Annotated in this window: 52 protein-coding genes; 22 read left to right on the top strand and 30 right to left on the bottom strand. The window is 66.8% G+C overall.

Features of this window, described 5'->3' with window-relative positions; translation table 11 throughout:
• Positions 1 to 146 precede the first annotated feature (146 nt).
• Positions 147 to 1,091, top strand: a complete 945-nt coding sequence (locus ACIGII_RS12825; protein WP_399638634.1) for an NAD-dependent epimerase/dehydratase family protein — start codon at positions 147 to 149, stop codon at positions 1,089 to 1,091.
• A 4-nt stretch (positions 1,092 to 1,095) separates the two neighbouring features.
• Here the strand turns inward: ACIGII_RS12825 and ACIGII_RS12820 are convergent, their stop codons facing one another.
• The gene (locus ACIGII_RS12820; RefSeq protein ID WP_399638632.1) at positions 1,096 to 2,118 is read right to left on the bottom strand and encodes a tetratricopeptide repeat protein; all 1,023 of its coding nucleotides are present in this window, start codon (positions 2,116 to 2,118) and stop codon (positions 1,096 to 1,098) included.
• A 200-nt stretch (positions 2,119 to 2,318) separates the two neighbouring features.
• Here ACIGII_RS12820 and ACIGII_RS12815 point away from each other — a divergent pair, with 200 nt between their 5' ends.
• A complete protein-coding gene (locus tag ACIGII_RS12815; RefSeq protein ID WP_399638631.1) occupies positions 2,319 to 3,293 on the top strand; it encodes a polysaccharide deacetylase family protein in 975 nt (324 codons plus the stop codon).
• Between the two features lie 5 nt (positions 3,294 to 3,298).
• Here ACIGII_RS12815 and ACIGII_RS12810 read toward each other — a convergent pair whose 3' ends face one another.
• From ACIGII_RS12810 to glnA, 13 genes are all read right to left on the bottom strand, one after another.
• Positions 3,299 to 4,234 carry an HAD family hydrolase gene (locus tag ACIGII_RS12810; RefSeq protein WP_399638629.1) on the bottom strand — a complete coding sequence of 312 codons (936 nt, stop codon included), beginning with the start codon at positions 4,232 to 4,234 and terminating at the stop codon, positions 3,299 to 3,301.
• 90 nt (positions 4,235 to 4,324) lie between these two features.
• Positions 4,325 to 4,867, bottom strand: a complete 543-nt coding sequence (locus tag ACIGII_RS12805) for a hypothetical protein (RefSeq protein ID WP_399638627.1) — start codon at positions 4,865 to 4,867, stop codon at positions 4,325 to 4,327.
• Between the two features lie 10 nt (positions 4,868 to 4,877).
• On the bottom strand, positions 4,878 to 6,026 hold the full coding sequence (locus ACIGII_RS12800; protein WP_399638625.1) for a murein transglycosylase A: 1,149 nt from the start codon (positions 6,024 to 6,026) through the stop codon (positions 4,878 to 4,880).
• Position 6,027: 1 nt separating this feature from the next.
• The gene (locus ACIGII_RS12795) at positions 6,028 to 6,768 is read right to left on the bottom strand and encodes an N-acetylmuramoyl-L-alanine amidase (RefSeq protein ID WP_399638623.1); all 741 of its coding nucleotides are present in this window, start codon (positions 6,766 to 6,768) and stop codon (positions 6,028 to 6,030) included.
• A 114-nt stretch (positions 6,769 to 6,882) separates the two neighbouring features.
• A complete protein-coding gene (locus ACIGII_RS12790; RefSeq protein WP_399638622.1) occupies positions 6,883 to 7,332 on the bottom strand; it encodes a hypothetical protein in 450 nt (149 codons plus the stop codon).
• A 95-nt stretch (positions 7,333 to 7,427) separates the two neighbouring features.
• Positions 7,428 to 7,943 carry a hypothetical protein gene (locus ACIGII_RS12785; RefSeq protein WP_399638620.1) on the bottom strand — a complete coding sequence of 172 codons (516 nt, stop codon included), beginning with the start codon at positions 7,941 to 7,943 and terminating at the stop codon, positions 7,428 to 7,430.
• 98 nt (positions 7,944 to 8,041) lie between these two features.
• Positions 8,042 to 8,275, bottom strand: a complete 234-nt coding sequence (locus tag ACIGII_RS12780) for a hypothetical protein (RefSeq protein WP_399638619.1) — start codon at positions 8,273 to 8,275, stop codon at positions 8,042 to 8,044.
• A 1,162-nt stretch (positions 8,276 to 9,437) separates the two neighbouring features.
• Positions 9,438 to 9,896, bottom strand: a complete 459-nt coding sequence (locus ACIGII_RS12775) for a DUF6911 family protein (RefSeq protein ID WP_399638617.1) — start codon at positions 9,894 to 9,896, stop codon at positions 9,438 to 9,440.
• A gap of 337 nt (positions 9,897 to 10,233) precedes the next feature.
• Entirely contained in the window at positions 10,234 to 10,404 is a 171-nt protein-coding gene (locus tag ACIGII_RS12770; RefSeq protein WP_399638615.1) for a ShlB/FhaC/HecB family hemolysin secretion/activation protein, read from the bottom strand.
• Complete coding sequence (locus tag ACIGII_RS12765; RefSeq protein WP_399638613.1) at positions 10,389 to 11,120, bottom strand: POTRA domain-containing protein; 732 nt, start codon at positions 11,118 to 11,120, stop codon at positions 10,389 to 10,391. Before ACIGII_RS12765 ends, ACIGII_RS12770 begins: the two co-directional genes overlap by 16 nt.
• A 264-nt stretch (positions 11,121 to 11,384) precedes the next feature.
• Positions 11,385 to 12,818, bottom strand: a complete 1,434-nt coding sequence (locus ACIGII_RS12760) for an ammonium transporter (protein WP_399638611.1) — start codon at positions 12,816 to 12,818, stop codon at positions 11,385 to 11,387.
• 18 nt (positions 12,819 to 12,836) lie between these two features.
• Complete coding sequence (locus tag ACIGII_RS12755; protein WP_145480702.1) at positions 12,837 to 13,175, bottom strand: P-II family nitrogen regulator; 339 nt, start codon at positions 13,173 to 13,175, stop codon at positions 12,837 to 12,839.
• 423 nt (positions 13,176 to 13,598) lie between these two features.
• Positions 13,599 to 15,008, bottom strand: coding sequence for a type I glutamate--ammonia ligase (gene glnA / locus ACIGII_RS12750; RefSeq protein ID WP_399657539.1), 1,410 nt, complete (start codon positions 15,006 to 15,008; stop codon positions 13,599 to 13,601).
• Positions 15,009 to 15,289: 281 nt separating this feature from the next.
• On the opposite strand from glnA, the gene ACIGII_RS12745 reads away from it, so the two are divergent.
• Entirely contained in the window at positions 15,290 to 16,084 is a 795-nt protein-coding gene (locus ACIGII_RS12745; RefSeq protein ID WP_399638607.1) for an undecaprenyl-diphosphate phosphatase, read from the top strand.
• A gap of 65 nt (positions 16,085 to 16,149) precedes the next feature.
• A complete protein-coding gene (locus ACIGII_RS12740; RefSeq protein WP_399638606.1) occupies positions 16,150 to 16,992 on the top strand; it encodes an META domain-containing protein in 843 nt (280 codons plus the stop codon).
• Positions 16,993 to 17,092: 100 nt separating this feature from the next.
• On the opposite strand, the gene ACIGII_RS12735 is transcribed toward ACIGII_RS12740, so the two are convergent.
• The 9 genes from ACIGII_RS12735 to ACIGII_RS12695 form a co-directional block, all read right to left on the bottom strand.
• Complete coding sequence (locus ACIGII_RS12735; RefSeq protein ID WP_399638604.1) at positions 17,093 to 17,704, bottom strand: YbhB/YbcL family Raf kinase inhibitor-like protein; 612 nt, start codon at positions 17,702 to 17,704, stop codon at positions 17,093 to 17,095.
• Between the two features lie 10 nt (positions 17,705 to 17,714).
• A complete protein-coding gene (locus ACIGII_RS12730) occupies positions 17,715 to 19,784 on the bottom strand; it encodes a tetratricopeptide repeat protein (protein ID WP_399638602.1) in 2,070 nt (689 codons plus the stop codon).
• 64 nt (positions 19,785 to 19,848) lie between these two features.
• The gene (locus ACIGII_RS12725) at positions 19,849 to 20,841 is read right to left on the bottom strand and encodes a YheT family hydrolase (protein ID WP_399638600.1); all 993 of its coding nucleotides are present in this window, start codon (positions 20,839 to 20,841) and stop codon (positions 19,849 to 19,851) included.
• A gap of 4 nt (positions 20,842 to 20,845) precedes the next feature.
• On the bottom strand, positions 20,846 to 21,637 hold the full coding sequence (locus tag ACIGII_RS12720) for a lysophospholipid acyltransferase family protein (RefSeq protein ID WP_399638599.1): 792 nt from the start codon (positions 21,635 to 21,637) through the stop codon (positions 20,846 to 20,848).
• Between the two features lie 85 nt (positions 21,638 to 21,722).
• Positions 21,723 to 22,157: a hotdog fold thioesterase gene (locus ACIGII_RS12715; RefSeq protein ID WP_399638597.1), complete on the bottom strand. Its 435-nt coding sequence runs from the start codon at positions 22,155 to 22,157 to the stop codon at positions 21,723 to 21,725.
• A 27-nt stretch (positions 22,158 to 22,184) separates the two neighbouring features.
• Positions 22,185 to 24,275, bottom strand: a complete 2,091-nt coding sequence (locus ACIGII_RS12710; RefSeq protein WP_399638596.1) for a phospholipase D family protein — start codon at positions 24,273 to 24,275, stop codon at positions 22,185 to 22,187.
• Positions 24,272 to 24,826 (bottom strand): YceI family protein, encoded by a 555-nt coding sequence (locus ACIGII_RS12705; RefSeq protein ID WP_399638746.1) that lies wholly within the window; start codon positions 24,824 to 24,826, stop codon positions 24,272 to 24,274. Before ACIGII_RS12705 ends, ACIGII_RS12710 begins: the two co-directional genes overlap by 4 nt.
• 75 nt (positions 24,827 to 24,901) lie before the next feature.
• Positions 24,902 to 25,378: a SixA phosphatase family protein gene (locus tag ACIGII_RS12700; RefSeq protein WP_399638594.1), complete on the bottom strand. Its 477-nt coding sequence runs from the start codon at positions 25,376 to 25,378 to the stop codon at positions 24,902 to 24,904.
• A 16-nt stretch (positions 25,379 to 25,394) separates the two neighbouring features.
• The gene (locus ACIGII_RS12695) at positions 25,395 to 26,024 is read right to left on the bottom strand and encodes a ParA family protein (RefSeq protein WP_399638592.1); all 630 of its coding nucleotides are present in this window, start codon (positions 26,022 to 26,024) and stop codon (positions 25,395 to 25,397) included.
• Positions 26,025 to 26,154: 130 nt separating this feature from the next.
• Between ACIGII_RS12695 and ACIGII_RS12690 the strand changes: the two genes are divergently transcribed.
• The gene (locus ACIGII_RS12690) at positions 26,155 to 27,639 is read left to right on the top strand and encodes an AAA family ATPase (RefSeq protein ID WP_399638591.1); all 1,485 of its coding nucleotides are present in this window, start codon (positions 26,155 to 26,157) and stop codon (positions 27,637 to 27,639) included.
• 21 nt (positions 27,640 to 27,660) lie between these two features.
• Here ACIGII_RS12690 and ACIGII_RS12685 read toward each other — a convergent pair whose 3' ends face one another.
• Positions 27,661 to 28,581 (bottom strand): AEC family transporter, encoded by a 921-nt coding sequence (locus ACIGII_RS12685; RefSeq protein WP_399638590.1) that lies wholly within the window; start codon positions 28,579 to 28,581, stop codon positions 27,661 to 27,663.
• Positions 28,582 to 28,654: 73 nt separating this feature from the next.
• Positions 28,655 to 29,293, bottom strand: coding sequence for a tetratricopeptide repeat protein (locus ACIGII_RS12680; RefSeq protein ID WP_399638588.1), 639 nt, complete (start codon positions 29,291 to 29,293; stop codon positions 28,655 to 28,657).
• Positions 29,294 to 29,455: 162 nt separating this feature from the next.
• Between ACIGII_RS12680 and ACIGII_RS12675 the strand changes: the two genes are divergently transcribed.
• From ACIGII_RS12675 to ACIGII_RS12655, 5 genes are all read left to right on the top strand, one after another.
• Positions 29,456 to 33,151, top strand: coding sequence for an indolepyruvate ferredoxin oxidoreductase family protein (locus tag ACIGII_RS12675; protein ID WP_399638587.1), 3,696 nt, complete (start codon positions 29,456 to 29,458; stop codon positions 33,149 to 33,151).
• Between the two features lie 275 nt (positions 33,152 to 33,426).
• Complete coding sequence (locus tag ACIGII_RS12670) at positions 33,427 to 33,873, top strand: helix-turn-helix transcriptional regulator (protein WP_399638585.1); 447 nt, start codon at positions 33,427 to 33,429, stop codon at positions 33,871 to 33,873.
• On the top strand, positions 33,870 to 35,147 hold the full coding sequence (locus ACIGII_RS12665) for a type II toxin-antitoxin system HipA family toxin (RefSeq protein WP_399638583.1): 1,278 nt from the start codon (positions 33,870 to 33,872) through the stop codon (positions 35,145 to 35,147). The genes ACIGII_RS12670 and ACIGII_RS12665 overlap by 4 nt, the downstream gene beginning before the upstream one ends.
• Before the next feature lie 359 nt (positions 35,148 to 35,506).
• Complete coding sequence (locus ACIGII_RS12660; protein ID WP_399638582.1) at positions 35,507 to 36,202, top strand: hypothetical protein; 696 nt, start codon at positions 35,507 to 35,509, stop codon at positions 36,200 to 36,202.
• Between the two features lie 17 nt (positions 36,203 to 36,219).
• The gene (locus tag ACIGII_RS12655) at positions 36,220 to 37,851 is read left to right on the top strand and encodes a phospholipase effector Tle1 domain-containing protein (protein ID WP_399638580.1); all 1,632 of its coding nucleotides are present in this window, start codon (positions 36,220 to 36,222) and stop codon (positions 37,849 to 37,851) included.
• A 47-nt stretch (positions 37,852 to 37,898) separates the two neighbouring features.
• Here the strand turns inward: ACIGII_RS12655 and ACIGII_RS12650 are convergent, their stop codons facing one another.
• Positions 37,899 to 38,516 carry a DUF938 domain-containing protein gene (locus tag ACIGII_RS12650; protein WP_399638579.1) on the bottom strand — a complete coding sequence of 206 codons (618 nt, stop codon included), beginning with the start codon at positions 38,514 to 38,516 and terminating at the stop codon, positions 37,899 to 37,901.
• Positions 38,517 to 38,629: 113 nt separating this feature from the next.
• Here ACIGII_RS12650 and ACIGII_RS12645 point away from each other — a divergent pair, with 113 nt between their 5' ends.
• The 9 genes from ACIGII_RS12645 to ACIGII_RS12605 all read left to right on the top strand — a co-directional run bounded on the left by ACIGII_RS12645 (position 38,630) and on the right by ACIGII_RS12605 (position 51,131).
• On the top strand, positions 38,630 to 40,258 hold the full coding sequence (locus ACIGII_RS12645) for a TldD/PmbA family protein (protein ID WP_399638577.1): 1,629 nt from the start codon (positions 38,630 to 38,632) through the stop codon (positions 40,256 to 40,258).
• Between the two features lie 124 nt (positions 40,259 to 40,382).
• The gene (locus ACIGII_RS12640) at positions 40,383 to 42,017 is read left to right on the top strand and encodes a TldD/PmbA family protein (protein WP_399638576.1); all 1,635 of its coding nucleotides are present in this window, start codon (positions 40,383 to 40,385) and stop codon (positions 42,015 to 42,017) included.
• Positions 42,018 to 42,038: 21 nt separating this feature from the next.
• The gene (locus ACIGII_RS12635; protein WP_093535307.1) at positions 42,039 to 43,373 is read left to right on the top strand and encodes a TldD/PmbA family protein; all 1,335 of its coding nucleotides are present in this window, start codon (positions 42,039 to 42,041) and stop codon (positions 43,371 to 43,373) included.
• A gap of 16 nt (positions 43,374 to 43,389) precedes the next feature.
• Complete coding sequence (locus ACIGII_RS12630; RefSeq protein WP_399638574.1) at positions 43,390 to 44,091, top strand: DUF4159 domain-containing protein; 702 nt, start codon at positions 43,390 to 43,392, stop codon at positions 44,089 to 44,091.
• 61 nt (positions 44,092 to 44,152) lie between these two features.
• Positions 44,153 to 45,139, top strand: coding sequence for an AAA family ATPase (locus tag ACIGII_RS12625; protein ID WP_399638572.1), 987 nt, complete (start codon positions 44,153 to 44,155; stop codon positions 45,137 to 45,139).
• 7 nt (positions 45,140 to 45,146) lie between these two features.
• Positions 45,147 to 46,037 (top strand): DUF58 domain-containing protein, encoded by an 891-nt coding sequence (locus tag ACIGII_RS12620; RefSeq protein WP_399638571.1) that lies wholly within the window; start codon positions 45,147 to 45,149, stop codon positions 46,035 to 46,037.
• The gene (locus ACIGII_RS12615; protein ID WP_399638570.1) at positions 46,034 to 47,155 is read left to right on the top strand and encodes a BatA domain-containing protein; all 1,122 of its coding nucleotides are present in this window, start codon (positions 46,034 to 46,036) and stop codon (positions 47,153 to 47,155) included. The genes ACIGII_RS12620 and ACIGII_RS12615 overlap by 4 nt, the downstream gene beginning before the upstream one ends.
• On the top strand, positions 47,152 to 49,308 hold the full coding sequence (locus ACIGII_RS12610; protein ID WP_399638568.1) for a hypothetical protein: 2,157 nt from the start codon (positions 47,152 to 47,154) through the stop codon (positions 49,306 to 49,308). Before ACIGII_RS12615 ends, ACIGII_RS12610 begins: the two co-directional genes overlap by 4 nt.
• On the top strand, positions 49,305 to 51,131 hold the full coding sequence (locus ACIGII_RS12605) for a hypothetical protein (protein ID WP_399638566.1): 1,827 nt from the start codon (positions 49,305 to 49,307) through the stop codon (positions 51,129 to 51,131). Before ACIGII_RS12610 ends, ACIGII_RS12605 begins: the two co-directional genes overlap by 4 nt.
• On the opposite strand, the gene ACIGII_RS12600 is transcribed toward ACIGII_RS12605, so the two are convergent.
• The 4 genes from ACIGII_RS12600 to ACIGII_RS12585 all read right to left on the bottom strand — a co-directional run bounded on the left by ACIGII_RS12600 (position 51,123) and on the right by ACIGII_RS12585 (position 52,400).
• Positions 51,123 to 51,428, bottom strand: coding sequence for a type II toxin-antitoxin system RelE/ParE family toxin (locus ACIGII_RS12600; RefSeq protein ID WP_399638565.1), 306 nt, complete (start codon positions 51,426 to 51,428; stop codon positions 51,123 to 51,125). The genes ACIGII_RS12605 and ACIGII_RS12600 overlap by 9 nt on opposite strands.
• Positions 51,425 to 51,892 (bottom strand): hypothetical protein, encoded by a 468-nt coding sequence (locus ACIGII_RS12595; protein WP_399638563.1) that lies wholly within the window; start codon positions 51,890 to 51,892, stop codon positions 51,425 to 51,427. Before ACIGII_RS12595 ends, ACIGII_RS12600 begins: the two co-directional genes overlap by 4 nt.
• A 67-nt stretch (positions 51,893 to 51,959) precedes the next feature.
• Positions 51,960 to 52,160: a hypothetical protein gene (locus ACIGII_RS12590; RefSeq protein ID WP_399638561.1), complete on the bottom strand. Its 201-nt coding sequence runs from the start codon at positions 52,158 to 52,160 to the stop codon at positions 51,960 to 51,962.
• Between the two features lie 30 nt (positions 52,161 to 52,190).
• The gene (locus ACIGII_RS12585; protein ID WP_399638559.1) at positions 52,191 to 52,400 is read right to left on the bottom strand and encodes a hypothetical protein; all 210 of its coding nucleotides are present in this window, start codon (positions 52,398 to 52,400) and stop codon (positions 52,191 to 52,193) included.
• Positions 52,401 to 52,592: 192 nt separating this feature from the next.
• Here ACIGII_RS12585 and ACIGII_RS12580 point away from each other — a divergent pair, with 192 nt between their 5' ends.
• The 3 genes from ACIGII_RS12580 to ACIGII_RS12570 all read left to right on the top strand — a co-directional run bounded on the left by ACIGII_RS12580 (position 52,593) and on the right by ACIGII_RS12570 (position 56,535).
• Complete coding sequence (locus tag ACIGII_RS12580; protein WP_399638558.1) at positions 52,593 to 55,070, top strand: DEAD/DEAH box helicase; 2,478 nt, start codon at positions 52,593 to 52,595, stop codon at positions 55,068 to 55,070.
• The gene (locus tag ACIGII_RS12575) at positions 55,067 to 56,110 is read left to right on the top strand and encodes a ribonuclease H-like domain-containing protein (RefSeq protein WP_399638556.1); all 1,044 of its coding nucleotides are present in this window, start codon (positions 55,067 to 55,069) and stop codon (positions 56,108 to 56,110) included. The genes ACIGII_RS12580 and ACIGII_RS12575 overlap by 4 nt, the downstream gene beginning before the upstream one ends.
• 89 nt (positions 56,111 to 56,199) lie before the next feature.
• Positions 56,200 to 56,535, top strand: coding sequence for an I78 family peptidase inhibitor (locus ACIGII_RS12570; protein ID WP_399638555.1), 336 nt, complete (start codon positions 56,200 to 56,202; stop codon positions 56,533 to 56,535).
• Positions 56,536 to 56,645: the final 110 nt, after the last annotated feature.

Below are 56,645 nucleotides of genomic sequence, written 5' to 3'. Positions count from 1 at the left end.
CCTGGTCACGGATCCTGCCGCTCGGAGATACGGTGCAGTCCACAGCTATGAACCGGTCGGGGATCAGTTGCAGCAGAGGTTCGTGTTCTCGACAGATCCGGCTGTCGCGGCTCTCTTCACCAGTCGATAGGCGCGGGCGTTCGATCATGACAGGCCCTGTCCTTGTGGCCGGTGGGGCGGGCTACATTGGCAGCCACGTCGCCCATCGGCTACTGGTTGCAGGCCGCGACGTGGTGGTACTTGATGATTTGAGCACGCGGACTCATCGTCAGACGGCCGATCCCCGGCACTACGTGGGTGACCTCTTCGATACGGCACTGGTAGGCAGCATCATCGCCGAACATGGGGTTGACACAATCATCCACGCAGCGGCAAGCCATCATCCCATCCAGCGAATGTCTTCCACTGCAGCAGCGCTCGCATGCTTCGTGAAGGCTGGCGTTTCGAAGTTTGTATTTACATCGTCGTGCGCGGTGTACGGCTCATCCCGGCTTGGGGACAGCGTGGATGAAACGTGTGCGCCTAAACCTCAAAGCACCTATGGTCTCGAAAAACTTGCGCTGGAGCAGCTGCTGTTGAGCCTTTCACGGACAGCCGGATTAAGATGTGTCCTGATGAGGTGCTTCAATGTGGCCGGCGCGTACCGTGGTGGCCGCTTCTCCGGCTCGGCGGGAGATCCGACCCGTTTAATCAATATGGCGTGTCAGGTAGCCGTCGGCAGAAGAACTTACGTTCCTGTGTATGGCTCTAGCTTTGCCACCCGGGACGGAACGTGTGTCAGGGACTACGTACATGTAGATGACGTCGCGAGAGCTTACGTCAATGCGGTTTCCTATCTTGACGCGGGAGGTCGCTCAGAGGTACTCAACTGCGGTAGCGGACATGGCCACTCGGTTCGTGAGGTTCTGCGCGTTGTCGGGGACGAATCCGGGGTGCTGGTACAAGCGCGATTTTTTCCCAGCCGGCTTGAGGATATGCCCTTCATGGTGTCGAGCAACCGGAGGATTCGGGAGACTCTTGGCTGGTTTCCAAGCGAGGACACATTCCTTACCATCGTCAGCAGTGCTCTCGAATGCGAGCGCGCTGATTAGGTGGTTACCGCAGCGCCCTACGTGCCGGACACTCGTCCGGGTTGAACAACCCGTACGTGCGCATGATCTCCAGATTGGTCTGCGCACGGCGGTTTCCCTGCGCCGCCGCCTCGCAGTACCAGGCGATCGCCTTGTCGCCATCCTTGGGCACGCCGACGCCGGCGTCGTACAAGGCTGCCAGCCAGGTCTGCGCCGGCGCGTAGCCGGACGTTGCCGCCTTGCGGTACCACTCGAATGCCTGCACATCGTCCTTCTGCACACCGATGCCGAGGCGATGGATGTCACCCAGCCGACTCAGGGCCGCGCTGTCGCCGCCCTCGGCCGCTGCTGCCAGATCGGCCAGTGGACCGTATGCGCCAGGGCTGTCCACCTCGGAACACCAGCCCTTGTTGTCGCCTCCGGACAGGCACAACGCCATGCGCGACTGCCTGACCCCCAGTTGCGCGCCGTCCTGAACCGCCGCCTTGGCGTACCAGCGCACGGCCTCGTCCTTGTCCTTGGCCAGTCCGGCGCCACCGCGCTCATACAGACTGGCCAGGTTGTGCTGCCCGGCGGGCGATCCCTGATCGGCCGACTTTCGGGTCCACAGCAGGGCCTGCGCATTGTCCGCTGGCACGCCCAGCGCCTGCAGATACATCATTCCCAGATCGGCCTGCGCCACGGCACTGCCCTGCTCGGCCGCCTTGCGCACCCAGATGACGGCTTGGGCGGGATCCTTGGGCACGCCGATGCCGCGCAGGTACAGCGCACCCAACTCCGATTGCGCAGGCGCGTAGCCCTGGTCCGCCGCCTTGCGATACCAGCCGGCGGCCTTGGCCTCATCCCTGCGCACACCCGCGCCGCTCAGATACCTGTCGCCCAGGTCCTTTTCCGCTTTCGCGCTGCCTGCCTTTGCTTCTGCCTTCAGCACGTCCAGCGACGTCGCCGCGTCATCGGCCACCGCGGGGGCGCTGCATGCGGCTACCGCCATTCCGAGACAGAGCATCACGCGACCCAGTCGAATCGACCCTTCCATGGACTTCTTCATTCTCCACCTGCTCCAATCAGTGCGCCACGCCTGGATCGACCAGGCTCCAAGACCCTGCATGCACGGCAATCGTGCCCAGCGGCAGCCGCGCCAGCGTCGGCGAGGATACCACCTTGATTTCGGCCGCCTGCGGGCGCGCTTGAGGCCATCGGCGAAGCGATGCGCCCTATACTTCACGATCATCGCGACGGAGGTGGAGCGTGGGTAAGGGAATACTTCGGTGGGGCGTCCTGGCCTTGTTCTGCGTGGCAGGAATTGCACAGGCCAGCGAGCCGGACCGACGCATCGCACTCACCATCGACGACCTGCCCTGGCAGCGGCTCGGCGAACGCGCCGAGGCGGACCTGCACGGCCAGCATGCACGCCTGATCGGTGCCCTCAAGCAGACCGGCGTACCCATCGTGGCCTTCGTCAACGAAGGCAAGCTGGAGGTCGACGGCCAGGTGCAGCCGGATCGGGTGCAGATGCTTCGCGACTGGCGTGACGCCGGCTTCGCGCTGGGCAACCACACCTTCAGCCATGTCTCCATGCATGCGGTGCCGTTGGACGCCTACGAGCAGGACATCCTGCGCGGCGAAGTCATCCTGCGCCCGTTGCTCGCCGAGACCGGGCAGACCCTGCGCTGGTTCCGGCACCCCTACCTGCAGGCGGGAAGGTCGCCGGAAGCACGTGCCGAACTGGCGACATTCCTGCAGCAGCACGACTACCGCATCGCACCGGTGACCGTGGACAACGCGGAATGGATCTGGGCGTTCGCGTACGACCAGGTGCGCGATACCGAAACCGACCCCACCGAACGTGAGGCGCGCCTGCGCCAGCTGCGCCGCGGCTACATCCCCTACATGCTCAACAAGCTGGACTACTACGAGCAGCGCTCGCAGCAGTTGCTCGGCAGGCTGCCGGCGCAGGTGTGGTTGATCCATGCCAACGCGCTGAATGCAGACAGCGTGGAGGAACTGGTAGCGGCGACCCGGCGCCGGGGGTATCGATTCATCACGCTTGAAAACGCGATGGAAGACCCGGCCTACCTGCGCGCCGAAGGCTACAACGGCGGGGCAGGCATCAGCTGGATCCAGCGCTGGGCCATGGCCGAGAAGATGCCCAAGACGTTCTACCAGGGCGAGCCGGTCGTGCCTGCGTGGGTGATGAAGCTGGCGGGCCAGGACTCCGAGTAAGCACGCTAATCGACGAACACGCGCGACCAGTCCTCGCGCACGCTCACCAGCGGCCACCCGTGTTCGGCGGCCATCGCCACTGCCTTCTGGGCGCCGGAGGTGTAGGCGATATCGCGCTGGTCATCGTCATGGGTAACCAGCAGTGCCAGGGACGCGCGCTTGCCCTGGGTGGCGAACTGCAGCATCTGGATGTCGCCGTTGGAGTTGCCGGCGGCAAAGATCGGGCGCGCGCCGATGCGGCTCCATATCCGCACCACTTTGGTCGGGCCGTCGTCGAACACCTCCAGTTTGGAGGTGTGGACCAGCGTGCCGATGCCGTCTTCTTCGCGGTACTGAAGCGCGACGCTGGTACCCACCACGCGCTCGGGCGGAACGCCGTACAACTCCTGGGTGATCGGCCGCATGAAATCGCGCCCGCCGCCGGACACGATGTAGTTGGTGAACTGGTTGGCTTCCAGGTAATGCAACAGCTCCCGCATGGGCGCGTAGGCCGTCTTGAGGTAGGGGCGTTTCAGCACCGGATTGTGCGCGCTGCGCAGGAACTGTTCGGCCTTGCCGGCGAAATCCTCCACTTCGTCCTCGGCATAGGCCGAAAGCAGGCCGGCGCCCATTTCCTTGAGCATGGTGTCATCGCCTTCATAATGCTTGGTGATGACGTTTCCCAGCCACGCCTGGTCCTTTTCATGCACCGCCTTCCAAGGCTGCCGGTCGCGCAGCGACGGGTCTGCCTGGGCCTGTTCGGCGATGCGGCGCAGCAGGAAGTCGGCCTGGATCGGCATGGGTTTCTCGCACCACAGGCAGCCGTCGTTGTCGAACACGGCAATCCGTGCGGCCGGCGGCACGTAGTCGGGGCCGTCCTCCAGGGTGACCCGTGCGACGAAGGCGATGATGGCCTGGCGCGTGGCGCCGGCGTTCCAGCTTCTGAGCAGTCCTTCGTGCATGGATATGACTCGACGGGGCTTGAAGCTGGAATGCTAGCCTTCGCGCGCGGCGGCTACCTGCGCAGAATCACTGCGTGGGGCGCAGTAGTTTTACTGGGTGCGGCGCCTCAACGCCATGATCGCTTCCGGCAGCTCCACCCGCATCTGTTCGCGCAGCGCTTCAGCCACGCCGTGGTAGCGCCGGCGCTGGAAGAGGTAGCAGCCGACAAACAGACCCAGCATCATCAGCATCGGCCAGGCGGCCGTGACTACCAGGGGCATCGCCACGCACAGCGCGCCAATGGCCAGCGTCATCCAGTTGCAGATGCCTTCCACGCGGACCTGGTTGCGCTTGGCATCCACCACTACCAGACCACGCATCACCGGGTAATAGCGCCCGGTGACGTTCATGCCGAAGCTCTCGCGGAAGGCCATGCGGCCGTCGGGAAGCGCGCGGAAGACCAGCGGCAGCCACTTCTGGGTGGCGACATCGCGCTCCAGGCAGTTCAGCACCAGCCTCTCGCGCATGGCGGCGTTGGCGGGAATGCGCTCGTTGAACAGGCGGATGCCGGTGACGAAATAAAGCGGATTCCAGGTCAGCGCCAGGATGATCTCCAGCACCATCACGCCGACCACCACGTAGAAGATCGCCATGGGTGGGTCCTCAGCCGCCGGGAGGGTTGCTGGGCAGGGCCGCACCCTTGGGCCACAGCAGCCACAGGTTGCCCTTCTGCTTCATGTCCCCCGCCAGCTTGCCGGCGGCGTCGCCGGTGCCCCAGTACAGGTCAGCCCGCACTTCGCCGGCAATGGCGCCGCCGGTATCCTGCGCGGCCACCGGGCGTACCACCGGGCTGCCGTCCGGGCGCGTGGTGGACAGCCACAGCAGGCTGCCCAGCGGCACCACGGTGCGGTCCACCGCCACGCTGTAGCCGGCGGTGAGTGGCACGTTCAACGAACCGCGCGGGCCTTCGTTGCCGTCCGGACCTTTGCTGAAGAACACGTAGCTGGGGTTGCTGGCCAGCAGCTCGGGAATGCGGGCCGGGTGCGCGTTGGCCCAGCTGCGGATGGCGTCCATGGTGACGTCTTCCTTCTTCAGCTCACCCTGCTCCACCAGCCAGCGGCCGATCGGGCGGTAGGGGTGGCCGTTCTGGTCGGCGTAGGCGATACGCAGCTGGCGGCCGTCGTCCAGCCGGATGCGGCCCGAGCCCTGGATCTGCAGGAACTGCAGGTCCATCGGGTGGGTCAGCCAGGCCAGCACCGGTGCGTTGACGCCCTTGGCGCTGATCGTCGCGGCGTCGTCGTACGGGCGAAGCACGCGCCCTTCCACGCGGCCGCGCAGACGCTTGCCCTTGAGTTCGGGGTACAGGCTATCGAGCTGCACGCTGACCATGTCGGTCGGCACGCCGTAGACCGGCACGGTGGCCTTGGCGGTGCGGGTCAGGCTGCCGGGGTAGACCGGCTCGTAGTAGCCGGTGATGAGGCCATCGGCACGGTGGCCTCCGGCGCGCAGGGCGTACACCTGCAGCGTGTCCTGCAGGAACTGGCGGATGGCAGTGGGGGTAGTTGCCACACCCGCCGCCGCCGCGCAGGGCGCTGCCCACACCGCATCGCTCTTCAGGCGCGGGCAGGCGCTGCGCCAGGCAGCGAAGCCCGCCTGCAGGTCGCTGTCGCTGACGGCAGGAAGTGCGGCCCAGTCGGACTTCGCGTAGGTGGGGGTGACGCGGGCGGCCGGGGCGTCGGGCTTCGGCGGGCTGACGCTGCACGCGGTCAGGAGGGAAAGGCCCAGGAGGGCGAGCGCAGAGTGTCGGGTCATGTCACCGGGTCTGTTGCAGCAGCGAATACAGGATGCGGGCGTCTTCGGCATCGAGCGTGGGCGGCAGGTCGTCGCGCCCGCGGAAGCGGCGGTGGAAGGCGCCCGCGGCAGCGGCGCGGTCGTCCAGCGCGTACCCGAACGCCTGCAGGCCCAGCCAGGGGTCGAAGCCTTCCGGCGCGGGTCCGTCGCTGGCACGCGGCCACAGGCCGAAGCCTGCCTCGGCCAGTTGCTGCCACGGGAAATAGCGGCTGGGATCCTGCTTGCGCGACGGGGCCAGGTCGGCGTGCGCGATGACCTGGCTGCGCGGGATATCCAGTCGGGTACACAGGTCGCCCAGCAGCCGGATCAGCGCGGTAATCTGCGCCGGGGCGAACGGAGTGCTGCCGTTGTTGTCGATCTCGATGCCGATCGACGCCGAATTGAGGTCGGTAATGGTGCCCCAACGGCCGCCACCGGCGTGCCACGCGCGGCGGTTGTCGGCCACCAGCTGGTAGATATGACCCTCCGCGCCCACCAGGTAGTGCGAACTGACCCGCCCACCGCTATTGGCGGTGCGCAGGGTCTGAAGGCTCTGCTGCACGCTGTCCTGGTCGGTGTGGTGCAGCACGATGATGACCGGGCTGCGCATGTTGTGGTTTGGCGACGGCACCCAGGTGGCCAGCGGGCTGCGTACGTCGGTGCTGGCGCACCCGGCGAGCAGGGCGGTGGCGAACAGCACGAGCGGGAGTCGGAATCGGCGCATGGCCTGATTGTGCGTCATTCGGCGCCGCCATGCGTAGAGCCACGCCCTGCGTGGCTGCCAGTGATCAAGCAACCGCTGAGCTGCAGAGGCATCGCAATCACGCAAGGCCCAGGTTTACCAGCGCTCGCGGGGTATGGCGCGATCAATGAGCGAGACCATTCCCGTGTAGAGCAGACCACTCATGAGCCCGATGATCGAGAAGACGACGATCCTTCTGGGTGCCCAGGTCATCCAGAACGTCCGGCTGGACCAGATGGCGTCCCACGCGCCACCGGCAAATGCGCCCTCCATCAGGAGCCAGCCCAATACGGCGCCGACAGCGCCAAAAATCACGTGTCGAAACCGACACCGCTCGAACATCCCATCGATCAGGCACACCAGCGGGCATCCCACGATCAAACCGATCACGGCGCCTACGATGAGGAAGAATGGCAACACCTCCAAGGCGTCATCCAGCGCGATGTTCGCGGCATACAGCCACGGTGCCAGAAAGACGACGCTTCCGGCGACCGCCGTACTGACGGGTACCGCAATCATTCTTGCGGCCCAGTTCCAGGTGCTCATTGACAGACCTTACCTTCCTTCAGCGGGTGGTTCATGGCCAGGTTCTGAACGCTTGATGGACGCTCCGCTTGCCAGCAGGCGGTCAGGCGCCACGCCTATAGCATGAATTCCTTCTTCAGAATCTCAACCCCGTCAACCAGGATGGTGCACCGTTTGGCGTTGGCGGCAGGCATCAGCTTGCCGAGCAACGGACCGAGCGAGGTGGAGAAGGTCTTGTTGCAGGTCGCGTCCTTCTCAAACGGCAAGGCATGGCCATCCGCGTCCGCTGCGATATGGCAATCAGACACCAGACTCTCAGGCAGGCCCGCGATGGGTGCGTTCTTCATCGTGGCCATGTCCAGGATGGACACGATCTCGTTGCAACCGCCACTCAGCAGCCTACGCTCATATCGGCCATCGAAAACCACATCCGTGTAGTCTGTACCGCTGAACACGGCCTTCCCGTTGATGCTCGCGGTCACCTTGTTGGGTTTGAACATCCCTGCAGAAGCGATGCACACCTCAGCCGTAGTGGGTGAGCCCTCCAGTTCCTTTGTTTCCGACTGACATTCGGCAAACGCCACCGAAGTGCCCGCCATGGAGAGGAGCATGATTGCGGCTGAGGTGTACATTCCATGTTTCATCGTGGATCCGTCATTGGTGAAGTTGCGGTGCGGGAGCTTTGGCATGGTCGGACATGTACACACGTGCGGAGCGTCGCTGGCACCGGTCACCACCGGTATCCATAAGCCCAAACGGCATTGCCTACTGCCAGCGCCAGGAACAGGAAGCCCCCAGACAACGCGGCGCCCGGCGACCGAAGAACTTCGATGCGTTCAACCAGACGCTTCTGTGCCTCACTCAGGGAGTCGCGCTTCAATCCAGCCCAAAGCATGAACATGTAGGCCGATAACACCGCAAATACGATTGAATGCAACCACGCAGGAAGAACCGTTCCATTCATTACTACAAAACTCCAAGATGGAAAATTGGCGCGCTCGCGATTTCGGGCACATTGATCATTGAGCGGCCTGTGGGCGCGGAACTTTAGACGAGCGCTAGCGCCTTTCGCTGCAAATCCGATCCCGGAGCCTGCGCCACGATCCGGAAAACCCAGGGGCAAGTCTCCTCCACGGACGTATCGCGTAGTTCCAGATTCAGCTAAAGGCTTGAATTCTTGAAGGCCTCTTTCGCTAGACCAATAATCTCCGCGAGCTCTTTCATATCGATCAACGCCTCGGATACATCCAACAAGCGCTTACCACCAGCAAAGGGGTCCAGCACGATCTCCGCTGCGAGCGCCCTAACCTGATGACCAAGCTTCCTCGACGGTTGGAGATGATCAGGCGTTGGGAACTAAGAACTTATGAAAGACATGTTGTATAGGAATAGGGCAACGACAACGATCGCCAGGAAGACCTCCAAGAGCCTAGTCCATTTCCAGTGGCGCAAACGAGCGACGAGAACGCAGAGAAGGACTGGAAGAGACAGAAATGACACGACGACGGCAAGCCGGACCCAGTCGCCGCAAGGTCCCAAAAGAAGTTGAGGCATCAATCTCGAGCCCCTATTCCAATGGGAATAGGCAGAAAGTAGCTCGACCAGCGCACAGAGCGCCCACAGGCAAAAGTACGCAAGGTGAATCAGGTTGTACTTCGCTCCTGCCATGATCACGCTCCTGACTCATGCAATCCATTCACCACGATCTAGACACAATTTTACTTCAGTCAATGATTGCAGGCGCCTGCACAGCCGGGGTCTCATGAGTCTTCACAACATCCCCTGATCAGCGGTGGTGCCGTCCGCGGCACCAACTTGCCACCCGCCACGCCAGTCTCGAAATACTTACTGTCACTCGACCACCCCTTCTACCTGTCCTTGGCCGCTGTCAGCTTTCGTAGCAAGCTGGGCCAGATGAAAGAGTAAAGGATGCCCGCGAGCAGACCTATGGTGGCAAACGCTGTAAGTCGCCTGGGCGCCCGTTCAATCCAGAAGGTGCTGCTTGCCCAGATGTTGTTCCAAGCGTCACGCGCCGCCCAGTACGCCGCGCAGTTGGCGGCGAGGAAAGATAACATCAGCAACGGACTCTAAACCCGCCCGCTACTGAAGTCGGGGGGACGTCGGCACTACCGAGGCTTTCTGTTCCACCGTGATCGCAACCCGTTCAGTTCTACGGACAAATCACCACTCTGAAACAATTCCTGGAACAAGCTCAACGCGTGAGAGATGTTTGAGCTAACGGTCCTCGCGTCCCACTCATCATCGCCGAACCTTTCTGTGCCGCTGAACGGCCGGTCTTCCGGCTCCCACCATTCGAGCAAGTCCAGCTTAGGATCGGCTGATCGTGTCAATGCGACAAGTCTGTACTTCCCACCAATCGAGTTCATCGTAAGTTGCTTTACCAATCCGGCGCCTGGTGTGAGGACACGCAGGTCTACGAATCCGCCCTTTTCGAATGTCAGGTGCAATGCCGATTCGATGCGACTCCACACTGGCCTCTCGGTCACCGTAGCACCGTTACCCGCAGATCTGTCGTAGGCGCACAGCTGTACGACAAACCCAGAATCAACCACGTTAGTTGTCATTCGACCCAACCCCTTCCTCGAATCCACAGGAATAGGCGACCGCGCACCGTATCAACAATCTGGAGGCTATTCAATCCAGAGCGTTCTGCCGCCGTCGACAGGTTGCTTTGGCAACAGGAACAGACTGCCTCGCCTCGAACGACTATGCTCATGTTCTGCCCCCGCGTCAGCCCTACATAGAAAGCCTGCTGGATCAGCCCGATCTCCGCATGTGCATTTGCCATCGTGGAGTTTGGATCACCGGGCGGAACAGTATCTGAAATTAGGGTTCGCTTACTTCCGTCGGCCAGCTCTGACGGCCTGGCTGTCTGATTTGTGTCAAATAGCGTTCGCCCTCCTATCGTGCTCTGTCGGTGCCGCGTGCGCTGCCGTTGAACACGGATTTGCCGGCGTTGAAATAGAACAGGTCGCTGATCCCGGCCAGGTTGTCCAGCGATACCGTGGCACCGGCCTGCAGCTTGCCGGTGGAGGTGCTGCCGGCGTCGTCCAGGGTCAGGTTGAGGCGCACGGGCGCGCGCTGGCTCCAGCTGATGACCAGGTGCTCTCACCGGGCCGGGCCTGCTCGCCTTCCTGCGGCGGTGCGATCTGGATGTCCACCGTTGCGGTCGGCACGCGCTGCAGGTTTTCCAGCGCCTTTTCGATGTCGCGCAGGTTGAGCAGGTCGCCGGGGCCGACCGCCAGTGCGTTCCACAGCGCCGGGGTGCGTCCTTCGCCGGTGGCAAGGCGGACCGCGTGGATGCGGCCGGGCACCACCGTGAGCGTGAGCGTGCCGGTCTTCAGGTCCTGCGGTGCGGCAAGGATGCGGGTGGTGACGAAGCCGCGGGCGATGATCGCGTTCTGCACCCGCTTCATCACGATGTCCACGCCACCGGTGCCGAGGCAGCGCCCGGTGGCGCGGTCGTTGCGCGGATCGGCGGCATTCAGCGCCCAGCCGAAGCGTTCGGCCAGTTCACCGTCGAGCACGATGTGGTTGATGGTGAAACAGGGCGATTCGTCGACCGGCAGGCGACCGACGGCTTCTTCCGGGGCTGCCTGCAGGCGCACGTCAGGCGTGGTTTCCTGCTGCTCGCGCAGCACACGCTCACGCTCCTGCTGGCGCAGCAGTTCCTGGTCTGACGGCCCCGCCACCTGTGCACCGGCGGCAGCCGGCAGGCAGGCGATTGCCACGGCCAACTGCCAGCGCAGCGCACGGCTGCGTTCGATACGTCCCTGATCCACGTTCACGCGCTTCCCTGGCAGAAGATTCTGAAGCCTCCGATCCTGAAACGGCCGGCGGGCGGCGAACTTTAAAGCAATCCTGCGATCCGAAACAGCTCTGGATCCTCCCTTTCATTTGTAGGAAAACTACGCATCGCGCGTGAAAGTGAGACATCGCCCGGGCGGTGCGCGGGCATAAAAAAACCGGCGGTCCGAAGACCGCCGGTCGCAACGTCAATGATTAACGCGCGTTACCGCAATGGTGTAGCCCCGAAGAAACTGTGAAGTCGATCAGACCTCGTAGGCGGACTCGCCGTGCGAGGTGACATCCAGGCCGGTGCGCTCGGCTTCCTCGGCGACGCGCAGGCCGAAGACCATGCGTACCACCAGCAGGATCGCCACGGTGACGACCGCGCACCAGACGATGGTGAAGCCTACGCTGACCAGCTGCACCCATACCTGGTGGCCGATGTCGAGGTCGGCCTTGGTGCCGCCCAGCGACTGCGCGCTGAACACACCGGTGAGCAGCGCGCCGACAATGCCGCCCACGCCGTGCACGCCGAACACGTCGGCGGTGTCATCCACCTTGAGCAGGCGCTTGAGGCCGGTGACGCCCCACACGCAGACCACGCCGGTGACCAGGCCGATCACGATCGCGCCCAGCGGACCCACGGTGCCGCACGCCGGGGTGATGCCGACCAGGCCGGCGACCGCGCCGGACGCCGCGCCCAGCGCGGACGGCTTGCCCTTGCTGACTGCTTCGACCAGGGTCCAGCCCAGCACCGCAGCGGCGGTGGCGAGGATGGTGTTGATGAAGGCCAGCGATGCCACGGTGTCGGCAGCAGCAGCCGAACCGGCGTTGAAGCCGAACCAGCCCACCCACAGCAGCATCGCGCCGATGTAGGTGAACGGCACGTTGTGCGGCTTCAGGGCGGTCTGGCCGTAGCCGATGCGCTTGCCGACGAAGTACGCGGCGACCAGGCCGGCCACGCCCGCGTTGATGTGCACCACGGTGCCACCGGCGAAGTCGATCGCGCCCATCGCACCCAGGTAACCGCCGCCCCACACGATGTGGGCCATCGGGATGTAGCTCAGGGTGAACCACAGCGCCGAGAACAGCAGCACGGCCTTGAACTTGATGCGCTCGGCGAACGCACCGACGATCAGCGCGGTGGTGATACCGGCGAAAGTGGACTGGAACGCTACGAACAGGTAGTCCGGCAGGCCCTTGATCGGCGTGTTACCTACCGAATCGGGCGCAAAGCCCTTGAGGAAGGCGAACTGGGTGAACGAACCGAAGAACTGGTTGCCTTCGCTGAACACCGCGCTGTAGCCGTAGGCCACCCACAGGATCAGCACCAGCGAGAACACCACCAGGATCTGGCTGAGCACCGAGAGCACGTTCTTGGACCGCACCAGGCCGCCGTAGAACAGGGCCAGCCCGGGCACCACCATCAGCAGCACCAGCAGGGTGGAGGTGAGCATCCAGGCGACATCGCCGTGGTCGAAGGTGGGCGCCGCGGCAGCCTCCGCGGCGGCGGCCGGTGCCGTGGTTTCCGGGCCGGGCAGCGGTTCGACGGCAACGGTTTCCGACGGTGCCGGGCTGACCTGGGCCTGGGCATGTGCGGTGCCGGAGAAGGCACCCACGGCCAGCGCGCTGAACAGCATCAACAGGCACACCGCGTGGAACCGGGCCTGCCACCCGGTGAACAAGGAAGTCTTCATTGTGGGCTCCGAGTGGGGTTAGAGCGCGTCCGCGCCGATTTCGCCGGTGCGGATGCGGATGACCTGTTCGACGGCGGTGACGAAGATCTTGCCGTCGCCGATCTTGCCGGTGCCGGCGGCGGTCTGGATCGCTTCAACCACGGCGTCCAGGCGTTCGTCGGTGACCACGGTTTCGATCTTGATCTTGGGCAGGAAATCGACGACGTACTCGGCGCCGCGATACAGCTCGGTGTGGCCCTTCTGGCGCCCGAAGCCTTTCACTTCGGTCACGGTGATGCCCGACACGCCCGCGTCTGAGAGGGCCTCGCGGACCTCGTCGAGCTTGAACGGTCGGATGATGGCGGAGATCAATTTCATGCGCATGTCCCGATGGTGGATGGAACCGGCCCGAAGACGCAGGCCGATGTCAGGTCAACCGGCGGCCACTTGCACATGGCCGCCGGTCGTTGCGCCGGACGTTGCATGGACCGCGATGACGCGGGAGGGAGGTGTGGCCCATGCTGCGCGTCCGGTCTCTCTTTTCCCCTGGTTTTGTCGCGAAGAGCAGCCGACTGACAGTCGGCTCTACCGGGTGGTACGTGCGATTTCCGCGTGGTACGTGCGGATTGGCGCGTGGTACGTGCGATTTCCGCGTGGTACGTGCGGATTGCCGCGTGGTGCGTGCGGATTGCCCGTGGTGCGTGGTGCCGCGTCGTGGCTCCCCAGCCGTGGCGCGTTGGTGCAGAAGCGGTGGCGATGCAGAAGGTGGGAGGGAAGTCCTTCGGCATCGCCACCTGTTGCTCAGACCGCGTAGTACATCTGGTACTCGAGCGGATGGGTGGCGGCACGGAAGCGGGTCACTTCCTGCATCTTCAGCGCGATGTAGCCGTCGATGAAGTCGTCGGTCATCACGCCGCCGGCCTTGAGGAACTCACGGTCCTTGTCCAGCGCTTCCAGGGCCTGGTCGAGGCTGGAGCAGACCTGCGGGATCAGCTTCTCTTCTTCCGGCGGCAGGTCGTACAGGTCCTTGTCGCTCGGTGCGCCCGGGTCGATCTGGTTCTTGATGCCGTCCAGGCCGGCCATCATCAGCACGGTGAAGGTCAGGTAGCCGGACTGGATCGGATCGGGGAAGCGCATTTCGATGCGGCGCGCCTTCGGGTTGGACACCCACGGAATGCGGCACGAGGCGGAGCGGTTGCGGGCCGAGTAGGCCAGCATGACCGGGGCTTCGAAGCCCGGCACCAGGCGCTTGTAGCTGTTGGTACCGGAGTTGGCGAAGGCGTTGATGGCCTTGGCGTGCTTGAAGATGCCGCCGATGTACCACAGCGCCAGCTGGCTCAGGCCGCCGTAGCCGTCGCCGGAGAACAGATTGGTGCCGCCCTTGGACAGCGACTGGTGCACGTGCATGCCGCTGCCGTTGTCACCGACGATCGGCTTGGGCATGAAGGTGGCGGTCTTGCCGTTGCGGTGGGCCACGTTCTTGATGACGTGCTTCATGCGCAGCAGTTCGTCGGCCTTCTGCACCAGGGTGCTGAACTTGGTGCCGATCTCGCACTGGCCGGCGGTGGCCACTTCGTGGTGCTGCACTTCCACTTCGATGCCGACCTGTTCCAGGGTCTTGCACATTTCAGCGCGCAGGTCGTGCAGCGAGTCGGTCGGCGGAACCGGGAAGTAGCCGCCCTTCACTGCCGGACGGTAGCCGCTGTTGGCGCCGTCGTACTTGTCGCCGGTGCTCCAGGCCGCTTCTTCGGATTCAATCTTGAAGAAGGTGTTGCCCATGTCGTTGGCAAAACGGACCGAGTCGAAGATGAAGAACTCCGGTTCCGGGCCGAAGAAGGCCTGCTCGGCGATGCCGGAGGACTTCAGGTAGGCTTCGGCGCGCTTGGCGATGCCGCGCGGGCAGCGGCCATACGGCTGCATGGTGGCCGGGTCGAGGATGTCGCAGGTGATCACCAGGGTCGGGTGCTGGTAGAACGGGTCGACGTAGGCGCTGGACGGGTCGGGCAGCAGGACCATGTCCGATTCGGCAATGCCCTTCCAGCCGGCGATGGAGCTGCCGTCGAACATCTTGCCTTCTTCAAACAGCGACGGTTCCACGATGCTGGCCGGGAACGTGACGTGCTGTTCCACACCACGCATGTCGACAAAACGCAGGTCGACGAACTCGATCTGGTTGTCCTTGATCAGCTTCTCAACATTTTCCACGGACATCGATGAAACCTCGGATGGGTAATTGCCTATGTGTATGCAGCAATCCCCGTGCCAACTTTTCCAGGCAGCCAAGTGGTTGATTTCACACGGCGTGCACCAGACCGGACGCTGAACCGGGCGCACCATATCGGTGCAATCGCCGCACCACGCACACATTTGGTGCGGCGGGTGATGTTTTATGATCACTGCCGCTGCGGGTGCGGCCCGGTTCCAGTCACGGACCGGGCAGCGCCCGGTTACCCACCCCTGCCGGGCGGCGCCCGGCGCTACCGAGTGTTTCGATGTCCGACCTGCTCTCCGCCCTGTTGTTGGGCATTCTTGAAGGCCTTACCGAATTCCTGCCGATTTCCAGCACGGGCCACCTGCTGATCGCCCAGCACTGGCTGGGTGCCCGCTCGGACTTCTTCAACATCGTGATCCAGGCCGGTGCGATCCTCGCGATCACCCTGGTGTTCCGCCAGCGCCTGTGGGCCCTGGCCACCGGCCTGCACGACCGCGCCAACCGCGATTACGTGCTGAAGCTGGGCACCGCGTTCCTGGTCACCGCCATCGTCGGCCTGCCCGTTCGCCTGGCCGGCTGGGAACTGCCGGAGACGGTGACGCCGGTGGCGTGGGCGCTGATCATCGGCGGCATCTGGATGATCCTGGTGGAAGCGCGCACCGCGCGCCTGCCCGACCGCGACGAGGTGACCTGGAAGGTGGCGGTGCTGGTCGGCCTGGCCCAGGTGGTGGCCGGAGTGTTCCCGGGCACCTCACGCTCGGCCGCGGCGATCTTCATCGCCATGCTGTTCGGCCTGAGCCGGCGCGCGGCCGCCACGGAATTCGTGTTCCTGGTGGGCATTCCCACCATGTTCGCCGCCAGTGGCTACGCGTTCCTGGAACTGGCCAAGGAAGGCAGGCTGGCCAGCGAGAACTGGACCGATGTCGGCGTGGCGTTCGTTGCCGCGGTCATCACCGGCTTCGTCGTAGTGAAGTGGTTGCTGGGCTATATCAAGGCACACCGCTTCACCGCGTTTGCGTTCTACCGCATCGCGCTGGGCGCGGGACTGCTGTTGTTCCTGCCTGCCGGCAACTGAACGGCCCACCGCCGCTGCAACCCCATCCGGGGCGCTGCATCGTTATTCCCCGGGTTCCCAAGGAGATGTCCATGAAACGTACCCGCAACCTGATGCTGATCCTGCCGCTGGCCGTGCTCGCCGCGTGCAGCAACCCGTCCACGGACGCCCCGGCCGTGTCCGGCCGCGACGACCTCGCCCCGGCGCCAACCGCGGCTGCCGACCAGAAGGCGGTGGCCAAGCTGGATGTGCAGCGCCTGCAGGGCAACCACTGGGTGCTGGACAGCGCCACCGACGCCAGCGGCAAGCGCATCGATGCGCTGTTCGCGCGCGCCGACAAGCCGGTGACGCTGGACTTCATCGACGGTCGCCTGGCGGTCAGCAACACCTGCAACCGCATGGGCGGGGGCTACACGCTCGCCGACGCCACGCTGACCGTGTCGCCGATGGCCTCGACGATGATGGCCTGCACCGACAAGGCGCTGATGGCGCTGGACCAGGCGGTGGGTTCGCGGCTGGAGGGCGCGTCGAAGACCGAACTGGGCGCCGACGGCCAACTGACCCTGCGTACCGCCAGCGGCGACGTGCTGGTGTTCAGCCCGCAGCCCACGGCTGAAACCCGCTTCGGCGGACCGGGCGAGACCGTGTTCATCGAAGTGGCCGCGCAGACCAAGCCGTGCCCGCACCCGATGATCCGCGACAAGCAGTGCCTGCAGACCCGGGAGATCCAGTTCGACGAGAACGGGATCAAGCAGGGCACGCCGGGGGCGTTCGAGAACTTCTACGACGTGATCGAGGGCTATACCCACGAAGCCGGCACCCGCAACGTGCTGCGGGTGAAGCGCTTCAACGTGGCCAACCCGCCGGCCGATGCCTCTTCGAAGGCGTATGTGCTGGATATGGTGGTCGAGTCGGCGACCGAGCAGTAAGCCTTCGCGGACGGTGTGCACCCACCCACGGTGGGTGCCTGCCGGATTCAGGGCGGTGGTGCACACGGTAGGTACCGACCGTGGGTCGGTACCCCTTCCGTCAGCGCAGCGCCGGGTTCAACGTGTAGGTGCCATGCAACGTGGCTTCAGCCAGCACGTGGCCGTGCATCGCCTTGAACACGTCGGCAGCGGTGAACGGCGCGGGCAGGTCGAGCGTGGCCACGTCCAGCGCGAACAGCCGGAAGAAATAGCGGTGCACGCGCGCGTCGTTGAACGGCGGGTACGGGCCGTCGTAGCCCAGGTACTGCCCGGCCATCTCCGGGTTGCCGGCAAACCAACCGGTGAAATCATTCAGGCCCTGGCGCGCGCCAGCCGGACCGGACGGCTGCGCCTTGCCCTTGGCAACGAAGCCGTCGCTGCAGCTGCCTTCGGCAATCTCGCGCAGGTCGGCCGGAATATCGGCCATCGCCCAATGGGTGAACGCCGCACGGGGCTGGTCGGCGGGCACGCTGCAGTCGGTGCGGCCCACGGTGTCCGGCACGGTCGGCACATCCGGGTCGATGCACAGCAGGGCGAACGAGCGCGTGCCCTGCGGCACGTCGCTCCAGGCCAGCGGCGGATTGCGGTTGGCGGCGAAGCCATCGGCATCGCCGGCCGCGAACGTACTGTCGATGGGCGCGCCGTTGCGCAGGCGGGTGCTGGTCAGTTGCATGCAGGTCTCCTTACGCTTCGGTATAGCCAAGCCGCACTGCGACCGGGGTGAGCTGGGCGAATGCGGCCGCCAGCACGTCGCTGTACTGGCGCCAGTGGCCGGGCGGCAGACGCGCCGGGCCCAGCGTCTGCGCCGGCGGGAACTGCACGCCGAACAGGCGGCCCAGGTGATCGGCCATGGCCGCCGGGTCGTTGCCGATCTCGTCGATACGCACCAGCGCATGCGGGTACAGGTCCTGCTCGTGCAGCGTGGCGATCTGCGCCAGCGCGCGGGCCAGCCATTCGGCCGCTTCATGCACCGAATTGACCGCGAACGGTGCCGGCGCGCCGTGCGCCAGCCATTCCAGCAGCATGTCGCGCGGATCGCGCAGCACCAGCAGCAGGCGGCCCTCCGGCAGCTGCGGGCGCAGCGCCCACAACAGCGCGTTGTCCCACCACAGCAGCCAGTCGATCACGTTGCCGTCGGCCAGGCCACGTGCCGGCAGTGCGGCGCGCCACTGCGCCACCAGCTGTTCCGGCGCCAGCTTGCCGGTGGAGAGGTCCTGCAGCGTGTGGTAGCTCTGGAAGGCATCGTTGGGCGGGGTCGGGCTGAAGCGATCGCCCCGCACCACCGGGCTCGCCGCCGCGATGGCCGCAACCACGCGCTCCACGTTCGAGCCGGGAGCGCCCCAGATGAACATCGGGCGGGCCGCCACGTCCGCAGCAATTGCGCCCATGTCCGGCCAGCTCAGCGGCGCCTTGGCCTGCGGTGGCAGCGGCAGACGGTTGCCGGCCTCGCTGGCGTGCACGCTGGTCCAGGTGGCCAGCGCGGCGGCGTACTGCCCGGCGCGGTCCTGCACCGACCCGAGCCAGGCGCGCACGCCCGGCTTGCCTTCGGCCGGCGCCTGCTCGACCAGCTGCTGGACGTGCGCCACGGCGGCAGCCGGGTCCCGCGCCAGCAGCGCATCGACCACGCGCATTTCCCCGCTGCCGCGGCCCGGTTCCAGCGCGATGATGCGGCGCGCGATGGCTTCGGCGGCCTCGGCTTCGCCGTTCATGTCGTGCAGGCGCATGCGGGTTTCCAGCGCGGCCATGTGGCCGGGCATGGCCTCCATCCAGCGCTCGGCGACGGCAGCCGCGTCGGCACTGCCCACCGGCTCGACCGACAACCGCGCCAGCCACAGGTTGTGTTCGCCCGGATGGGTGGCCAGGGTGGCGTCCAGGGTGTCGCGGGCCTGCTGCTCACGGCCCAGGCGCTGCCATGCCATGAGCAGCAGCTGCAGGGTCTGGCGGTCGGCCGGCCACTGTTCCAGCACCGGCAACAGGTGGTCGATGGCCTGCAGCGGCTCGCCGGACTGCAGGGCCAGTTCACCGGCCAGGCGGCGCATGGCCGGGGTGTCGGTGTCGGGCTGGGACAGCACCTGGCGCACCGTGGCGGCCGCCGATTCGATGTTGCCCTGGCGCAACGCCAGCTGCACCAGCAGGCCCTGCAGCGAGGTGATGCCGGGATTGATCTCCAGCACGCGGCGGAAGGCCTGTTCGGCGAAGGCCAGCAGGTCCTTGCCCATGTAAGCGAAGCCCAGCGCGTACAGGATGCGCGCGTCGTTGGGCAGCGCTTCGCTGGCCGCCGACAGCAGCGCCAGGGCGCGGTCGGTATCGTTTCGGCGCAGCGCGACCATGCCGCCCAGCGCGATCACTTCGGGATGGTCTTCGTCCACCCGCGCCGCAGTGCGGGTGATCTTCTCGGCTTCGTCCACGTCGTTGCGCGACAGCGCCAGGTGGGCCTGCATCAGGTAGGCCGAGAGCTCGTTGGGGTTGAGCGCGGCGGTGCGGTCCAGCGCGCCGGTGGCCGCATCGAACTGGCGCAGGGCCAGCAGCAGCCCGGCGTGCTGCAGATGCATCTCGGCACTGTCCGGGGCCAGGTCCAGCCCGCGCTGCAGGCTGGCCAGTGCGGCATCATGCTGGCCCTGCTGCTGCAACGCCAACGCCAGCAGGCGGTGCGCCTGCGGCTGCTCCGGCTCGGCCTGGATCCATTCGCGCGCCAGCTGCGCGGCTTCGTCCGCTGCGTTGCGGCGCAGGGCTTGGAGAATCGTGTCTTGCATGACGGTCCAGCGTGGGGTCAAACCCTGATTGTAGAACACCGGCGGCACTGCGCCCCTGCGGCGCTCAGCGCAGCGCTTCCAGGCCCAGGCGCTGGGCGACCCAGCGCTCGGAGAAGCCGTCGCCGCGCCAGTTTTCAAGGAACCCGCAGTGCCCGCCCCATGGGGCGATCTCCAGCCGGGCATGCGCCGGTAGGCGCCAGCCATGGAAGGTGGCGTAGGGAATGACCGGGTCGTCCTGGGCCATCAGGATGTCGGCCGGTACTTCCAGCCCGGCCAGGCGGTCGCCAGCAATCGAGTAGCCGTCGAAATAGGCCTGCAGGGTGCCAAACTCGGTGTGGTGTTCGACCAGCCACGCGGTCAGCGCGCGGATGTCCAGCTTCAGCACGCGGTCGTCCCAGTCGCTCAGCTCGGGGAACAGGTCGCGCTTGCGCCGCAGCGACACCGCCCACTTGCGACGGAAATACCAGTCGTACATGGCCGGGCCGTTTTCGATGCTTTCCATGGTGATGCCCGGGTCCAGCACCGGGCACACCGAGGCCACCCGGCGCAGCGGCACCCCGGCCGCAGGCGCACGCAGCGCCAGCCGCAGCACGAAGTTGCCGCCCAGCGAGTAGCCGGCCGCCACCAGCGGCAGCTGCGGGAAGCGCCGGGCGATGTCGCCGGCGGCCTGCACCACTTCATCGATCAGGTTGGAGTGGAAAATGCCGGGGTTGAGGTGGTGGGTGTTGCCGTGATCGCGGAAATTCAGCCGCACCACGTCATACCCGGCCTCCAGCATGCGCGCGGCGGTCATGCGCATGTAGCTGGATTCGGCACTACCCTCCCAGCCATGCAGCAGCAGCGCCATGCCGACCGGCTCGCGGCCTTCGATGCGGCTGTGCCAGCCCTGCAGGCGCACGCCGCCACCGCCGTCCAGGATGAGCTCTTCGGTGACCGCGCCGGTCGCGGCCAGCAGCGCCAGGCCGCGCTGCATCCGCATGCGGCTGGAGCTGAGCATCGACTGCAGGTGCGGGTTGCGCAGCCAACGCGGCGGACAGTAGTCGGCAGCGGTCAACATGGCGCTAGGGCGCGGTCATGGCCGCCACGATGCGCGCACGCGAGGTTTCCGCGATGCGGCGACGGCCTTCCAGGTCGTGGCTGCCAATGGGCGCGAGGAAATGCACCTCGGCCCGCCGTGCCGGCTCTCCCAGCAGGCGCAGGAAGTTGGCGAAGAAGCTTTCGCGCGCGCCGAACGCGACCACGGTCTGGGCATTGCCCCTGTCGCCGTAACGCAGCGCTACCGGTTGCACCGGTACGTGGGTTTCCACGGCGGCCTGGAAGATGCGGGCATGGAACGGCCCTACTTCCTGCCCACCGCGGGTCCGCCCTTCCGGGAACACCCCGACGGCCTTGCCTTCCTGCAGGCGCTCGACCATGACCTGCATGACCCCGCCGAGCGACTCGGTGCTGCCGCGCTGGTGGAAGATGGTCTGGCCACGGGCGGCCAGCCAGCCGACCACCGGCCAGTCGGCGATCTCGCGCTTGGCCACGAACCCCATCATGCGCTGGCTGTGCAGCATGCAGATGTCCACCCAGCTGACATGGTTGGCCACGAACAGCACCGCGCCCGGCAACGGCGTTCCGATGCGGTGCAGGCGGAACCCGAAGATCCACATCAGACCACCCGACCAGACGTTCACCAGCAGGTGCTCAAGCGTACGACCGCCCACGCGCAGGTTTCCCCACGGCGGCAGCATGCCGATCAGGAGCAGCGGCAGGAACAGCAACAGGTGGATGAGCAGCAGGGGAACGCGGTACAGATAACGGCATACGCGCGCCACGCCGCCACGCGAGGCCGAAGGGGGGGAAGTCATCCGCGCACGATACCCCAGCACTGCGGGGTCTGCCAGCAGGTCGGGAGCAACCGCCTGCCAGCGCCCCGCCAACCGCCAGCGGGGGTCAAGGCCGGACCGCCGGCACCACCGCCAGGGTCAGCCGCGAGGTGCACACCAGCTTGCCGGCCTCGTCTTCGATGCGGATGTCCCACACCTGCGTGCTGCGGCCCACGTGCAGGGCCCGCGCGGTGCCGGTGACGGTGCCGCCGCGCTGGGCGCGGATATGGTTGGCATTGATCTCCAGCCCCACGCAGACCTGCTGGGTGGTGTCCACGCACAGGTTGCCGGCACTGCTGCCCAGGGTTTCGGCCAACACCACCGAGGCCCCGCCATGCAGGATCCCGTAGGGCTGCCGGGTCCGCGCGTCGACCGGCATGGTGGCGCTGACCCAGTCGTCGCCGGCGGCGGTGAACACGATGCCCAGGTGCTCGATCAGGGTGTTGCGGCTGAGTGCGTTGAGCGCCTCGATCGAAACCGGTTCGCGGAATACCTGGGCCATGCGGCGTCTCCGTGCAGCGAAAGAAAATTACAGGATGGGAACCAGCCCGGCGCCGAACGCGGTGAGCATGCGCACCAGCAGCCATTTCGGGCCGACGTTGACCTCGGGGAAATCGCCCACGGCGGTGTAGCAGCTGTGGAACGCAGGGTCCTGCCGGCGCAGCGGTTCGGGGCAGTCCGGGCCCGGCTGGAATTCGTAATCGGTGGCGTAGCGCCAGGGCCAGAAGTCGAGCACCGGCAGAGCTTCGGACGCCTTGCCCACGCTGTAGTTCAGCCCCGACAGCACCGGCGGCTTGGTGCGCGGCGCCACCACCCAGGAGTTCTTCGGGTGGATGTCGCGCAGGATGCTCTGCGCCAGCGCCTCGGCAAAGGCGGGGTCGTCGATGATCACCGCGCCTTCGGTGTTGTAGTTCTCGCTGCGCGGGTCGAAGTTGTGGGTGCCGATCACGCCGATGCGGCGGTCCACCACCAGCGACTTGGCATGCAGGCCCATGCGCGCGCCGCTGCGGGTAACCGGCAGCGGCTTGTTCACGGCCTTGGTGCCCAGGAAGGAGGGACGGGTTTCGGCGCGCAGCACACGCCGTTCGACCACGCTGCCGTCGCTGCGTGGGCGGGCGGCGGGGCCCGGGGTCGGCTGCGGGCGCACCGCATCGGTGGCGGCGCCGGGCTCACCCACCGCGGCCTCGGCGGGCGAAGCGGGGCTGGCCTGCGCGCTGCGCCGGTTGCTGTCGCGGCTGCCGCTGCCGCGGGCGTTGCTGCCGGCCGCGCTGCCCCCGAGCAGGCTGCTGCCGCGGGCGTTGCTGCGGGTCGGGGTGCCGAGCGGGGCCGGTACCAGGTTGCGGTAGTCGACCGGCGCGTCCAGCGGGAACGGCTTGTATTCGTAGATGTTGAAGCCCAGCTCGCGCAGGTTGCGGCGTTTGTACTTGTAGGACAGCGCGTAGACGATGGGGTTGTCGGTGGCGGCCAGGCTGTTGGTGGACACCACCACGCGCGGGGGCTGGTCGCGTTTGCGCAGCGCTTCGAACAGCTTGCGCGCCGGCTTGGACAGCACCAGGTACGGGGTCTGCAGCAGCACTTCGGTCTGCGCGTTGGCGATCAGCGAATCCAGCTGCGGTTCGGTAACGTGCTGGCCGCCACTGGGGTGGCGGGCGGTTTCGCGGCGGTGCTTGCGCGGCAGGTCGGCCACGTAGCGCACCGGGCCGACCGGGAACGCGGTGTCGACGAACATCCGCTGGATGTAGGCTGGGTCCACGGCTTCTTCCAGCACCTGCTCCACCCGCTCGGGGCGGCGGTATTCGGCCGCTGGCATGGGCGGGGCACCGTGCTTGAGCAGGGTGCGCCCGACATCGTTCAGGCGCTCGGCCGGCACGCTGCGCGGGGCGTTCCAGAACGCTTCGAAATTGGCGGCCATGCCGCGCGCCACCGGCCCGGCCACCACGACGTCGCGGTCGCGGAAGTTGTATTCGCTGTCCCAGTCGTAATAGTCGTCCTGGTAGTTGCGCCCGCCCACCACGCCCAGCGCGTCGTCGATCACCAGCAGCTTGTTGTGCATGCGCTGGTTGAAGCGGCGGAAGCAGCACAGCACGCTGCCGGCGTAATCGGCGTAGTTCAGCTTGGCCTTGCCGAAGGTCGGGTTGTACACCCGCAATTCGAAATTCCGGTGGCTGCTGGCGAGCGCGCCCAGGATTTCCAGGTCCGAGATCGCCGAGAGCTGGTCGATCAGCACGCGCACCTTGACCCCGCGCCGGGCGGCGGCCAGCAGCTCGTCCAGGACCAGCCGGGCGCTGTCGTCCTTGTCGAAGATGTAGGTCTGCAGGTCGATGCTGCGGGTGGCGCTGCGGATCAGGTTGAGCCGTGCCACCAACGTGGTTTCGCCTTCGTCCAGGATGGTGGCGAAGTGCCGTGGCGCGCCGGCGGTGGATTCACTGAAGGCCTGGCCGCCCAGCGCGCGCAGCGGCGAATCCAGCGCGCAGCGGTCGGGCTGTTCGCACTCCACCACCTGCGAGCGCGCCTGCACGGCGATCGCGGCGGCCTTGTCGCGCTCCGCATTGGACAGCGACGCACAACCGCTGCCCAGCAACAGCGTTGCCAGCAGCAACAGCCGCAGCAGGGGGTTCACGGTTTCGGCGCCTCGAGGAGGCGTGCACGCAATACGAAGGTCACTCGATCACTCAGGGCTAGCTGCCAGCTGTCCATTCCATACCGTCCACGCTGCACGGTACCGCGGCTGACCACATCGCAATCATACCCGGCCCGGGGGCAGGCCGCCGGCTCCACCTTCAGGACTTCCGGGTGGGACACCCCGCGCAGGATCAGCTGGCCCTCGATCACCCCGCCCTGGTGGACCGGGTCGGGCCAGTACGGCTTGGAGTCGAATTCAACCACCGGGTAGCGGTTGGCGTCGAAGAACTCCTCGCCACGCATCCAGGCGGTGTAGCGATCCTTGCCGGGAATTTCCACGTAGCGGCTGAACATGCGCAGGTGGACCTGGTGGCGGCCGTCGGGCAGCACGTCGACCCGGCCCTCAAAGCGCGGGAACACCCCTGCGATGCGCTGGCCCAGGCGAGTGCGGATCTCGAACCCGAAGTGGGAACGGGCCGCATCTACCTGGAGGACCTGCAGCGGCCGCTGGGCGGCCGCCGCCAGCGGATTGGGGGTGGAGGCCGGCATCGGCGGTTCGGACAGCGCCGACCCCGCCGCCAGCAGAAGCAGACAGCCCAACAGCGTGCGTACTGCTTTCACTGCTTACGGCCACCAGAACGCGGCCAGTGCCGCCACACCGGGCTCAATGGCCTTTTCCTTGTCGAGCTGGAGCACCGCGATGCCGGCCGGCGGCATGCCGCGGTAATCGCCGGTGCTGCCCTCGCTCATCAGCGCCACCAGCTGTTCCAGCCCCGGGTTGTGGCCCACCACCAGCAGCCGGTCGACATCCTTGCGGTCGTCGATCAGACCGATCAGGGTCCCGGGCGTGGCCTCGTACACCGCGTCTTCCAGCTTCTGTTCCACATAGCCGGTGATGGCCAGCACGGCTTCGAGCGTCTCGCGGGTACGCCGGGAGGGCGAACACAGCACGCAGTCGGGCCGCAGGTTGTTTTCCTTGAGCCACTTGCCGGCCGCCTCGGCTTCAGCCAAGCCGACCGAGGACAGTGGCCGGTCGAGGTCGGCCTGGCCGGTACTGGCAGGTTCGGCATGGGCGTGGCGCAACAGGATCAATTCTCGCATAGGGTTCTCTTCCGGCTCAGGCTTGCTTCAACCACTGCAGCAGTGGCTCCCAGTCACTCTGGTGCTCGCGCACCTGCGCGGAGCGGTAATCAAACAGGCTTCGGCCCAGGCCGGTCATCACCACGTACCCCTGGGTGTCGCGCAGCTGCGCCACCACCGGGTAGGGCCATTCCTTGAGCATCTCGTGGGCCTGGCGCGAGGTCTGGGTCCATGGCTTGGTGCGGTTGAGCACCAGCCCCACCGGCAGCTTGCGCTTGTGCACCCTCGGCACCTTGGACAGGGTGTTGAGGAAGCCGACGATGGCTTCGATGTCCAGCGCCGACGGCAGGACCGGCACCACCACGGCGTCGGCGGCGTCCAGGAAGACGTCCAGTTCGTCGGCGCGGGCCCCCGCCGGGGCGTCGATGATCAGCACCTCGGTGTCGTCGGGCACCTGCTTCAGGGGGTTCCTGCCGCTGGCGTCGACCGGCAGCACCGCGCTTTCCAGTTCGGCACGGCGTTCGGCCCAGCGGGTGCTGGAGCCCTGCGGGTCGGCGTCGGCCAGTACGGTCCGTTTGCCGGCCAGGGCGGCCTGCGCCGCCAGGTGGGTGGCAATGGTGGATTTGCCCACCCCACCCTTGGAACCGGCTACCAGGATCGTCTTCATGCCAGCCTCGCTTCCGGGGAACGAGGTCCGAGCGTACACCGCCCTCCGTGATGGAGATAGTCGCGCGGCTGAACCCCTGTACCGCCCGCCGCTTTGCTATCGTGCGCGATCCAAGGGAATGCATGCCGGCATGAGCGAGTTACAGGACCTCAGCGCGTTGATCCGCGCCAATACCCCACTGATCGTGATCGAGACCCAGGACGAGGGTCGTGTGGTGGAGCTGTTCCGGCAGACCCTGATGCATGTGTGGCGGGCCCTGCACCGCTGGTCGATCACCGAAGGCCTGCGCCGGATCGACATGGACCGCGAGGATGACCCGGTTGGCGCGCCCGATGCCAGTTCGGCCCTGCAGATGATCCGCCAGGCCGACCAGCGCGGCATCTACCTGCTGCTGGATTTCCATCCCTACCTGGGGTATGCCAGCCACCAGCGTGCGCTGCGCGATCTGATCCAGCGCCGCCACTGCGAGGCCCACGTCCTGGTGCTGGTGGGCGCCAAGGTGGAACTGCCGGCCGAGCTGGAAGCGCTGGCGACCCGCTTCAACCCGCGCCTGCCCGACCCCAACGCGCTGCTCAAGATGCTGCGCGAGGAAGTGGCCGACTATGCGCGCGAGAACGGCGGCCGCCGCGTGGAAGTGGACAACGATGCAGTCAAGCAGATCCTGCACAACCTGCGCGGGCTGAGCCTGGTCGACGCACGGCGGATCGCACGCCAGCTGATCTTCGCCGATGGCGCGATCAGCCAGGACGACCTGCCGCAGCTGGCCAAGCTCAAGTTCGAGCTGCTCAACCGCGCCGGGCACCTGCACTACGAATACGACACCACCCGCTTCGCCGACGTAGCCGGGGCCAACCGGCTCAAGCGCTGGGTCAACCAGCGCCGCGCGGTGTTCCTGGGCGGCCAGGGGCCGGCCGGGCTGGACCCGCCCAAGGGCATGCTCCTGCTGGGCGTGCAGGGCTGCGGCAAATCGATGCTGGCCAAGGCTACCGCGGCCGGCTTCGGGGTGCCGCTGCTGCGCCTGGACTTCGGCAGCCTGTATGACAAGTTCCATGGCGAAACCGAGAAGAACCTGCGCGAGGCGCTGGCCTCGGCCGAGCAGCTGGCCCCGTGCGTGCTGTGGATCGACGAGATCGAGAAGGGCCTGGCCAGCGGCGGGGAGGATGGCGGCGTGTCACGCCGCGTGCTCGGCCACCTGCTGACCTGGCTGGCCGAGCGCAAGAGCATGGTGTTCATCGTGGCCACCGCCAACCAGGTGCACGAACTGCCGCCCGAACTGCTGCGCAAGGGGCGTTTCGATGAGATCTTCTTCGTCGACCTGCCCGACGCCAACACCCGGGTGGAACTGCTGCGCCTGCACCTGGGCCGGCGCCGGCTCAACGCCGACGACTTCGCGCTGCCGGCGCTGGCCGCGGCCAGTGATGGATTCTCGGGCGCGGAAATCGAACAGGCGGTGGTGGCCGGGCTGTACGCGGCGCATGCCGAACAGCGCACGCTGGATACCGACCTGCTGATGACCGAGATCCGCGGCAGCCGGCCGTTGTCGGTGCTGATGGCCGAGCAGGTCAACGGCCTGCGCGAGTGGGCCAGGGGCCGTACGGTCAGCGCGGACGCGTGACGTGCAGCCGGGGAAACGCCGTCAGGGGGCGGCGATGCGATCCAGCAGCCACGCCCAGGCCGGCAGGGTGAGCAGCGACAGCAGGATGCCGTAGCCGACCATCGCTGCCGCCAGCCGCGGCGCCAACCGGTGCGAGATCGCCAGCGCGGCGGCGGTGATCATGCTCGGCATCGCCGATTCCAGCACGTTCACCTGCAGCATCGCGCCCTGCAGGCCGAACGCCCAGCCGATCGGCAGCGCCAGCGCCGGCATCACCAGCAGCTTGAGCAGCAGGCCCACCCCCAGCGGGGCGAGCTCTTCGCGCGTCAGCCGCAGCCGGATCGACAACCCCACCGCCAGCATCACCAGCGGCAGCATGGCGTCGGCCAGCTGCTTCAGACCCGCGCCGATCCAGCCCGGCGGATGCTCCGGCATCAGCGTCAATGCGAACAGCAACGCCCACAATGGCGGGAAGCCCGCGATGCGCCTCAGTACCTGGCGTGCGCTCGGCGGGGTGTCGCCGCTGTAGCGTGCAATCACGTACAGCCCGAACGTGGACAGCAGCACGAAGGTGCCGAACTGGTCGTAGACCACCGCGTACGGCAGGGCGTGGTCGCCCAGCAGCGCGCGCACCATCGGGTAGCCGATGAAGCTGGAGTTGGCCAGCGCCACGCAGATCAGCAACACGGCATGCACGTCGCGTGCGAAGCCGAGCACGCGCGTGGCCAGCGCCACCAGCACCAGGGTGGCGCCCATCAACAGCCACGGCGTCAGCACCAGCCCGACCAGGCCGGTGTCCAGCTGCAGGCGTGGCACATAGGTCAGCACCGCCGCCGGCAGGCACACCAGCAGCACCACGCGGTTGAGCACTTCGGCACTGGTGTCGGGCAACGCGCGCAGGCGCGAGAACAGCATGCCCAGGCCGAGCAGGGTGAGGATCAGGGCGAACGCATCGAAAGCCATCCCGACAGCCTAGCCGAACCCTACGCGGCACCGGCCCCGACCATGGTCGAAGCCGGCGCGGAGCCTCAGCCGATCAGGGCCAGGCCGGCGGTTGTGCCGCCCAGGCCTGCTGCACTTCGGCCAGGCTGGCGCGCTCGCTGTCGCGCCAGGTCGGCAACAGCTGTGCATACCCGGTGCTGGTGCTCCAGCGCTGCGGCTCGGTGCGGACCGCGGCGGCGTACCACTTCACCGCCTCGTCCTTCCGACCGAGCGTCCACAACGCCAGGGCGTAGGTCGGTGGCACCCACGAAGCATTCCCGCGCAGGCCCTGCTGGGCGTTGTGCCATTGCGCCAGGGCGGCTTCGGCATCGCCCTGGCGGAACAGGTCCCAGCCATGGTTCCAGCGCACCATGCGGCCCGGCACCGAGCTGGCCGCGGCGTTCTTTTCCGCGTCGGCGTAGAGCTCGCGGCCCAGCTCCGGGCGGCCCTGTGCATAGGCCACGCTGGCCAGCTGCACGGTGGCTTCCAGTGCCTTGCGGCCGCGTTCGCGCTGTTTCATCAATTGATCGACGACATCACTGCTGTCGGCAGGTACGACCACGGGCGCGACCGCAGCCACGTCGTCATCGAAGTAGAACTCCTGCAGTGTCGGCAACGATTGCGCCGACGCCCCGAACACCGTCATCCCCGCCGCCAGCACCATGCCGGTCAGCCTGTTTCTTGCCACTGCCATACAAACTCCCCCAGGTTGTCACAACAACCTCCCTCCCCGATCCTAACCGCAGCATGGCCCCGGATGCGAGTCCTGGGGGGTGGAAATTGCCCGACTGTTACAATTCCGGCCTTTCCGGCCACCCAGGGTGGTGGCCGTGCCAGCCGTCAGCACGGGCCAGCCATGACCAGCACCGCCGAACTTACCTCGCCTTCGTCCGCCAACCTGCCGGCCCCGCCGCTGGACGACAGCTACACGCTGGACCACAAGTACACCCGTACCGATGGCCGCATCTACCTGAGCGGGGTGCAGGCGCTGGTGCGCCTGCCGCTGATGCAGCAGCTGCGCGACCAGGCCGCCGGGCTGGACACCGCCGGCTTCATCAGCGGCTACCGCGGCAGCCCGCTGGGCGGCTTCGACCTGGAACTGTGGCGCGCCCGCCAGCACCTGGAGGCGGCGAAGGTGAAGTTCACCCCCGGCCTCAACGAGGACCTCGGCGCGACCATGGTCTGGGGCACCCAGCAGACCAACCTGTTCCCCGGGGCCAGGGTCCAGGGCGTGTACGGCATGTGGTACGGCAAGGGCCCCGGCGTGGACCGCTGCGGCGATGTGTTCAAGCACGCCAATGCGGCCGGTACGTCCGTGCACGGTGGCGTGCTGGCGCTGGCCGCCGACGACCACGCCTGCCGCAGCTCCACCCTGCCGCACGGCAGCGAAGATGAATTCGTCAGCGCGATGATGCCGGTGCTCAACCCGGCCGGCGTGCAGGACATCCTGGACATGGGCCTGCTCGGCTGGGCCATGAGCCGTTACACCGGGCGCTGGATCGGCTTCAAGACCATCGCCGAGACGGTGGAATCGTCCGCGTCGGTGCAGGTGGACCCGTTCGCGCGCCGGATCGTGCTGCCGGACGACTTCGAGATGCCCGCCGGCGGGCTCAACATCCGCTGGCCGGACCCGCCGCTGGACCAGGAAATGCGCCTGCACCGCTATGCGGTCAAGGCCGCGCAGGCGTTCGCCCGCGCCAACGGCATCGACCGGGTGGTGATGGATTCGCCGCGCGCGCGACTGGGTATCGTCACCACCGGCAAGAGCTACCTGGACGTGCTGCAGGCACTGGAATACCTGGGCCTGGACGAGCGCGCCTGCGCCGACATCGGCATCCGCGTGTACAAGGTCGGCATGACCTGGCCGCTGGAGCCGGAAGGCATCGCGCGCTTCGCCCAGGGGCTGGAAGACATCGTGGTGGTGGAGGAGAAGCGCGCCTTCATCGAGCGCCAGATGAAGGAGCAGTTCTTCAACTGGCCGTCCAGCTGGGGCCAGCGCCCGTCCATCGTGGGCAAGTACGACGAAGCCGGCCAGTGGATCCTGCCGTCCACCAACGAACTTACCCCGGCCACCATTGCCGGGGTGATCGGGCGCCGCATCCAGCGCTTCTTCACCAATGACTCCATTGAACAGCGCCTGCGCTGGATGGATGCCAAGGAGGCCGAACTGGCACTGCCGCGTGCCAGCTTCCCGCGCGTGCCGCATTACTGCTCGGGCTGCCCGCACAACACCTCCACCCGGGTGCCGGAAGGCTCGCGCGCGCTGGGCGGCATCGGCTGCCACTACATGGTCACCTGGATGGACCGCAGCACCGACACCTTCACCCACATGGGCGGGGAAGGCGTGACGTGGGCCGGGCAGGCCGCGTTCACCGATACCGAACACGTGTTCCAGAACCTGGGCGATGGCACCTATTTCCACAGCGGCTCGCTGGCGATCCGCCAGGCGATCGCCGCCGGGGTCAACATCACCTACAAGATCCTCTACAACGACGCGGTGGCGATGACCGGTGGCCAGCCGGTGGACGGCACCCTGACCGTGCCGCAGATCGCCCACCAGATGCGCGCCGAAGGCGTGCAGACGATCGTGCTGGTGAGCGATGAGATCGGCAAGTGGAACAAGCGCGAGCTGTTCCCCGAGGGCGTGGAATTCCACGACCGCGCCGAGCTGGATGCAGTGCAGAAGCAGCTGCGCGAGGTCAAGGGCACCAGCATCCTGATCTACGAACAGACCTGCGCCACCGAGAAGCGGCGCCGCCGCAAGCGCGGCAAGCTGGTCGACCCGCCCAAGCGGGTGGTGGTCAATTCGCTGGTCTGCGAGGGCTGCGGCGACTGCGGGCAGAAGAGCTTCTGCGTGTCGGTGCTGCCGAAGGAAACCGAATTCGGGCGCAAGCGCGACATCGACCAGTCCAACTGCAACAAGGACTATTCGTGCACCACCGGCTTCTGCCCCAGCTTCGTCACCGTGCACGGCGGCAAGCCGCGCAAGGGCGCGCGCAGCGACCGCAGCGACCTGCTGCAGAACCTGCCGGCGCCGACCTTCCGCACCGCGCTGGAGCAGCCCTGGAACATCCTTATCACCGGCGTCGGCGGCACCGGCGTGGTGACCATCGGTGCACTGCTGGGCATGGCCGGCCACTTGGAAGGCAAGGGTGCCAGCGTGCTCGACCAGACCGGCCTGGCCCAGAAGGGCGGCGCGGTCACCACCCATATCCGCATCGCACGCACCCCGGAACACATCCACGCGGTGCGCATCGCTGCCGGTGAAGCCGACCTGGTGCTCGGCTGCGACATGGTGGTGGTCAACGACTACTGGGCGCTGTCGAAGGTCCGCGCCGAGCGCTCGCAGGTGGTGCTCAATACCTATGAAGCCATGCCGGGCACCTTCACCACCCGCCCGGACATGCAGTTCCCCGCCGCCGACATCATCGCCGGCATCCGCGTGGCGCTGGGCGGGCGCGAGCCGCTGCTGCTGGACGCCACCCAGCTGGCGACCGCGCTGCTGGGCGATGCGATTGCCTCCAACCTGTTCATCCTGGGCTACGCCTGGCAGCAGGGCCTGGTGCCGATCTCGTTCGAGGCGCTGATGCGCGCGGTAGAGCTCAACGGCGCGGCGGTGCAGATGAACCAGCAGGCGTTCGCCTGGGGCCGGTTGGCCGCGGTGGACCCGCAGGCGGTGCAGCAGGCCGCCGGCCTGGTCCGCAACGGCCATACCGATGCCGAGCGCACCCCGGGCCCGCTGCACGACCTGCCGCCGGGCGAGTGGGAGGGCAACGAATGGGGCGCCACCGCCGCGCCGCGCGAGACCGGCGACGAGCGCGAACTGCGTGGGCTGCCCGGGCATGCCGGCGACGACGTTGCCTTCCTTCCGCTGGACGACGAACGCCTGTCGCGTTCGCTGGACGAGCTGGTGGAACGCCGCGTGCGCTTCCTCACCGAGTACCAGGATGCGGCCTATGCGGCTCGCTACCGTGCGCTGGTCGACCGCGTGCGCACGGCCGAGTGGGACAAGGCCGGCAGCACCGCGCTGACCGAGACCGTGGCGCGCTACTACTTCAAGCTGATGGCCTACAAGGACGAGTATGAAGTGGCGCGCCTTTACACCAGCGGCGAATTCCAGCGCCGGCTGCAGCAGCAGTTCGAGGGCGACTTCGAAGTGCGCTTCCACCTCGCCCCGCCGCTGTTTGCGAAGAAGGACGAGCAGGGCCGGCTGATCAAGCAGGAGTACGGGCCGTGGATGCTCAAGGCGTTCGGCGTGCTGGCGAAGTTGAAGTTCCTGCGCGGTGGCACGTTCGACATCTTCGGGCGTACCGAAGAGCGCCGGGGCGAGCGCCAGCTGATCGCCGATTACGAGCAGACCGTGGCACTGCTGCTGGAAGGGTTGAGCGATGACCGCGTTGCGTTGGCGGTGGAGATTGCCAGCATTCCGGAACATATCCGCGGCTATGGGCATGTAAAGGAAGCGCACCTGCACAAGGCCAAGGCGCGGGAAGCGGTGCTGCTGGCGCAGTGGCGCAACCCGAAGGCGCTGCATATCGTGCAGGTGGCGTAAGGACACGCCACGCGTGTCCGGACGGTACGGAAGGCAACATACATATTGCGTATGCGAAGGCAAGCCATAGGTTGCCTCATGCCGCCGATACATTGATCTCCCCTGAGTCACCGAACGACGACATTCACCTGATGTCGCCGTTCGGTTACTCTTCCCTGAATGTAAGCGATCGACTGCATGACGATGGGAGCGATCAATGAAACGGCTTGCCTCGATTCATATGTAAGCGTTCGCATACACTTGCAATGATGTGTTCGCTCGCTTACATTTTGGACATGGCTACGTTCAAGACCGCGGAAGATGTCGGCAATATCGTCCGTCAGCGACGCAAGGCACTGGGATGGGATCAAGCGCGCCTGGCCGCCGAATCCGGCGTCAGCCGCCAATGGGTCGTGGATATCGAGAAGGGCAAGCCGCGTGCAGAGCTGCAGCTGGTGTTGCGGGTAATGAACGTGCTCGGCCTGAGGCTGGCAGCCGCAGATCCGCAAACGGAGGCCGACCGCATTACCATCCCGGCTGCGGGGCTGGACGACATCCTTGACCGCCACCGCGCGGTTCCTGCGGCATCACAACAACAGAAAGACCCGCATCGCCTGCCGCTGTCGTATGCCCAGATCCTGGAACGTGCACGCGCTGCCACCGGCCACAACAGCACAGTGGAACCACTGCGCGTCCATGAAACGCCCCAGTCGTACGCCAGCAAGCAGCGGAAACCAAAATGAGCCTTCACGTTCTGATGCAAGGTGTACCCATGGGTACGTTGCGTCAGGATGCGCACGGCAACCCGCACTTCACGTACACCCCTGAATGGCGGGGCGCGGACGGTGCCTTCCCGCTGTCGCTGTGCCTGCCGCTCACCGCAGCCAGCCACGCGCCCGGCACCGTGGCGGCTGTGGCCTGGGGACTGCTGCCGGACAACGACACCACGCTCCAAGGCTGGGCGTCGCGTTTCCACGTATCGCCACGCAATCCGGTTTCCCTGCTTGCACACGTGGGCGAAGACTGCGCGGGCGCTGTCCAGTTCGTCGCATCCGAGCGCGTTGAAGCGGTCATCGCAGGCGAGGCCGACGGCATCGAACCCTTGAGCGATGCGCAGGTCGCCGCGCGCCTTTCGCAGGTCCGGCACGACGTCGGCAGCGGTCGCTGGCTTGGCGATATTGGCCAGTTCAGTCTCGCCGGCGCGCAGGCCAAGATTGCATTGCTGAAAACGGCGGACGGCTGGGCGGTGCCCAGCGGACGTATTCCCACAACACACATCCTCAAACCACCCGGCGGTGACTACAACGGCTTCGTCGAGAACGAGATGTTCTGCCTGCGCCTTGCCCGCGCGTTGGGCATGCCGGCGGCGTTCTCCGAGAAGATCGAGATGGACGGAGAATCCGCCATCTGCGTGGAACGCTATGACCGCAAGCGTACCGCCGACGGATGGATCCGCATCCACCAGGAGGATTTCTGCCAGGCGCTGGGCGTCATGCCGCAGATCAAGTACCAGAACCAGGGCGGGCCCGGCGCCGCTGACCTTGCGGATGTCCTGTGGCAACACGCCAGGCATCCGAAAGAAGACGTGGAGATGCTGTTCCGGGCCTTGGTATTCAACTATCTGATTGGCGGGACCGATGCACACGCCAAGAACTACTCGCTGCTTGTGGACAGCGAGCAGGTTCGCCTGGCGCCGCTTTACGACATCTCCAGCGCACTGCCCTACCCGCAGCTGCAGAAGCGCAAGATCAAGCTCGCCATGAAAGTCGGCAGCCACTATCGCTGGTGGGACATCACCTTGTGCGATTGGCAGGCTACCGCCACGGCCATGCGCCTGGCCCCGGCCGTTGCGATGGAGATGCTGGCCAGCATGGCGCTCGAGCTTCCCCGCGTGGCCGAGGAGCAGCGCGTGCTGTTGGAACACGAGGGTATCCAACACCCTGTTCTGGAAACACTGGTCCAGGAGATCGCCTCCAGCTGCCAGCGCTGCCTGGCCAAATTTTCCACGGAAGCCTGATCGCCCGCGACGCCAGGCGCGGAGGCTCATGGACCCGACAACGCCCGCATATCGAGGCCGAATGCGTCAGCCAGAAACACCCACGCCCGCAGGCTCGTCTATGATCGGGCGACGACAGGGATGATCGGAGGCGGCTGATGGACGATGACAGGAAACCGCGCGGGCCCCGGGTCCTGAAGGTTCAGGACCCCGTCCACGACGCCCAGCTTCTGCGCGACGTGGCGATCATCAACACCCAGACAATCCAAGCACTCGGGGCACTGCCACCGGGTGGATTACCGATCCTGCCCTAGCGCAGGCCGCTTCCGCTGTTGACGGGAACACCGATGCCCACGGGGCGCGATGATGAGGAAAGTGCGATGCCGAAGATCCCCATGCAGGTTGCCGCCGTCGCCAGCCTGGCTTTGGCGGCCTGCGCCACGCCCGGGGCGGCCACGCCCACGGCCACACAGATCAAGGAGAACGCGACGGTGTCGTCAGTCCGCTATAGCTATCCCGAGACACCAGTATTGACCAGCGGTGAATTGGTACCCGAAGGCGATCCCGCCATCTCGGCGAAGATGAACTACAAGCCGGTGGAATGGCCGCTGCGGTTTGAGAAGCATAGCTTCGAGCCGCGCTGTTATGACACGCTCGAGTGCCAAGTTGTTTACGCCGGATTCTCCTTTGGCCGCGACAAGCCCACCAAGTCTTCAGCGTCCTACGGCGATGATTACCTCAAGGGATGGAACGGGAGCTACGGTGCTATCCCCAACTTTGTTGCCCCAGCAAAGGTTACCTGGAGGTCGAAGGACGGAGCTTTGCACGAAGCCGAGATTGATATCGGGGCCATCTTCAAAGACGAACTGGTTCGCCACTTCGTTCCACGTGAAGAGGCCGCTGACCTCCCAGATGGAAAGAACGAAAGTGTTCCTTCCATCCTTCTGGAGGTTAATGACCGCACCATTCGCTTGTACATGAAGGCGTCGATTCCAACGAAGCATCTTCAGGACCCTGGGAATCGCTACAGCACCTCGCGCCGTGATCTTGTGCTGGTGAGAACGTATACCTATTGAGCAAAAGGAGAATTGCCATGGGCAAGGTTGGCTCCAGCGCAGGCGTTCGGAACGCTAGCGCAGATGACCTCCGGATGGAACTCGATGTGCGGCAGCAGATGCAGCAGCTGTCGGTACCGATGTTTCAACGAGAGGACAATGCGAACGAGTATGTGTTCTTCGCCTTCTTGGATGGAACGGGTCAGGATGTCAGGAATCCCAAGCTGGGTCCGAGCACGACTGTGGGGGAGTTGTATGACCAAGCATTCGAACTCTCGAAGGATCCACAGAGTCGGATCGGTACGCATTATGCTGCGGGCATCGGCACTCAACAAAACGCAGTGATCCGTGCTTTTGACGGCATGCTTGCAAGTACTTGGCAGGATGGCATAACACGCTCGTACCGCGAGCTCGCCGAGCAGGTGAGTACTTGGAAGGCTACCAATCCCTATGCCGAAATCCGCGTTGTCGGCATCGGCTACAGCCGTGGCGCGGTGCAGACGGCCCGGCTGCTCCGGTTGATTGATGAGTACGGCATCGTTCCTGAAGAAGGCCTTGGGTTTGGCCATGACAGGAACGGCAACATCAGCGTCATCAGCCGATTAGCACCGCTGGTGCCGCCCGGCCAGACCGCACAGGCCACCCTGCTGCTGGATCCAGTGGCGACCAACATGCCCACCAACTTCGACGCCCGCCTGCCACCGAGCGTGATCTCGCGCGTGGCGATCATGGCCGCCCATGAGCAGCGCGAGCTGTTTCCGCACCAGGCCATCAACGATCCCGGGATGACGCCGGATGGGCGCGCGATCAACGTCGCCGCGCCAGGTGGCCATTCCAACGTGGGCGGCGGGAACCGCCATGCAGGCCTGGAGATCCTGACCGGCAACGCTGCCATCGACTATCTGAACACGTTGCGGGATCCGCCACTGTTCGAGAAGCGCGCCGTGCCGATGGATCTGGATACGATGACGGTGTACCAGGCAGGTGGCGCGACCGCGCTGTATGGCCTGAAGATCGATCGCGACCGCGAGCGCAATCTTCGCGAGGCGCTGGCCAACTGCAAGGTCGTCGATCCGTGCAACGACTCCGAGCCGATCGACCAGGCGCTGGCGGCGCGGTTCGAACACCGCTCCATCCAGCCCGATCCCGCAGAACAGGCGCAGCTGCAGGCGCTCGTGGCGCTGGCCACGCAGCGCGAGCTACGGACTACGCCGGACGACCCCGGGCACACGCAGAACCCGACGCTGACCCGCATCCGGGAAGGCGTGCAGGCCGCCGAGAACCAGGGGCAGGTCAGCTTCGCGAATGGGCTGGAACGGGAACAGTTCTGCCGCTCGGCGCTGGCCTGCGCCATGGATAACCGGGAAACACGTCAGGCGTTGTACCCCGGCAGCATGATCGGCCCGCTGCAGAAGAGCGAGATCTCCCGCGTCGATGACGTTGTGTTCGGATCGAAGGGCTACGCCTTCCTTGTGCAGCACGGCAGCGGACCGCATGACCAGCAGCGGGTGCCGTTTGATATCGAACGGGCCAAGCACACTCCCGTAGCGGTGTCGGACCAGAAAGTGGAGGCCGCCGCCACTGAGATCGAGCAGCAGCAGGCGTTCCAGTTGCAGCACGCCGCCCCGCAGCAGGCGGCAGAGCCGGCGCTGGGCGGGTTTGCACGGTAACTATCGTAGGGACACGCCATGCGTGTCCAGGTGGCGGGCCGCGCGAGTCACCGCCGCCAGATACGCAGCCGGTTGTTGGCCGGCATCGCCACATCGTCAACCAGCCGCAAGCCCTGCGCTGCGGCCAGCGCATCCACCGCCTCGGCATCCCGGATGCCCGACGCCGGGTCCCGCGCCTTCAGCCACCCATCAAACTGCCGGTTGCTGTCGCTGCTGTAGTTGCCGTTGTAATTGAATGGACCATACACGCACAGCAGCGCATCGTCGGCCATCACCGCCGGCAGCCCGGCGAAGAGAGCCTGCACGTGCGGCCAGCTCATGATGTGCAGGGTGTTGGCGCTGAACACCGCATCAAAGCCCAGCGGGGCCGCCGGCAGTGGGGCCAGGCCCGGCACCGGCGCAAGCACCGCCTGCAGCGGCCACGGCGCCGGTGCATTGGGCAGCCCCGCCTCGGCCAGGCGCTCGGCGATACCCGGCAGGTAGTCCGGATGGTCGCTGGCCTGCCACAGCAGGTGCGGCAGCTGAGCGGCGAAGTATTCGGCATGCTGGCCGGTGCCGCTTCCAATCTCCAGCACGCGGCGGCGATCCTGCAGCAGGCGGCGCAGTACCGCCAGGATCGGGTCGCGGTTGCGCTCGCAGGCCTCGGACCAGCGTTGTTGGCTCATGACGTTCGGAAATGTCGGATCAGCGCACATCCAACCATGACCGCAGTCACTTGTGCCAGCACCGGGTCGCAAACGACAGTCGAAGGCTGATCGTTCCCGGGGAATCGAACGCTGTGCAACGCCGTGAGTTTTTGACGCTGTCTGGCATGGGCCTGGCGGGCCTGATGGTGCCGCACGCCCGCCTGATCGCCGCCGAGCAGCTGCTCGAGCCGGCCAACGCGGTCCGCAACAAGGCGCTGGCCGAGGCCGCACTGGCGGCCGCCAAACGGGCCGGGGCCAGCTACTGCGATGTCCGCATCGGCCGCTACCTCAACCAGGCGGTGATCACCCGCGAGGCGCGGGTGCAGAACGTCACCAACAGCGAATCGTCCGGGATCGGCATCCGGGTCATCGTCAATGGGGCGTGGGGCTTTGCCGCCACCCACCAGCAGACCCCGGCCGCGATCCTGGCCACAGTGGAGCAGGCCGCCGCCATCGCCCGCGCCAACGCTACCATCCAGACCCGCCCGGTACAGCTGGCGCCGGTCAAGGGGGTGGGCGACGTGAGCTGGAAGACGCCGATCCGCAAGAACGCCATGGCGGTGCCGATCAAGGACAAGGTCGACCTGCTGCTGAGCCTGAATGCGGCAGCGACCAACGCTGGCGCCGACTTCATCAACTCCACCCTGTTCCTGGTCAACGAGCAGAAGTACTTCGCCTCCAGCGATGGCTCGTTCATCGACCAGGACGTGCACCGGATCTGGCTGCCGTTCACCGCCACCGCCATCGACAAGGGCACCGGCAAGTTCCGTACCCGCGCCGGGCTGTCCTCGCCAATGGGCATGGGCTATGAATTCCTGGATGGCGAGGCCAGCGGCAAGATCCAGCTGCCCGGCGGGATCACCGCCTACCGTGACTCGTACGATCCAGTGGAAGACGCTATCGCCGCCGCGCGCCACGCCCGCGAAAAGCTCAAGGCCCCCTCGGTCAAGCCCGGCAAGTACGACCTGGTGCTGGACCCGTCCAACCTGTTCCTGACCATCCACGAGAATGTCGGCCACCCGCTGGAGCTGGACCGCGTCCTCGGCTACGAGGCCAACTACGCCGGCACCAGCTTCGCCACGCTGGACAAGCGCGACGCCGGCTATCGCTGGGGCAGCGAGCGGGTCAACTTCTTCGCCGACAAGACCGCGCCGGGCAGCCTGGGCGCGGTGGGCTACGACGACGAAGGGGTCAAGACCAAGCGCTGGGACCTGGTCAAGGACGGCATCCTCGTCAACTACCAGGCCACCCGCGATGAAGTGCACCTGCTGGGCGAAACCGAATCGCACGGCTGCAGCTACGCCGACTCCTGGTCCAGCGTGCAGTTCCAGCGCATGGCCAACGTGTCGCTGGCACCGGGCAAGACCCCGCTGAGCGTGGCCGACATGATCAAGGACGTGGAGAACGGCATCTACATCCACGGCCGCGGCTCGTATTCCATCGACCAGCAGCGTTTCAACGCGCAGTTCGGCGGGCAGCTGTACTTCCAGATCAAGAACGGGCAGATCGCCGGCATGGTCGAAGACGCCGCGTACCAGATCCGCACGCCGGAGTTCTGGAACGCGTGCAGCGCGATCTGCGACGAGCGCGATTTCCGCTTCGGCGGTTCGTTCTTCGATGGCAAGGGCCAGCCTGGCCAGGTCTCGGCGGTGTCGCACGGCTCGGCGACCACGCGTTTCGACGGCATAAACATCATCAACACCGCACGCAGCCTGGGCTGAGCCGCCCGGCCACCGTGCCAAACGTCACTACCGTTGGACCGCCGCGCCCGCAAGAATCGATGCACCGCTGTACCGCTGATCCCGCCTTGTTCCTGCCACCCCCACACCGACGTGGAGAGCTGCCTTGCAAAGACGTGACTTCCTTGCCCTGACCGGGCTTACCGCTGGCGGCCTGATCGTGCCGGCGTTCTTCGGCAAGGTGATTGCCGCCGAGCAGCTGCACAGCACCCTGGACCCGGCGCTGAAGAAGCGCCTGGCCGATGCCGCGCTGGCCGCTGCCCGCCAGGGCGGCGCCACCTACTCCGATGTACGTATCGGCCGCTACCTGCGCCAGTTCGTGATCACCCGCGAAGACAAGGTGCAGAACGTGGTGAACACCGAGTCCACCGGTGTGGGCATCCGCGTGATCGTCAATGGTGCCTGGGGCTTTGCCGCCACCAACCAGCTCAACCCGACCGACGTGGCGCGTGCCGCCCAGCAGGCGGTGGCCATCGCCAAGGCCAATGCCGGCGTGCAGACCGCCAAGGTGCAGCTGGCCGCAGCGCCAGGCGTGGGCGAGGTGAGCTGGAAGACGCCGATCCGCAAGAACGCGATGGAGGTGCCGATCAAGGAAAAGGTCGACCTGCTGCTGGACGTCAATGCCGCCGCGATGGGCGCCGGCGCCAGCTTCGTCAACTCGATGCTGTTCCTGGTCAACGAGCAGAAGTACTTTGCGTCCACCGATGGCTCCTACATCGACCAGGACGTGCACCGCATCTGGGCGCCGATGACGGTCACCGCCATCGACAAGGCCAGTGGCAAGTTCCGCACCCGCGAAGGCCTGTCCGCGCCGATGGGCATGGGTTACGAATACCTCGATGGCGCCGCGAGCGGCAAGGTGCTCACGCCGAACGGCGTGGTCAACTACGGCTTGTCCTACGACATGAAGGAAGACGCCATCGCGGCGGCCAAGCAGGCGCAGGAGAAGCTGAAGGCGCCGTCGGTCAAGCCGGGCAAGTACGACCTGGTACTGGACCCCTCGCACACCTGGCTGACCATCCACGAATCGGTCGGCCACCCGCTGGAACTGGACCGCGTGCTGGGCTACGAGGCCAACTACGCCGGCACCAGCTTCGCCACCCTGGACAAGCGCGAACAGCACTTCCAGTACGGCAGCGACCTGGTCAACATCTTCGCCGACAAGACCCAGCCGGGCAGCCTCGGCGCGGTGGCCTACGACGACGAAGGCGTCAAGACCAAGCGCTGGGACCTGATCAGCAACGGCAAGCTGGTGGATTACCAGACCATCCGCGACCAGGCCCACATCCTGGGCAAGACCGAATCGGACGGCTGCTGCTATGCCGATTCCTGGTCCAGCGTGCAGTTCCAGCGCATGGCCAACGTGTCGATGGCACCGGGCAAGACCCCGCTGAGCGTGAGCGACCTGATCAAGGACGTCGAGAACGGCATCTACATCATCGGCGACGGCTCGTTCTCCATCGACCAGCAGCGCTACAACGCGCAGTTCGGCGGCCAGCTGTTCTATGAAATCAAGAACGGCCAGATCACCCGCATGCTCGAAGACGTGGCCTACCAGATCCGCACCCCGGAGTTCTGGAACGCCTGCAGCGCCGTGGCCGACGAACGCGATTACCGCCTGGGCGGTTCGTTCTTCGACGGCAAGGGCCAGCCGGGCCAGGTCTCGGCGGTCTCGCACGGTTCGTCCACCGCGCGCTTCAACGGCATCAACGTCATCAACACCGCGCGCAGCCTCGGCTGACCGGTCAGGAGCCCTTATTCCATGAGTATCTTCACCGAAGCCCAGGCCAAGGCCATCCTCGACAAGGTCATCGCGCTGTCCAAGGCCGATGAGACCACCGCGGTGCTGGCCGGCTCGATCAACGGCAACATCCGTTTCGCGCTCAACAACGTCTCCACCAGCGGCATCGTCGACAACACCGAACTGGCCGTCACCGTGGCCTTCGGCAAGCGCGTCGGCACCGCCTCGATCAACGAGTTCGACGACGCCGCGCTGGAGCGCGTGGTCCGCCGTGCCGAGGACTTGGCCCGCCTGGCCCCCGAAAACCCGGAGTTCCTGCCGGCCATCGGCAAGCAGGCCTACACCGCCAGCCCGACCTTCAGCGAATCCACCGCCGCCATCGACCCGGCGTTCCGCGCCAAGGTCGCCGCCGATTCGATCGCGCCCTGCCGTGGCAACGGCCTGATCGCCGCCGGCTTCCTGGAAGATGGCCAGGGTTTCCAGGCCACCGCCAACAGCAACGGCAACTTCGGCTACCAGCGCACCACCAACTTCGACTACACCTGCACGGTGCGCACCGAAGACGGGCGCGGTTCGGGCTGGGTGGGCCGCAACCTGAAGGACGCCGCCGACTTCAAGGCCGACCAGGACGTGCGCATCGCCATGCGCAAGGCCACCGAATCGTCCGAAGCCAAGGCGCTGGAGCCGGGCAAGTACACCGTGATCCTGGAACCGGCGGCCGCTGCCGGCCTGATCAGCTTCATGATGAATTTCTTCGATGCGCGCTCGGCCGATGAAGGCCGCAGCTTCCTGTCCAGGAAGGGCGGCGGCAACAAGCTGGGCGAGCAGGTCTACGACCCGCGCGTGAACATGTACGCCGACCCGTGGCACCCCGAGGCACCGGTGCTGCCGTGGGACCAGCAGGGCCTGCCGCGCAACAAGCTGGCCATCATCGAGAACGGCAAGGTCGCCAACCTGGATTACTCACGCTTCTGGGCGCAGAAGCAGGGCAAGACCGCCAATGCCACCCCGGGCAACCTGCTGATGAGCGGCGGCGACAAGAGCACCGCCGAGCTGGTGCGCGGCACCCAGAAGGGCATCCTGGTCACCCGTACCTGGTACATCCGCATGGTCGATCCGCAGACCGTGCTGCTCACCGGCCTGACCCGCGACGGTACCTTCTATATCGAAAACGGCCAGATCAAGTACCCGGTGAAGAACTTCCGCTTCAACGAATCGCCGGTGATCATGCTCAACAACATCGAAGAGCTGGGCAAGCCGGTACGTGTGGCCGGTGACGAATCCAGCTTCGTGATGATGATCCCGCCGATGAAGCTGCGCGATTTCACCTTCACCTCGCTGTCCGACGCGGTCTGATGGCGCGCGTGCGGCAATGAACCGCGCGCAGTTCCTGCGGTTGATGCTCGGTGGGGCCGCCCTGGCGGCCCTGCCCTCGTTCGCCCGCGCGCAGGCCGGGCGTTACGACTTCTGGTTCACCCGCCTCAAGTACGACTCCGGGGACTGGGACGTGGACGCGCGCATGCCGTCCAACCTGATCACCTCGCTGATCGACTACACCACGCTGCGGGTCGACCCGACCGAGCATGTGGTGGCACTGTCCGACCCGCGCATGCTGGAGGCTCCGTTCTGCTACCTGGCCGGGCACAAGCTGGTGGAGTTCAGTGCGGCTGAGCGGCAGAACTTCGTGCGCTATGTGCGCAACGGCGGCTTCGTGTTCGTGGATGACTGCAACCACGATATCGATGGATTGTTCGCCAAGTCGTTCGAAGCGCAGATGGCCAAGCTGTTCGGGCCGGCCGCTCTGAAGAAGCTGCCCAATACGCATGTGCTGTATCGCAGCTTTTTCAGGTTCCCGGACGGGCCACCGGCCACCGGCTTCGAGCTCAATGGCTGGGGCGATGACCTCGTGCACGATTACCTCAAGGGGATCGAGGTCGATGGTCGGCTGGGCGTGCTTTACAGCAATAAAGACTACGGCTGCGAGTGGGACTATGACTGGCGCAACAAACGGTTCCTGGCCGAGGACAACACCCGGTTCGGCGTGAACATCGTGATGTATGCGTTGAACAACTAGGTTTCGCTGATTTCTTCAGCCACGCAGGGCGTGGCTCTACATTCATTGCTGCGAGCGTGCCATGCAAAACGATAGCCCCATTGACGCCCTTCTCTCCAAGCTGCAGCCCCTGCGCGATGCGCTGGGTACGGCCGTGGTCGGCCAGCATGATGTGGTGGAGCAGCTGCTGATCGGCCTGCTGGCCGGTGGCCATGTGCTGCTGGAAGGCGCGCCAGGGCTGGGCAAGACCCTGCTGGTGCGTTCGCTCGGGCAGGCGCTGGAGCTGCAGTTCCGGCGCGTGCAGTTCACCCCGGACCTGATGCCCAGCGACATCCTGGGCACCGAGCTGCTGGAGGAAGACCACGGCACCGGCCACCGCCATTTCCGCTTCCAGCAGGGCCCGATCTTCACCCACCTGCTGCTGGCCGACGAGCTCAACCGCACCCCGCCCAAGACCCAGGCGGCGCTGCTGGAAGCCATGCAGGAACGCACCGTCAGCTACGCCGGCACCACCTACCCGTTGCCGGCGCCGTTCTTCGTGCTGGCCACGCAGAACCCGATCGAGCAGGCCGGCACCTACCCGCTGCCCGAAGCCCAGCTGGACCGGTTCCTGCTGCACGTGCGGGTGGACTACCCCACCGAGCAGGAAGAGCGCGACATCCTGGTGCAGACCACCGGCAGCAGCAGTGGCGCTGTTCCCAAGGTGATGCACGCCGAGGATGTGCTGGCCCTGCAGGCGGCGGTACGGCAGGTGCATGTGAGCGATGACGTCCTGAGCTGGATCACCCGTCTGGTGCGCGCCAGCCGTCCGGGTGCCGGTGCGCCGGAGGCGGTGAACCATTGGATTAAGTGGGGCGCCGGCCCGCGCGCCGGGCAGTCGCTGGTGCTGGCGGCCAAGGCGCGCGCGTTGCTGCAGGGGCGTTTCGCGGCCACCCGCGACGACGTGCAGGCGCTGATCGCACCGGTGATGCGCCACCGCCTGCTGCTGTCGTTCGCCGCCGAAGCCGAGCAGAAGGGCGCCGACGATGTGATCGCCGCGCTGCTGCAGGCCGTGCCCTTCCCTGCCTGAGCCCGCCGTGAGCCCGCACGCCCCGATCGCCATTCCCGCCGATGTCCGCAGCCGCCTCAAGGCGCTGCGGCTGTTGCCGCGGCGTGCGATTGGCGCGCAGGGCATCGGCCAGCATGCCAGCCGCAGCCGTGGCGCCGGGCTGGAATTCGCGCAGTACCGCGCCTACGAGCCCGGTGACGAACTGCGCCAGATCGACTGGAAGCTGTATGCGCGTTCGGACCGCTTCTTCGTGCGCGAGTCCGAGCGCGAAAGTCCGGTCACGATCTGGATCCTCGTCGATGCCACGGCATCGGCCGGGCAGGCCGACCGTGCACGCCCCGCGGTGTCGCGCCTGGACCATGCCTGCGCCACCGCGGCCTGCATCGTGGAACTGGCGCTGCAGCAGGGGGACCGCTTCGGCCTGGTCGCCATCAACGGCGACGGCGTGCAGCTGGTACCGGCCGGCAGTGGTGCGCGCCAGCGCGACCGCATCCACCTGCTGCTGCACCGCCTGCGTGCGCGTGGCGCATGGCCCGCAGCGGACGCGCTGCGCCCGGTCTGGGAACGCGTACAGGCCAACGACATGCTGGTGGCGCTGGGGGATGGCTTCGACGACGCCGGCACCGTGCTGCTGGAGCGGTTGGCCGCCGCCCGCCGCGATGTGGTGCAGCTGCAGATCCTGACCGCCGACGAGCGTGATTTCCCGTTCCAGGACGGCCACCGCTTTCGCGATCCGGAAACGGGTGAAGAGCTGCTGGGTGATGGCCGCGCGATCCGCGACGCGTACCTGGCCCGCTTCGCCGAGGCCCAGCGCGTGCTGCAGGCACGGTTGCAGCGCGGCGGCGTTGCCCATGTGGTGACCCATACCGACCAGCCGCTGGACGCGCCGCTGCGCCTGCTGGCGGGGAGCGTGCGATGAGCCTGTCGCTGCTGTTCCCGCTGGGCCTGCTGGCGCTGGCGTCACTGCTGGTTCCGTTGCTGATCCATCTGGCGCGCCGCCACCACTACGCGCCTCTGGAGTTCGCCGCGCTGCGCTGGCTGCGCGCGAAGGCCCGCCCGCGCCAGCGGATCCGCTTCGACGAATGGCCGCTGCTGCTGGTGCGCCTGTTGCTGCTTGCCGCGCTGGCCGTATTGCTGGCCCGGCCGCTGCTGCACGGCGCGCCGGTGCAGACGCCGGCATGGGTGGTAGTGGCACCGGGACTGAGCCCGCCTACGCTGCCCGCAGGCAGCGAGGGTCGCTGGATGGCGCCCGGATTCCCGCCGCTGCAGGACACTGCGCCGGCCGGCCAGCAGCCGCTTGCAAGTCTGCTGCGCGAGCTGGATCAAACCCTGCCTGAGGGCACGGAGTTAACGGTGTACGTCCCCGATCCCATGCCCGGGCTCGACGGCGAACGGCCACGGTTGTCGCGTGCGGTGAACTGGCGGCCGGTGGCGATGCCGGTGGGCGCGCCGGTGCAGGACAGCGCGCCGCAGCTGCGCGTCAGCGGCAACGACCAGGAACCGTCCGAATGGGGTGTGCTCGATGCCCTGCAGCGCGCGTGGAGCGGGCAGCCGCTGTCGGCGCCGCTCGCTACCGATGCCGCGCCGGAACAAGGTCAGGTAGGCGTGTGGCTGGCCGATGCGCCACTGCCCGCCGCTTGGCAGGCCTGGGTGCACGATGGCGGCAGCGTGTTGGCTGTGTCGACCAAGGCGGCCACCGGTACCGGTACGACGGTGCTGCAGGATGCCAGCGGCAAGGCAGCGGTCATGCGTCATGCGCTCGGTCGCGGACAGGTGCTGCGCTTTACAGCCGCGCTGTCACCCGATGCACTGCCGATCGTGCGCGAACCCTCCTTCCCGCGTCGCCTGCTGGAACAGGTGCGGCCGCTGCCGTCGCCGCAACTGGCGCCGGCTGCCGTGCAGGCGCCGCTGATCGGTGCCAGCCCGCCGCTGGCACAGCCGCGTGATCTGGCGACCTGGCTGCTGGCGGTGATCGTGCTGCTGTTCGCCCTGGAGCGTTGGATGGCCACCGCACCGCGACGCGGGGCAAGCGCATGAACCGCGTTCACCAGGCATGGCAGCGCGCGCGTCGCCGGCGGTGGTGGATCACCGCAGTGCTGCTGGTGCCACTGGCGCTGGCCCTAACCGCCATCGCCGCGCGCGTGGCGGGCATCAACATCGGCTCCATCATGCTGCTGGCAGCCCTGCTGGTCGTCGCAGGTACGGCCACATGGCGCGCGCGACGGCTGGACCGGCACTGGCTGGTGCGCCAGCTGGACACGCATACCATCGCGCAGGACAGCGCCGATCTGCTGTTCACCGATACCGCCACACTCAATCCCCTGCAGCAACGCCAGCAGGCGCGCATCACCGCCGCGCTGCAGGCCGCGCCGCCGGACCTGCGCACCGCATGGCCGAAGCGCTGGCTGGCCGTGTCGTGGTGTGGCGGAGTGCTGGTGGCCGTGCTCGCCGCAGGCTGGCCTGCACCGGGCGCACCGCTGCCGGGCCTTCCCGGCCGTGCTACGCCTCCCGCCAGCCCGGCCCAACCGCCCAGCCTGCTGTCCTCCCGGTTGCAGATCCAGGCACCGGCCTACACCGGCCAGGCACTGCGCACCCAGACCGCACTGGACGCCAAGGTAGTGCAGGGCAGCGTCCTGGACTGGTCGCTGCGTTTCAGCGCACAGCCCACGCAGGCCGCGTTGCAGCTGCACGACGGCACCCGCATCGCGCTGCGCCGCGATGGCGAAGCGTGGGTGGCGCAGTGGAAGGCGGCCAGGCCCACGCTGTACCGCATCGTGACCGAGCCGGCGCTGACCGCACCCAAGCTGTATCGCCTGGATGTGGTGCCCGACCGCCCGCCGAGTGTGCGCGTGATCGCACCGGATCGCACCCTGGTCCTGGCCACGCCCGGCCAGCGCCAATGGAGCCTGCAGTTCGAAGCCAGCGATGACTTCGGCGTGGCGGCCAGTGCCGAACTGCACCTGACCCTGGCCCAGGGCAGTGGGGAAAACATCACCTTCCGTGAGCAGCGCATCGCGCTGACCGGCACGGGCCCGGCCACCCAGCGCCGCTTCGCGCGCACGCTGGACCTGGCTGCACTCGGCGCCGACCCGGGCAACGATGTGATCGCGCAGCTGCAGGTGCGCGACAACCGCACGCCCACCGCGCAGACCGCGCAAAGCACCAGCCTGATCCTGCGCCTGCCCAGCGAAGAACAGGTGCTGGGCACGGATATGGAGGGCATGGTCAAGAAAACCCTGCCGGCGTACTTCCGCAGCCAGCGCCAGATCATCATCGACGCCGAAGCACTGATCAAACTGCGCCGCCAGCTGCCGGCCGAGGAATTCGTGAAGCGCTCCGATGCGATCGGCGTGGACCAGCGCATCCTGCGCCTGCGCTATGGCCAGTTCCTGGGTGAGGAAAGCGAAGGCGGCGCCAAGCCGCCGCCGACCAGTGACAGCCTGCCCACCAGCGATGCTCCGGCCGCTGATCACGATGAGGATCACGCGCACGACACCGCCAGTGCACAGGGTGGCCACGACGATCACGAGCACGGCGCAACCAGGGCCGACAGCGCCCCGGTCTTCGGCGCCGCCACCGACGTGCTCTCCGAGTACGGCCACACCCACGACCATGCCGAAGCAGCCACCCTGCTCGATCCGCAGACCCGCGCGATCCTGAAGGCCGCGCTGGACCAGATGTGGTCGTCGGAAGGTGAACTGCGCCAGGGCCGCCCCGAGCGCGCACTGCCGTTCGCCAACAAGGCACTGGCCTTCATCAAACAGGTGCAGCAGGCCGAGCGCATCTATCTGGCCCGGGTCGGGCCCGAGCTGCCGCCCATCGACGAAGGCCGCCGCATGACCGGCGACCGCACCGATCTCGGCAGCCGCTCCTCCACCATTACCCCCGTGGACGCACCCGATCCCGCCATCGTGGCGGTCTGGCAGCAGTTGGTCGACACCCGCAGCCCACCGGACCTCGACGCGCTGAGCCAGTGGCTGGGCCGCCATCAATCGCGACTGACCGACCCCCTCAGTCTCGCGGCGGCAGTCGAAGAACTGCGCCTCGCACCAGACTGTGCATCCTGCCGCACCACGTTGCGCGCACAACTGTGGCGCGCGTTGCAGCGACCATTGCCGCAGTTGGAACGCCGCAGCGCACCGGACCCGATGGCGCAGCGCTACCTGGATGCCCTGGAGGGCGCGCGATGAGCATGGCCCCATGGATCGCCATCGCCCTGGTCCTGATCACCCTCGCAGGCAGCGTACGCATCCTCCGCGCAGAGCCACGCCGTGCGTGGCTGCCTTCACCCGGACCCGCCGCATTGCTCGCGTTGCAGGCCCTGTCCACCCTGTTGCTCTACTTCACCCTCGTGCCACCACAGCGCAACGTGGAAGCGGGCCAGCTGACCGTACTGACCGGCAACGCCGCATCCGCAGGCACCGCGCCCGCCGGTGCAACCGTGATTGCGCTGCCCGAGGCACCGCCCAGCGCAGGCGCCGTACGCGCCCCCGACCTGGCCACCGCGTTGCGCCAGCATCCGGGCAGCACCTCGCTGCTGCTGGTCGGCGATGGACTGTCCGCGCGCGATCGCGATACCGCGTTGCCGCTGCGGGTAACCGTACAGTCCCCGGCCGCGCCCCGCGGCTGGCTGGAGCTTCAGCCGCCGTCGGTCACCGCACCCGGCGCGCTGTTCGAGATTGCCGCCCGTGCCGGGGGTGTCGACGGCGCGCGCGCCGAACTGCTCGACCCGGCTGGCGTGGTGGTCGATCGCGCGGCGCTGGACGCGCGGGGCAACGTGCGCCTGCACGGCAGCGCGCGCGCCGCAGGGCGCAGTGAATTCACCCTGCGCCTGCTCGACGCCCAGCAGCACGTCGCTGACAGCCTTCCGGTGCCGCTGCAGACCGTGGCCGCCCCGCCACCGCGGGTGCTGATCCTCGCCGGCGCGCCCGGCCCGGAACTGAAGTACCTGCGCCGCTGGGCCACCGATACCGGCCTGGTCGTGCAGGCCCAGGCCAGCGCCGGTGGTGGGGTGATGCTCGGCGATGCGCCGGTTGCCCTGAGCGCGGCGCGTCTGGCCGCCACCGACGTACTGGTACTCGACGAACGCAGCCTGGCGGCACTGAGTGCGGCGCAACGCACGCTGGTGCAGCAGGCGCTGCGCGACGGGCTGGGCGTGGTGGTACGCAGCAGCGGCCCGCTCAACGAGGCTAACCGGCAGGTGCTGCGCAACTGGGGGCTACCGGTGAGCGCCGGCAATCGCGCGTCATCCCTGCAGCTACCGGCCGATCCGGAAGCGGCGCTGCTACAGGCACGGCGCGGCCCGCAGCGCCCGTCCGCCGACAGCACCGCCTGGATGGACGAAGCCGACGCCGCGTCACATAGCGCCACGCCGCCCGCGCTGGAGCGGTTCGACGCGGTCGTGACCGGTGCGGATGCGTTGCTGCTCGACGCGAAGGGCAACGCCGTGGGCGGCTGGCGCAGCGTCGGTCGCGGCCGCGTTGCCCTGCTCCCGGTTACCGACAGCTACCGGCTGGTCCTGTCCGGCCGCGACGACCGCTACGCCGATCTGTGGTCGGGCGTGTTGTCCAAGGTCGCGCGCGCGCTGCCGGGTGCGCCTGCCATCCGCCTGCAGACAGCGACGCCCTGGTCGGGCGAGCGCGTGACCCTGTGCGAGGTACCCAACGGCACTCGCGTCCGCGACGCCGAAGGCCATGCGGTCGCCCTGCAGGTCGATCCGGCCAGCGGCAGCCAGCAGTGTGCCGGCTACTGGCCGCAGCAGCCCGGGTGGCACCAGCTCCAGCACGGCGACACCGTGCAGGCGTTCTATGTATTCGACCCGGCCACCGCGCAGCCGCTGCACCGCCAGCAGCTGCGCGCGGCCACTGCGGATCGCCTGGCTGAAACGAATGCCGCCTCGAGCGGAACGCCCGACAGCGTCCCCGGCCCCCGCTGGCCGTGGCTCCTCGCCTTCATCGCCGTCGCCGGCATGATGTGGTGGCTCGAGCGGCGTCGACGACCCGCCTCAGGTTGAACGCGTCCAGTCAGAAGCAGCGGGCGCCAACGAGATGATCCGCACATCGTTGCCTTCGCGCGTGTATACAAGAAGATGGCGGGTGCTTCTGCATACGTAGAGGCGTGTGCCCTTTAGAGGTCCCGGTCGCCAAGTGGCCACGCCGTCCAAGGCATCAGCCTCCTGCTCCATGTTCGCGTCCGCTTCCAACGAGGCGCGGTAGATCGCAGGATCTTCGTAGTCCATCGCGCGGGCGAATGCCGCATCAAGAAGTCGCTGGCGATCCTCCAGTGCCGAAGGTGTCCACAGGACGCTCACCTCTTCCGGTCCTTCCGCCTCATCATTTCATCCAGCTGCGCCAGATGCCTGGCTTTGATGTCGTCCATGTGCGCCTTTGCGTCCGCGCTCGAAAGCGACGGCCGGGTGTCAGCCAGCGCCTTTGCTGCGCCTTCGCGCAGAAACTCGGCATACGCCGCGTCCTCATGGCTTTGCTTCAGCGCCGCAGTCCGATCCGGTCGCCGACGCCGTTCCTCCGGCGCGGAATAGCCACTTGCATCAACGTGGTACCGATTGATGCCGAGCTCTCTGCGAAGCACGCGTACGGCGGCATCAAGTCCAGCGAACAGGCGGGTGGCCCCAGCCTTGGTGGCCAGTGCACGTTCTCCGATCCCAAGTTTGAACGTCACGGCATATCCGCCAGCCTGACCCACCAAGAGGGTGTCGTGAACACTGCCGGCAGCGGCAAGTTCCCGCGCGGTGGCGAGTTGTACTGTCTGCATCATGCCAGCCTCCCAATTAATCATTACTCGGGAATAATACAACCATTGCTCATGAACTGGCTGAAGCCGCTCATTTTGCCGACGCGGGGTCACACTCCGCCTCCACCCCACAGAATTTCATCGCGCGGCGCTGCTGGGCCGCGTCCAGCTGCGGCGGCGGGCGCGCGATGGCGGATTGGATCGGGTCCGGGGCGCGAGTCAGGGTATGCAGCCCCTGGGCGGTTCTTGCGATGCCGTAGTTGATGCCCATCATCAAATAGCCGCCGCGCATGCCCACCTCCTCCAGCGAGGGGGGTTCGTGCTAGACGCGGTTGAACGCGTTGGGCGCGGGCTGCACCGGGGATTTGAAGCGGTACAAGTCCACTGGCACGTCGTCCTCGGGCTTGAGCGCGCGCACCTCGCCCAGCGTGGTGACGCGGGCGTCCGCGCTGTCGGCGGGTTCGCCGCGATCCTGCTGGGCCTGGGCCCCGTTCGCCAGCAGCAGCCCGGCGATCAGTGTCGTTGTTGCCATCCCTGTGCGTAATGCCACGTGTCGTCCTGTCGGCAGCGTCCAGCGCGCAGCATACGGAGACGACCTTCAGATTTCGTTGCCCGTTCCCGACAGCAGTGCAGGCACTGAATCGTTCACCCGCCCGGCCGGCGATGTCTCAACCACTGAGACGCGTTTGTGTTTCCATGACGTCCTTTGCAGACCGTTGTTCCCATGGCCTACGAACTTGCCAAGCGCACCGAGGACGCCGAGCGCCGCCTCGCGACCACCGACGGGCTGCCCTCGCGCAACGGTGCGCTGCTCACCGCGCGGCTGCAGCAGCGCTACGCCGACCGCATCACCGGCAGCTTCACGATCCCCGGCCGCGAAGGCCGCTATGCGCCGATCCCGGCCGATGTGCCGGCCGCACTGACCGCCGCGCTGAAGGCGCGGGGCATCGAGCAGCTGTACAGCCACCAGGCCGAAGCATGGGAGGCCACCCAGCGGGGCGAGCACGTGGCCATCGTCACCCCCACCGCCAGCGGCAAGTCGTTGTGCTACACCCTGCCGGTGGTCAGCGCCGCCATGCAGGGCAAGGCCAAGGCCTTGTACCTGTTCCCTACCAAGGCGTTGGCCCAGGACCAGGTGGCCGAGCTGCTGGAGCTCAACCGCGCCGGCGACCTGGGGGTCAAGGCGTTCACGTTCGACGGCGACACCCCCGGCGATGCGCGCCAGGCGATCCGCCTGCACGGCGACATCGTGGTCTCCAACCCGGACATGCTGCACCAGGCCATCCTGCCGCATCACACCAAGTGGGCGCAGTTCTTCGAGAACCTGCGCTATGTGGTGATCGACGAGGTGCACACCTACCGCGGCGTGTTCGGCAGCCATGTCACCAATGTGCTGCGCCGGCTCAAGCGGATCTGCGCGTTCTACGGGGTGGAGCCGCAGTTCATCCTGTGCTCGGCCACCATCGGCAACCCGCAGGCGCATGCCGAAGCGCTGATCGAGGCACCGGTCACCGCCATCACCGAATCCGGCGCGCCGACCGGGCCCAAGCACGTGCTGCTGTGGAATCCGCCGGTGGTCAACGCCGACCTGGGCCTGCGGGCCTCGGCGCGTTCGCAGAGCAACCGCATCGCCCGCATCGCGATCAAATCCGGGCTGAAGACGCTGATCTTCGCGCAGAGCCGGCTGATGGTCGAGGTGCTCACCAAGTACCTGAAGGACATCTTCGACCACGACCCGCGCAAGCCCCCACGCATCCGCGCCTACCGCGGCGGCTACCTGCCCACCGAACGCCGCGAGACCGAACGTGCCATGCGCGCCGGCAACATCGACGGCATCGTCAGCACCTCGGCGCTGGAACTGGGCGTGGATATCGGCAGCCTGGACGTGGTGGTGCTCAACGGCTACCCCGGCAGCGTGGCCGCCACCTGGCAGCGCTTCGGCCGCGCCGGCCGACGCCAGCAGCCCGCCCTTGGCGTGCTGGTGGCCAGCTCGCAGCCGCTGGACCAGTACGTGGTGCGGCACCCGGACTTTTTCGCCGAGGCCTCGCCCGAACACGCGCGCACCGCCCCGGACCAGCCGTTGATCCTGTTCGACCACATCCGCTGCGCCGCGTTCGAGCTGCCGTTCCTGGCCGGCGACCCGTTCGGGCCGATCGACCCGCTGGTGTTCCTCGAAGCGCTGGCCGAAACCGAGGTGGTGCACCGCGAAGGCGACCGCTGGGAGTGGATCGCCGACAGCTACCCGGCCAACGCGGTGAGCCTGCGTTCGGTGGCCGACGGCAACTTCGTGGTGGTCGACCGCAGCGACGGCAAGCAGCAGATCATTGCCGAGGTGGATTACTCCGCCGCCGCGCTGACCCTGTACGAAGGCGCCATCCACATGGTGCAGTCCACCCCGTACCAGGTGGAGCGGCTGGACTGGGAAGGCCGCAAGGCCTATGTCACCCGCACCCACGTGGACTACTACACCGACAGCATCGACTTCACCAAGCTCAAGGTACTGGACCGCTTCGACGGCTGCATGGCCGGCCAGGGCGATTCGCACCACGGCGAAGTGCACGTGGTGCGGCGCGTGGCCGGCTACAAGAAGATCCGCTACTACACCCACGAAAACATCGGCTACGGGCCGGTCAACCTGCCCGACCAGGAACTGCACACCACCGCGGTGTGGTGGCAGCTGCCGCAGGGCCTGCTGCTGACCGCGTTCGATTCGAAACAGGAAGCACTGGACGGCTTCCTGGGCGCAGCCTATGCCCTGCACATCGTGGCCACGGTGGCGGTGATGGCCGATGCGCGCGACCTGCAGAAGGCGGTGGGCAATGGCGACGGCGCGTGGTTCGCGGTGGCCGACCAGAGCGGCCGTGGCCAGCTGCGCGGCGCCGAGTTCGACGCCAGCGCCATCGAACTGCAACAGCAGTTCGTGCCCACCGTGTACCTGTACGACAACTTCCCCGGCGGCGTGGGCCTGAGCGAGCCACTGTGGCTGCGCCAGGCCGAGCTGCTGCAGCGCGCGCAGGAACTGGTGCAGCGCTGCGACTGCAAGGCCGGTTGCCCCGCCTGCGTCGGCCCGGTGCTGGCCGGCCAGGAAGACGATGCCACCACGCCCAAAGCGCTGGCCTTGAAGGTACTGGCGCTGTTTGACGAACAGGCGCTGCCCGACGCCACACGCGAGCGCAGCGATGCCGAGGTAGTACCGTTTTGAGCCTGAGCCTGGACAAGCTGCGCCTGCTGCGGCGCCAGGCCGGTGACGCTACGCCGCGCCCGGCAACCGCCGAGCCCGCCGCCGTACCCGCACCCGCGGTGCCGGTGGCCGCCAATGATGCGCAGGCGCGACGCGCTGCGCCCGACTCGGTGTTCGCCTGGGTGGAGCAGGAAATCCGCCACAAGCCGACCGGTGCGAGCGCCCCCGTGCCGGCACCGCCACCGCTGCGCAGGCCCGATGTGGGTGGCCTGCACCGGCTGCTGGGGCTGCGTGATCGCGGTACGGCGGCGGCACGACCGCGCGCGAGCGCACAGGATCGGCATGTGCCGGGTGAGGAGATCGCACCGGGCCTGTTCCTGATCGAATCGTTCCTGCCGCAGGCCATCCCGACCCAGCCGCTGTCGCTGGCCTTTGCCAAACGCGACGGCGAAGCCGTGGCGCCACAGAACCTGATGTTCTTCGACACCGAAACCACCGGCCTGGCCGGCGGCACCGGCACCCGTGCCTTCATGATCGGCGCGGCCGACTGGCATTCCGATCCCGCGCGAGGCCAAGGGCTGCGCATCCGCCAGCTGCTGATGACCACGATGGCGGCTGAAATCGCCATGCTGCGCGAGTTTTCCAGCTGGCTGCAGCCCAGCACGGTGTTTTCCAGCTACAACGGCCGCTGCTACGACGCACCGCTGCTGAAGACCCGCTACCGGCTGGCCCGCCAGCGCTGCCCGATCACCCCGCTGGACCACGTGGACCTGCTGTTCCCCACCCGCCGCCGCTACCGCGGCACCTGGGAAAACTGCCGGCTGGCCACCGTCGAACGCAAGCTGCTGCAGATCGTGCGCGAAGACGACCTGCCCGGCTCCGAAGCCCCCGCCGCGTGGCTGAACTACCTGCGCGGTGGCAGCGCGGTGAACCTGCGCCGGGTGGCCGAGCACAACCACCAGGACGTGGTGACGCTGTCGCTGCTGATGCAGCGGTTGGTGGCCGAGGAGCAGCGCGAGCGGGAAGCGCTGGCACTGTCTGCACGTTCGCCGACCGGCTGAGGGGGCAGGCGTCGCGAATTCATCGCGTTGACGCCCTGTGCAGGCAGTGCCGTGCAAGCTTGGCGCACATCCCGCGTAAGGAGTGCACCATGCGTCTGCCCCTGTTGATGTTGCTCGGTTGTGCCCTCCCGCTGGCCGCGTGCAGCAGCCCGCCACCCAAGACCGCCGACGAGCCGCCGCAGGCGGTGGTGGACCCGGTGCCGGCGGGTTCCGAAGGGGTGGCCCCGTGCAGGGAGGAAGCCTTCAACGGCCTGCTCGGCAAAGTCGCCGACGCCGCGACGGTAGACAAGGCGGTCAAGGACAGCGGCGCCAAGCATGCCCGCGTGGTGAAGCCCAACATGGCGGTCACCATGGATTTCCGCCCGGACCGGGTGACCATCCAGGTCGACGCGCAGAACCGGATCACCAGCATCGGCTGCAACTGAGGTAGCGCCACGCAGTTGAGCTGACCCCCAAATGTTGGACAGTTGGGGGCTAGGTTGCGGAGGCTTGGGTCCGATATTGAATCGGACTCATGCCACCCAAGCCGAGCTTG

This window comes from Stenotrophomonas sp. NPDC077420 (assembly GCF_044543385.1).
GTDB lineage: Bacteria > Pseudomonadota > Gammaproteobacteria > Xanthomonadales > Xanthomonadaceae > Stenotrophomonas.
The sequence above is the reverse complement of the archived record's forward strand: the minus strand, read 5'-3'. Positions and strand labels throughout refer to the sequence as shown.

Excerpts from the sequence above, each read along its gene's own strand:
- ACIGII_RS12825 (WP_399638634.1), top strand. The coding sequence starts at position 147 with ATGACAGGCCCTGTCCTTGTGGCCGGTGGGGCGGGCTACATTGGCAGC.
- ACIGII_RS12820 (WP_399638632.1), bottom strand. The coding sequence starts at position 2,118 with ATGAAGAAGTCCATGGAAGGGTCGATTCGACTGGGTCGCGTGATGCTC.
- ACIGII_RS12810 (WP_399638629.1), bottom strand. The coding sequence starts at position 4,234 with ATGCACGAAGGACTGCTCAGAAGCTGGAACGCCGGCGCCACGCGCCAG.
- ACIGII_RS12805 (WP_399638627.1), bottom strand. The coding sequence starts at position 4,867 with ATGGCGATCTTCTACGTGGTGGTCGGCGTGATGGTGCTGGAGATCATC.
- ACIGII_RS12800 (WP_399638625.1), bottom strand. The coding sequence starts at position 6,026 with ATGACCCGACACTCTGCGCTCGCCCTCCTGGGCCTTTCCCTCCTGACC.
- ACIGII_RS12795 (WP_399638623.1), bottom strand. The coding sequence starts at position 6,768 with ATGCGCCGATTCCGACTCCCGCTCGTGCTGTTCGCCACCGCCCTGCTC.
- ACIGII_RS12790 (WP_399638622.1), bottom strand. The coding sequence starts at position 7,332 with ATGAGCACCTGGAACTGGGCCGCAAGAATGATTGCGGTACCCGTCAGT.
- ACIGII_RS12785 (WP_399638620.1), bottom strand. The coding sequence starts at position 7,943 with ATGTACACCTCAGCCGCAATCATGCTCCTCTCCATGGCGGGCACTTCG.
- ACIGII_RS12780 (WP_399638619.1), bottom strand. The coding sequence starts at position 8,275 with ATGAATGGAACGGTTCTTCCTGCGTGGTTGCATTCAATCGTATTTGCG.
- ACIGII_RS12775 (WP_399638617.1), bottom strand. The coding sequence starts at position 9,896 with ATGACAACTAACGTGGTTGATTCTGGGTTTGTCGTACAGCTGTGCGCC.
- ACIGII_RS12760 (WP_399638611.1), bottom strand. The coding sequence starts at position 12,818 with ATGAAGACTTCCTTGTTCACCGGGTGGCAGGCCCGGTTCCACGCGGTG.
- ACIGII_RS12755 (WP_145480702.1), bottom strand. The coding sequence starts at position 13,175 with ATGAAATTGATCTCCGCCATCATCCGACCGTTCAAGCTCGACGAGGTC.
- glnA (WP_399657539.1), bottom strand. The coding sequence starts at position 15,008 with ATGTCCGTGGAAAATGTTGAGAAGCTGATCAAGGACAACCAGATCGAG.
- ACIGII_RS12745 (WP_399638607.1), top strand. The coding sequence starts at position 15,290 with ATGTCCGACCTGCTCTCCGCCCTGTTGTTGGGCATTCTTGAAGGCCTT.
- ACIGII_RS12740 (WP_399638606.1), top strand. The coding sequence starts at position 16,150 with ATGTCCATGAAACGTACCCGCAACCTGATGCTGATCCTGCCGCTGGCC.
- ACIGII_RS12735 (WP_399638604.1), bottom strand. The coding sequence starts at position 17,704 with ATGCAACTGACCAGCACCCGCCTGCGCAACGGCGCGCCCATCGACAGT.
- ACIGII_RS12730 (WP_399638602.1), bottom strand. The coding sequence starts at position 19,784 with ATGCAAGACACGATTCTCCAAGCCCTGCGCCGCAACGCAGCGGACGAA.
- ACIGII_RS12725 (WP_399638600.1), bottom strand. The coding sequence starts at position 20,841 with ATGTTGACCGCTGCCGACTACTGTCCGCCGCGTTGGCTGCGCAACCCG.
- ACIGII_RS12720 (WP_399638599.1), bottom strand. The coding sequence starts at position 21,637 with ATGACTTCCCCCCCTTCGGCCTCGCGTGGCGGCGTGGCGCGCGTATGC.
- ACIGII_RS12715 (WP_399638597.1), bottom strand. The coding sequence starts at position 22,157 with ATGGCCCAGGTATTCCGCGAACCGGTTTCGATCGAGGCGCTCAACGCA.
- ACIGII_RS12705 (WP_399638746.1), bottom strand. The coding sequence starts at position 24,826 with ATGCCGGCCTCCACCCCCAATCCGCTGGCGGCGGCCGCCCAGCGGCCG.
- ACIGII_RS12700 (WP_399638594.1), bottom strand. The coding sequence starts at position 25,378 with ATGCGAGAATTGATCCTGTTGCGCCACGCCCATGCCGAACCTGCCAGT.
- ACIGII_RS12695 (WP_399638592.1), bottom strand. The coding sequence starts at position 26,024 with ATGAAGACGATCCTGGTAGCCGGTTCCAAGGGTGGGGTGGGCAAATCC.
- ACIGII_RS12690 (WP_399638591.1), top strand. The coding sequence starts at position 26,155 with ATGAGCGAGTTACAGGACCTCAGCGCGTTGATCCGCGCCAATACCCCA.
- ACIGII_RS12685 (WP_399638590.1), bottom strand. The coding sequence starts at position 28,581 with ATGGCTTTCGATGCGTTCGCCCTGATCCTCACCCTGCTCGGCCTGGGC.
- ACIGII_RS12680 (WP_399638588.1), bottom strand. The coding sequence starts at position 29,293 with ATGGCAGTGGCAAGAAACAGGCTGACCGGCATGGTGCTGGCGGCGGGG.
- ACIGII_RS12675 (WP_399638587.1), top strand. The coding sequence starts at position 29,456 with ATGACCAGCACCGCCGAACTTACCTCGCCTTCGTCCGCCAACCTGCCG.
- ACIGII_RS12670 (WP_399638585.1), top strand. The coding sequence starts at position 33,427 with ATGGCTACGTTCAAGACCGCGGAAGATGTCGGCAATATCGTCCGTCAG.
- ACIGII_RS12665 (WP_399638583.1), top strand. The coding sequence starts at position 33,870 with ATGAGCCTTCACGTTCTGATGCAAGGTGTACCCATGGGTACGTTGCGT.
- ACIGII_RS12660 (WP_399638582.1), top strand. The coding sequence starts at position 35,507 with ATGCCGAAGATCCCCATGCAGGTTGCCGCCGTCGCCAGCCTGGCTTTG.
- ACIGII_RS12655 (WP_399638580.1), top strand. The coding sequence starts at position 36,220 with ATGGGCAAGGTTGGCTCCAGCGCAGGCGTTCGGAACGCTAGCGCAGAT.
- ACIGII_RS12650 (WP_399638579.1), bottom strand. The coding sequence starts at position 38,516 with ATGAGCCAACAACGCTGGTCCGAGGCCTGCGAGCGCAACCGCGACCCG.
- ACIGII_RS12635 (WP_093535307.1), top strand. The coding sequence starts at position 42,039 with ATGAGTATCTTCACCGAAGCCCAGGCCAAGGCCATCCTCGACAAGGTC.
- ACIGII_RS12630 (WP_399638574.1), top strand. The coding sequence starts at position 43,390 with ATGAACCGCGCGCAGTTCCTGCGGTTGATGCTCGGTGGGGCCGCCCTG.
- ACIGII_RS12625 (WP_399638572.1), top strand. The coding sequence starts at position 44,153 with ATGCAAAACGATAGCCCCATTGACGCCCTTCTCTCCAAGCTGCAGCCC.
- ACIGII_RS12615 (WP_399638570.1), top strand. The coding sequence starts at position 46,034 with ATGAGCCTGTCGCTGCTGTTCCCGCTGGGCCTGCTGGCGCTGGCGTCA.
- ACIGII_RS12610 (WP_399638568.1), top strand. The coding sequence starts at position 47,152 with ATGAACCGCGTTCACCAGGCATGGCAGCGCGCGCGTCGCCGGCGGTGG.
- ACIGII_RS12605 (WP_399638566.1), top strand. The coding sequence starts at position 49,305 with ATGAGCATGGCCCCATGGATCGCCATCGCCCTGGTCCTGATCACCCTC.
- ACIGII_RS12595 (WP_399638563.1), bottom strand. The coding sequence starts at position 51,892 with ATGATGCAGACAGTACAACTCGCCACCGCGCGGGAACTTGCCGCTGCC.
- ACIGII_RS12590 (WP_399638561.1), bottom strand. The coding sequence starts at position 52,160 with ATGCGCGGCGGCTATTTGATGATGGGCATCAACTACGGCATCGCAAGA.
- ACIGII_RS12585 (WP_399638559.1), bottom strand. The coding sequence starts at position 52,400 with ATGGCAACAACGACACTGATCGCCGGGCTGCTGCTGGCGAACGGGGCC.
- ACIGII_RS12580 (WP_399638558.1), top strand. The coding sequence starts at position 52,593 with ATGGCCTACGAACTTGCCAAGCGCACCGAGGACGCCGAGCGCCGCCTC.
- ACIGII_RS12570 (WP_399638555.1), top strand. The coding sequence starts at position 56,200 with ATGCGTCTGCCCCTGTTGATGTTGCTCGGTTGTGCCCTCCCGCTGGCC.